The sequence below is a fragment of the Curtobacterium pomorum genome, assembly GCF_044497295.1.
Taxonomy (GTDB): Bacteria; Actinomycetota; Actinomycetes; order Actinomycetales; family Microbacteriaceae; genus Curtobacterium.
Genome location: NZ_CP172409.1, coordinates 1,303,801 through 1,360,595, shown reverse-complemented (window position 1 = coordinate 1,360,595; position 56,795 = coordinate 1,303,801). Strand labels below are relative to the sequence as shown.

The window sequence follows — 56,795 nt, the reverse complement described above, 5'->3', positions numbered from 1 at the left end:
CCGTGGGCACCCGACCATTTCTGCTCACCAAGCGATCCTCCGCGAACGCCCGCGAACGCCAGCGGCGCGGCGCGGCGCATCGCACGGCTCACACGCGGTTGAGCGCGTGCACCGCCTCGTCGTAGGACTCCTCGGCCAGCCGCACCCGGTCCCCCGCGAGCACGCCGTACCCGAACGTCCCCTCGCCACCGCGCTCGGCGATCGCCGCGTTGGTCCGCAGTGCGTCGAGGGCGTGCAGCGACCGGACCCGCTCGGTCAGGACGTCGGCCGCGCTGCCGATCCGCTTCCAGAGGGCGTGCGGGAACGCGTCGTCGCCGAGGACGTCCATCGCCATCCGCGCCCGCATCGTGGCCTGCCACGCGGCTTCGGTGGTCGCGCGGTCGGCGGCCTCGCGCTCGGCGGCGGTGTCGGAGGTGTCGTCGGCGACCGCGGCCCGGACGAGCTCCCGGATGTGCGGCTTCACGACCGCCCCGACGTCCTGCGCGACCTTCTTCGGTGAACGGAGCGACCACTCGGTCGGGGCCGGCCGCTCGACCGCGTCGTCGAGCGCGTCGAGCAGCTCGAGGAACGGCTCGCCGTGCACGAACGCGACGACGTCCCGCACCGACTGGTCGCGACGCTCACGGGTCGAGGCCAGGATGCGTTCGCGGGTCATCGAGTCGACGAGGTCGTCCTGCGCCGGGGTCGACGCGCGCGGCAGCCGGTCGATCAGGTACTCGTTCAGGGCGGCGCGCGCCGTGACGGCGGCCAGCCCGTCCGCTGCCTCGGCGGCGCGGTCGACGGCGTCGCCGGCGGGGAACGCCGGCCGGTAGGCGCTCAGGATCGCAGCGACCTCGAGGGCGGTCTCGGCCGTCTGACGCAGGTCGGCCGCATCGCCGGAGCGGAGGCGCGATTCCTGGCCGAGCAGCGCAGCGCGCAGCTTCCGCAGCCGCTTCGCCAGGACGCGGGCGGTCGTGCCCTTGTCCGGCTTCTCCTCGGTCTGGAGGCGCGGTGCCGGTGCTCCTGCCAGCCCGCGTGCCAGCTTGGACGCGACGGCGGCGGGGCCGGCGCCGACGGCCGCGAAGCGCCCGTCGAGGGCGGTGAAGAGTTCGTGTGCGACCTGCGGGTCGACACCCGCGACGGCCTCGACCTCGACCTCGCGCCAGGTGCGTGGCGTCTCCGGTGCGTCGTCGTCGAGGCGCTGGGCGGTGACCTGGTCGTCGGCGAGCTCGGCGACCTGGTCGCCGTCCTCGTCGAGCAGGCGGGTGACGGTGCGGGTGGTGGTGATGCGCACCACGGGTCGCAGGCCGCGGCCGCGGCGCTCGGTGAAGAGCGCGGCGAGGACCTCGGTCGGCACCGCGTCGGCGTCGTCGGTCAGCGGGAAGTGCTGCTCGTGGCGGACGGTGTCCGACTCGGAGCGCTTGATGTGCCACCCGGCGTCGGGGCCACCGGTGCGGCGGCGGACCGTGACCCGCGCCGCCACCAGGTCGTACCGTTCGGTGTCCCAGTACGTCGCATCGAGCTCGAACGGCTCCTGGTGCTCGGTGCGGAGGATGCCCCCGGCGCCGACGAGGTCGGGCAGGGCACCGCCCTCTGGCAGGTCGTAGGTGCGCTCGATCTCGAGGTGGGTGTCGCTCACGGGGTCTTGTCTACCAGGGCTTCGCCGTGCGCCTCGACCACCGCGGGCGCATCTGTGGAGAACCGTGACGCCACCACGGCTCCGACGACGGCGACCAGGAACGGGACGAGCTGCCCGGCCCACGACACCAGCGCCATGACGGAGTACGGGATGCCCGTGCCGTTCGCTGCTTCCGTGAGCGGGAACACCAGCACGGCAGCGAGGACGGGCAGGACGAGGAGCGAGTACGTCCATCCCGGCCGGTGGAGCACCACGAGCCAGACCGCGAGCAGCCCGGCCGCGATGACGCCGACCTGGACCGGGGCGTACACGGGGACGTTGAGCGAACCGTTCGTGATCGCCCACCACACGGCGGCGACGGCGAACACGGCGACAGCGCCGAGGACCCGGCGGCGGCGTGCGACGTCCGACACCAGCAGGACGCTCGTCGCGACGGCGACGCCCGGCACCACCGCGAGCCCGATCCCCACCAGGTCGAAGACAGGACGCGCCTCCGGCAGGCCGTTGTACCGCTGCAGGAGCGCGAGGACGCCCACCGAGACGACGAAGGACAGCACCGCGAACGCGACGAGCACCGGGATCGTGCGGATGGTGTGCGGTGCAGAACGGACGGGCGTCGGCAGTGCGGTCATGGTGTCCCCCCAGGTGGAACGGTGGCCGGCGCGTCGGTGGAACAGCGCCGTGGTGAACGCGCCGAACGCGAGTGCGGTCGGCGAGAGGTCGAGTTCGTGGGCATCGCGGACGTCGGCGAGCCACTGCTCGCGGCGGGCGGCGCGGTGTGCCGCGGGTGAGACCGCGACGGCGACCCCCACGAGCGCCCGGTCGAGCGCGCTCACGAGGTCACCGGCCGGGCCGAGCGAGCCGGACGCGCGGGCGTCGCGGCGGACGGCGCGGGCGTCGCGGCGGACGGACGCGCGGCGACGAGGTCGCGTGCGGCGTCGACCCCGTCGGGCGTGAACTCGTAGAGCCGACGACGCGGACCCGGTCGATCGGTCTCGTCGTCCCACGACGACGTGATCCACCCCTGCCGCTCGAGTCGTTCGAGGATCGGGTAGACGGTGCCGGCCTGGCGCCCGGTGGCCTTGATGACGAGCAGCCCCCATGCCGGGCCGTCGACGGTCAGCAGTGCGTCGAGCACGTCGAGCGTCGGGGCGGTGATGCGTTGGATCGGATCCATGCGGCTTAACCTAGCTATATCGGATAAGCGCGTCAAGGGCGTCCAGAAAGCGGGGTTAGCCTGGCGCCATGAGCGACACGATCACGCGCGAGCAGTTCACCCCCGGAGCCGGCGGCGTCACGATGTTCACGACCACGTGGTGCGGCTACTGTGCCCGCCTGAAGAACCAGATGACGAAGGCCGGTGTGCCCTTCACCGAGGTCGACATCGAGCAGACCCCGGGTACGGCGGAGCTCGTCGCCGAGGTCAACGGCGGCAACCAGACCGTCCCGACGCTGGTGTTCCCCGACGGCAGCACGGCGACGAACCCGTCCCTGGCCGAGGTGCAGTCCCGCATCTGAGCAGCGGTGCCCCGGCGCCCCGGGTGCTCCGGTGCCCCCCGGCGCGAAGCCCCGCACGACCAAAGTCCGTCCGAACCGCGTGATCGCGTGGTTCGGACGGACTTCGGTTGTGCGAGACGAACTCGCGCCGCGACTCGCGCCGCGGGCCCCGGTCGCTAGCCTCCGAGCGCCTCGGTCAGCAGTGCGGCCATCGCGTCGAGCTGGATGTCACCGGAGTCGACGAGTTCCTCGTCCGACCCGTCGAGCGCGCGGGCGGCCAGGGACGCCTTCGAGTCGATGAGCTCGGCGATCTTCGTGTCGATCGTCTGTGCGGCGATGATGCGCCACGCGGTGACGGGCTCCTCCTGCCCGATGCGGTGCACGCGGTCGATCGCCTGGGTCTGCTCGGCGCTCGTCCACGACAGCTCGGCGAGCACGACGTTGGACGCGACCTGCAGGTTCAGGCCCACGCCGGCCGCGGTGAGCGAGCAGACGATCACGGCGACGTCGGGGTCGTTCACGAACGAGTCGATCTGCGCCGTGCGCTGCGTGGCCGTCTGGTCGCCGCGGATCGTTGCGGTGCGCAGGCCCCGACGCGCGAAGACCTCTTCCGCCTGGTCCATGACGTCGAGGTGCTTGGCGAAGAACACGACCTTGCCGACGTTCGACGCGAGCTGCGCGGCGTAGTCCGCTGCGAGCTGGGCCTTGGCACGACCGATGCGGCGGACCATCGAGAACACGTTCTCGCCGGTCGACGAGGCATCCTGGTCCTCGAGCTCCCAGCGGGCGACCTGCCGCACGAGCTTGTGGTCGATGCCGACGACCGGGTCCTGCCCGGTGCGGGCGTCGAGCGCCTGGTGGTACCGGCGCACCAGCTTCGCGGTGAGCTCGCGCTCGGCGTCGCGGATGGAGCGGCCCTCGTCGCCGTCGAGCTCGACGGGGATGTCGGCGATCCGGCGGGCCGGGATGTCCGCGGCGACGTCGACCTTGCGGCGTCGGACGATGCCCTGGTCGATCACGGCACGACGGGCCTCGACGAAGAAGCCCTGGTCGGCCGGGGTCAGCCCGATCTCCTCGAGCTCGTTCATGAGCTTCGCGCGGGGCTTCTTGTCGTCGATCCAGCCGAGGTACTCCCAGATGGTGCGGAAGTCCTCGACCGAGTTGATCAGCGGGGTACCCGTCAGCGCCATGAGCAGCGGCGCTGCGGTGCGCTGCCGGATGCGGTCGGCGATCTGCAGCACGAACCGGGCGCGCTGCGAGTCCTTGTTCTTGATGAAGTGCGCCTCGTCGACGACCATGCCCTTGAAGCCGAAGCCGCCGAGCCAGCCGGCGTGCCGGTCGAGGATCTCGTAGTTCACGATGACGATGTCGGCGAACCCGTCGAGGTCGTTGCCGTCGCCGTGGATGACGGTGGCGCGGTGGTTCGGCACCCAGCGCTCGGCTTCGCGCGCCCAGTTCGTCTTGACGACGTTCGGCACGACCACGAGCAGCGGGAACGCGTTCGCGGCGTCGGCGGCGAGGAGCGACTGCGCCGTCTTGCCCAGACCCGGCTCGTCGGCGAGCAGGAACGTGCGGTGCCCCTGCGACGCGGCGGCGACCAGTTCGGCCTGGTGCTTCATGAGGGTGGTGCCCGAGCGCGAGTGCAGCGACGTGGGCTCGGGCAACGGCATCGTCGCCGCTCCCCCGCCTGCGCCGTACTCGAACGACTTGAACAGCGGGCCGAAGAGCTCCCAGTTCGCCAGGCGACGCGGATGCGCGACGGGCTGGTCGGCGAGCGCGAAGTCCGGCGGCAGGAACGGGTTCGCGAGCTGGCGCTGCACGACCGCCTGCGGGGTGACCGCGCGCACCGGGGTCTCGGCGACCGGGGCGGGTTCCGTCGCGATGACGAGGTCCTCCGGCTGCAGCTCCATGCCGCCGGCGATCATCATGTCGCGCTTGACGGCTCGGGTCGCCTCGGAGACCTGGACCTCTTCGGCGAGCAGCTGGATCACGCTGGTGTCGCGCGCCGCCGTCTTCGCAAGGATCGTCGCGACGCCGTCGAGCCGTTTGAGCTGCTCGGCGCGCTGCGAGTCGGTGAGTTCGGTGTCGCCCTTCACCCGTGCGCGCTCTTCGCGCATGAGCAGTGCGACGGCCTGGAACTTCGTCCGGTTCGTCGCCTTGAGCGGTCCACGCTGCGCCGCCGCCTCGACCTCGCGCACTGCGCGGGCGAGGACGGGGATCACGCCGTCGTTGTCCAGCGGCCTCGTCCGACGTGACGCGGTCCGCGTCCCGCCGGCAGCTCGCCGGGTGCCTGATCGAGCCAACGCTCCTCCTGTTCCGCCCACGCATCGGGGCGAGCCGCCCGTGGGGCGGAAGTCCTGCACCGGGTCCTGACACGGCTCCGGTTCGGCTGCGGGCCACCGTGGCCCACCGCATCGCCGGTCCCCGCTTCGGGACGTCCGGTGGAGTCCCGCGGTCCGTTCCACCACGAGCGCCTGATCGGCGCCGGGTGCGACGGTCCGCGCCGGGATCCGGCGTCGTCACACGCACGTGACGCCCCCGCGGGGCGGTCACGGCCCGGTTCCCGCGTCGATCAAGTGATCGACGGCTGCGTCCGGAATCGACGCGGCACGCGGGAACGCGGTGCGTGCGGGGTCAGTTTACTCCCCGACCCCCGACAGCGGCGACTCCGCGTCGCCCGCGCGCGTCGCGTGCCGTGGATCCTGCTGCAGGACGGCCGGGAGGCACGGTGCGGGCCCGCCACGCGCCTCCCGTCCGACGCCGGGCGCGACCACCCCGCGGAAGCGACAGATCCCGGATCCCCACGCCGACCACCCCGCGAAAGCGACAGATCTCGGCTCCCCACGCCGACCACCCCGCGAAAGCGACAGATCCACGCCGACCTTCCGCGCAGATGTGTCGCTTTCGCGACCGGGGACACGAGCCGTCAGACGCGGGGTGCGGACCGCGGGCGGACCAGGCCGGCCGCCGGCGGGACCGGTGCGGCGTCCGCCAGCGCGGCCCGCGTCGCCGCGAGGAGCTGCTCGGCGGTCTGGATCCCGTTCGCGGAGCCGGTGGTCGCCTGGCCACCGGCGTGCGCCAGCAGCTGGGCGCCGATGGCGGGTCCGATGCGGTCGGCCTCGCCGGGGTTGCGGGCGACCCAGTCGCGGGCGATCCCGTCGGCGAGGCGCTCGGCCGCCGCACCACGCTCGGCGTCGCCGCGCGATCGGTGCCAGAGACCGGTCACGACCAGGTGCGCGACGACCGCGCCGATGTCGCGGACCGGGAAGCCCCAGCCGGCGGTGTCGATGTCCAGGAGCCCGGAGATCCGCCACGGCTCGTCCTCGTCGACGAAGACCTGCTCGAGGTGCAGGTCGCCGTGCACGACCTGCTTCGTCGCGCTCGTCCACCCGATCGACCGCCGGCCGATGGCGTCGTACAGGCGGTCGATCTCCTCGGCGTCCTGGGGCAGCGCGGCGACGAGTGTGCGCCGGTGCCAGTCGGCGTGGTCCATCGCGTCGGCGCGGGCCTGCTGGGTCATCGGCACGGTGGCGACCCGACCGCTCAGGGCGGCCAGCGACGCGACGAACCGGGGGTCGTCGGCGATGTCGAGGATGCGGCTGCCGGCCGGCACCCCGCGGATCCGCTCGAGCACGAGGAGTCCGTCGCCGCGGCTGGACAGCACGCGGGGCACGGGGAGGCCCGCCGCCACGAACTGCTCGTGCGACGTCACGATCGGCGCGACCCGGTGCGGGCGGACGATCTTCAGGAACAGGGTGCGCTCCGGGGCGTCGACGCGCACGACCGCGCGCTTGCCGGGTCGGTAGGCGGCGACCGTGAGCACCGGGTCGGTGACGGGCATGCCGAGCGTCGTCAGGAGCTCGGCGACCGCATCGCGGTAGGTCACCTGCGGCAGCACCGGCAGGCCGGGGTCGTTCGGGTAGGCCCACACCGAGACCGGCTCGCCGGTCGCGGGATCGGTGACGATCGCACTGTTCTGGTCGTGCGTGCCGCCGGTGTCGACGTAGGTCAGGACGGTGGCACGCTGGCCGTTCCGGTCGACCGTGTCGACCTCGTAGCCGTACAGGTAGCCGTTGCCCGAGGGCTCGACGGAGTGCGCCCGTGCGGCCACGACGGAGGTCCCGGAGCCGGCGAAGGCCTGCGGGATGACGCGCTCATGGTTGGGCCACACGACATCAGTCAACCGTGTCCGGGCGTTTTCGTCGCGTTCGTGCACGGCTCGGCGTGCGGGCGATGGCTAGCGTGGTCCGGGTGAACCCGGTCGCGCGTCTCCGCAGCTCGAGTCGCACGCCGTTCCTGCAGGTCGTGAAGACCGCGGTCGCGGTCGTGGCGGCGGTGCTGCTGTGCCGGCTGCTGATCCAGGGGCCGTTCCCGACCTTCGCCGCGATCGCCGCACTGCTCGTCGTGCAGCCGAGCATCAACCAGTCGTTCGTGAAGGGCCTCGAACGGAGCGCCGGCGTCGTGCTCGGGGTGCTGCTGGCCACCGGGTTCCACCTGTTGCTCGGCGACTCCGTGTGGGTCGTGCTGCTCGTGGTCGTGCTCGCGATCCTGATCGCCTGGGCGCTTCGTCTGACCCCGACCTCGGCCACCCAGGTCAGCATCAGCGGGATGCTCGTGCTCACCGCCGGGGTCGTCACGCCGAACTACTCGGCGGACCGGATCCTCGAGACGGTGATCGGTGCGGTCGTCGCCCTCGTCGTGAACGCGCTGATCATCCCGCCGGTGCTGCTCGAGCCGGCGCACCTGGCCGTCGCGCGACTCGCCCGCGACACGGCCGTGGCGTTCGAACGGGTCGCGATCGGCCTGACCGAGGGCTGGGACCACGACCGCTGGCAGGACGCCCTGGTCCGCGCCCGCGCACTCCGGGCGCAGCACGCGAAGACCGAGGCGTCCCTCAACGCGGCCCGCGAGTCCCTGACGATGAACCCGCGCGGCGGACGGCACCGCACGATCCTCGACCGTGACGACGCCATCACCGAGCACCTGCGCGTCCTGGTCACGCGCGTGACCGGCATGACCCGGGCGATCCGCGACAACACCGCGCCCGACCTGCGCGCCGACCCCGTGGTCGGCGGCATCGCGACGGAGGTGGCCCGGATCGGCGCGGACGTCCGCGCCCTGAGCGCCCGGGTCGAGTCGACGCGGCTGGACCCGTCGTCCACCGCGGGTGCCGGCGGCGACGATGCCGAGGTGTCGACCGCCGAACCCGCACTGACCGCGCCGATGGAGATCGTCCGACCGAACTCACGGCACTGGGTGCTCATCGGCGCCCTGCTCGAGGACGTCCGGCGTGTGCGCGAGGAGCTGCTCGGCGAGGACGACTGACGCGGGTCCTCGGGTCAGCGCGTGGCGCGGGCCGCTTCTGCGGCGGTCTGCACGACGTCCTCCCAGATCACCGCGGCCGGCACGGCGGGGTCCGTCCTGGGCACACCGGCGTCGGCGAACCGGTCGATCTCGGCCACGACGGCATCGGTGCCGACCTCGCGCGCCGCACGGCTCGCCACGTCGGGCACGGCCGTCCGCAGCTCGGCGACCACGCGGTCGCGGCTGACGCCCTCCATCTGGCCGAGGGCACCGATGCCCTTCCACGCGGCATCGAGCTCCGCGCGGAGACGGACGATGGCCGGATGGTCGACAGACGGGTGGTCGGACGGGTCGTTCATGGTGCCCCCTGGTGCAACGGACCGCGCTTCGGGTAAGCGCTGTCCGCTCCGGGAGCCTAGCAACGACGCAAGAAGTCCTCATGTCCCTAGAACGCGGGACAGACCGTTCTGCCCCGCGGACTCGCAGCAGCGGTACCTGCTCCTGTGACGAGATTCAGTGAGTTCGGCCCCGGCATCGGCCCACGGCGCCGGTTCGATGCCACGATGGGTCCGAGGAGGTCCACTATGCGGCTGTTGGTGGTCGAGGACGACGACGAGATGCGTGCCCTGATGGAGCGCGGTCTCGCTGCCGAGGGGTACCGCGTGACGGCGGTGGAGAACGGGGTCGAGGCGCTCATCGCCCTCGGCGAGCAGGCGTTCGACCTGGCCGTCGTGGACGTCATGATGCCCGGCATGTCCGGGTTCGAGCTCGCACGCCGGATCCGCGAACGCGAGGACCCCGTGCGGATCCTGCTCGTCACCGCGCGCGACGCCGTGGACGACCGCGTGTTCGGCCTCGATGCCGGCGCCGATGACTACCTCACCAAGCCGTTCGCCTTCGCCGAGCTCACCGCCCGGCTCCGCGCCCTCGGTCGCCGCGAGTCCGCCGGGGCGCCGCGCACGATCGAGGTCGGCGACGTCTCGATCGACTCCGAGGCCCGCCGCATCTCGATCAAGGGCCAGCGCGTCGCCGTCAGCCCGACCGAGTTCGCGCTGCTCCGACTGCTGGCACGCTCCGCCGGCAGCGTGGTGGACCGTCCGAAGATCCTCGAGGAGGTCTGGGACGGCTCGCAGCACGTCGACCCGAACGTCGTCGAGCAGTACATCTCGTACCTCCGCAAGAAGCTCACCTCGCACGAGGCCACCGTGGCGATCGCCACCGTCCGCGGCCGCGGGTACCGCCTGGATCTGCTCGGGGCGTGAGCAGGGCGTCCGCTCGCCCCGATCCGGACCGCCCACGACGCGGTCTGGTCCGGCCCCTGCGCCTGCTGTCCCTGCGAGCACGGATCACGATCGGTTCGACGGCGATCGCGGCGGTCGTGATCGTGCTGCTGGTGCTGGTGATGCGGTTCCAGGTGGTCAGCGTCGTCGCCAGTGCGACCCGGACCCTGCTCGACGCCGACGCCGACCCGTACGTCGCCACGCTCGAGGTCGACAGCGACCCCGACCTGTCCCCACCGGGCAACGCCCAGCTCGTCGCCGTGGTCTCCCCGTCCGGCGACATCGTGCTGTCGACGATGCCCACCCGGGTGGAGAGCGCCCTCGGCAGCCTGACCTCGACCGCTGCCGGCGCCTCGATCATCCGGGTGTCCGGGTCCGAGTACCGCGTGGTCGTCGAACACCCCGTGAACCAGGCCGGACGGTGGACGGTGGTCGCCGCCCGGAACTCGCAGGCCGAGGCGATCGTGGTCGACGACCTCACCTCGACGCTGTCGCTCACGGGCGTCGCGATCCTGCTGGCGTTCGGGATCGCGTCCTGGATCCTGGCGACCGCGGCGCTCCGCCCCGTCAACCGGATGCGCCGCGAAGCCGAGCGGCTGTCCGTCGCGCCCGAACGCGCCGAGCTGCCCGTCGGCCCCGCCCAGGACGAACTCGCGTCCCTCGCCACGACCCTCAACGCGTTCCTCGCCCGCACGCGGCAGGCCACCGAGCGAGAGCGGCAGATGGTGTCGGACGCCAGTCACGAGCTCCGCACCCCGCTCGCCATCCTCACCACGCAGCTCGACCTGGCATCGCTCGACGGTGACGACGCCGCTGCGCTGGCCGCCCACATCGAGCGCGCCAAGCACAGCGTCGCCCGCCTCTCGCGGCTGGCGAACGACCTGCTGGCGCTGTCGCGGATCGAGGAGTCCGAGCGACGGGAGCAGGACGGCGACCAGCGGCCGGAGACCGGCTGGTCCGACCTGGGCGACGAGGTCATGGCCGCCGTCGACCGGGTGCGACTCATCGCGTCGGCCAAGGACGTCACGGTCGACTTCGACCTCGAGGCCCCCGTGGCCGTCGGCGGCTCCGGGCCGGGCATCGGCGGCGGGACCCACGAGCCCCGCTACCGGTTGGACACCGGCGGCATGGCGCAGCTCGTGACGAACATCGCGGGCAACGCGGTGTCGGCGCTCCCCCGCGGTGGCGGCATCTTCGTGTCCTGGCGCAGCACCGGGGGCGAGGGCGTCCTGCAGATCACCGACGACGGCCCCGGTGTCCCCGAGTCGTTCATCCCGGTCGCGTTCGACCGGTTCACCCGACCGGACGAAGCCCGCAAGTCACGCCCGAGCCCCGATCCGGCCACCGGCGCGATCGCACTGCCCGGCGGGTCCGGACTCGGGCTCGCGATCGTGCGCGCGGTGGCCGAGCGCGCCGGTGGCACGGCGTCGCTGCGGAACGTGCGCTCCGGTGGGCTCGAGGTCACGGTGCGACTGCCCGAGGTCGAGTAGCCGCGCCCGTTCCGCGCCCTTCACCTGCGACCACTCACTGGAAGTCCCGCGACCGCGTGCGCACGGACAGCGACAGGTGCTCGATCCGGTCCGCCACCAGGTTGACCACGCCGTCGGGCGACCGCTCGAGGATGCCCCGGACGATCACCGCCGGGGACTCGCGGGCGACCCGCCGGTAGCGTCCCCAGACCCCGACGCTGCAGATCACGTTGACCAGCCCGGTCTCGTCCTCGACGTTCAGGAACGTGATCCCCGACGCCGTCGCCGGACGCTGCCGGTGCGTGACGATCCCGCCGATCTCGACCCGCCGCCCCGTCTCGGCGGTCGCGGTGTCCTGCACGCTGAGCACCCGGCGGGCGGCGAGCCGGTCGCGCACGTGCCGCACGGGGTGGTCGTCGGTCGTCATCCCCGTCGACCACATGTCGGCGATCAGGACGTCACCGCTCGTCATCTGCCCGAACAGCGGCGGCTGGACGACGACCTGCGTGTCCGGCAACTGGTCGGCGCGCTCCGCCGCAGCCTGGGCCGCCGACCACATCGCGCCGCGACGGTCGATGTCGAACGGGGCGAAGGCGTCGGCCGCGGCGAGCGCCTCGAGCTGCGCCGTCGTCAGGCCCACCCGGCGGGCGAGGTCGGACATGTCGGTGAACGGGCCGTTCGCGTCGCGCTCGGCGACGATCTTCTCGGCGCTCTTCCGACTGAGCGAGGCGACCTCGGCCAGCCCGAGCCGGACCGCGAAGGCGCCGTCGCGGCGGTGCCTGGCGGTGTCGTCGGGCAGTGCCTTGTCGAAGGGCAGCACCGGCGGCTGCTCCGTGACCAGGCAGGCGTCGTCGCCGCACGGTGGCAGCACCTGGTCGTCGCCGAGCGGCTCGAGCGTCGCGTCGACGCCCGACCGCAGGATGTCCGGCCGGAGCACCTGGACGCCGTGCCGCCGGGCGTCGGCGACCAGGGTCTGCGGCGAGTAGAACCCCATCGGCTGCGCCCGGAGCAGCGCGGCCAGGAACGCCCCCGGGTAGTGCAGCCGCATCCAGGCACTCGCGTAGACGATCAGGGCGAAGCTGATCGAGTGGCTCTCCGCGAAGCCGAAGTTCGCGAACGCCTGGATCTTCGCGTAGATCGCGTCGGCGTCCTCGCCGTGGATGCCGTTGTCGGACATGCCGGCGTAGAGCTTGTCGCGCAGCCGGTCGATCTTCTCGTGGCCGCGCTTCGAGCCCATCGCCCGCCGCAGCAGGTCGGCGTCGTCGCCCGAGCAGTTGCCGACCGCGATCGCCATCTGCATGAGCTGCTCCTGGAACAGCGGCACCCCGAGGGTCCGTTCGAGCACCGGCTCGAGCGACGGGTGGATGTACGTGATCGGTTCCTCGCCGGTGCGCCGTCGGATGTACGGGTGCACGGCGCCGCCCTGGATCGGACCGGGGCGGACGAGGGCGACCTCGATCACCAGGTCGTAGAAGCGCCGCGGGAGCAGTCGGGGCAGCGTGCCCATCTGCGCGCGGGACTCCACCTGGAACACCCCGATCGTGTCCGCACGGCAGAGCTGGTCGTAGACGCCCTGTTCCTCCTTCGGCATGGAGTGCATCTCCCAGCGCTCCCCGCAGTGCTCCGCCGCCAGGTCGAACGAGTACTGCAGCGCCGCGAGCATGCCGAGGCCGAGCATGTCGAACTTCACGAGCCCCATGAAGGCGCAGTCGTCCTTGTCCCACTGCAGCACCGTGCGGCCGTCCATCCGCGCGTGCTCGATCGGCACGACCTCGCCCACCGGCCGGTCGGTGAGCACCATGCCACCCGAGTGGATCCCGAGGTGGCGCGGGAACCCCAGGACGTCGCTCGCCAACCCGACGACCGCCGGCGGGATGTCGTGGTCCTGGCTCTCGGTCACCGAGCCCCACCGTTCGACCTGCTTCGACCAGGCGTCCTGCTGCCCCGGGCTGTGGCCGAGGGCCTTCGCCATGTCGCGGACGGCGCCCTTCGGCCGGTACGTGATGACGTTCGCGACCTGGGCGGCGTTGTACCGGCCGTACTTCTCGTAGACGTACTGGATCACCTCTTCGCGGCGGTCCGAGTCGAAGTCGACGTCGATGTCGGGTTCCTCGTCGCGCATCGCCGACAGGAACCGCTCGAACGGCAGACCGTAGCGGATCGAGTCCACCGCGGTGATCTCGAGCAGGTAGCAGACCGCGGAGTTCGCGGCGGAGCCCCGCCCCTGGCAGAGGATCCCCCGACCACGGGCGTACTGCACCATGTCGCGCACGATCAGGAAGTAACCGGGGAAGTTCTTGTCCTCGATCACCGCCAGCTCGCGTTCGATGCGCTCGCGCTTCTGCGGGTCCACCCCGTCGGCGCTGCCCGGGTAGAGCCGGCGGGCTCCGGTCCAGGTGAGTTCCCGCAACCAGGACATCGCGGTGTGCCCGTCCGGCACGTCGAGGTCCGGCAGCCCGGGCTTGACCGTACGCAGCCGGAACCCGAGTTCGTCGGCCAGCGTGACGGTGTTCTCGATCGCCCCGGGGTAGCGCCCGAACCGCCGTGTCATCTCGACACCGGAACGCAGGTGCGCGGTGTCGGCGGCCGGCAGCCACCCGTCGATCTCGTCGAGACTGCGCCGGGCTCGGACCGCGGCCAGTGCCGTCGCCACCGGGAACCGGTCCGGGGTGGCGTAGTGGACGTTGCCGGTCGCGACCAGGGGCAGCGCGTACCGCTCGGCGAGGGTCGCGAGCACGTCGTTCCGTGCGCTGTCGAGCGGATCGCCGTGGTCGAGGAGCTCCACCACGACGTTGCCGCGGCCGAAGCGGTCGAGCAGCACGCGCAGGGCGGTCTCCGCCGCGGACTCCCCACCCTGCTCGAGCGCCTGTCGGACGGTGCCCTTCCGGCACCCGGTGAGCACCCGCCAGTGTCCGTCGGCCCGCGCCGCGAGCTCGTCGAGGTCGTAGCGCGGGCTGCCCTTCTCGGACCCGGCTGCGAGGTGCGCGCTCGTCACCGCGCCCGCGAGCCGGTGGTAGCCGTCCTGCCCGTCGGCGAGCAGGAGCAGGTGGGAGCCCTCGGGGTCGGGAACGCCGTTCTGCGGTTCGGTGAGCCCCAGCGATAGCTCGGTGCCGTAGACGGTCCCGACCTGCGGGTACGCCTCGGCCACCTCGGCCATCCGGGCAGCACCGTAGAAGCCGTCGTGGTCGGTGAGGGCGAGGGCGTGCAGGCGCAGCCGTGCGGCTTCCTCGAACAGCTGCTCGGGCTGGCTCGCACCGTCGAGGAAGCTGAAGGCCGAGTGCGCGTGCAGCTCGGCGTACGGCACCACCGGAGGGCCGTCGTCCGTGGACGCTGGCGAATCCGTGGGGACGTACGGCTCGCGCTTCCGCGACCACGCCGGGCTGTCCCCGCCGTCGCCCGCGTTGCCCGACCCGGGGCTCCGCTTGTCCGACAGGGCGCGCTCGAACTGCGACCACGGGATGGGTGGGTTGCTGTAGCCCATCAGCTCCTGCTCCTGGATCGGTTCACGTGGCGATCGCCTCCGCCCACCACCGGTGGTCGGCCAGCACCAGGTACCAGGCACGGCCCTCGGCGTCGACGAGCTGCAGCCGGTGCAGCCGTCGACCGCCGGACTCCCACCACCGCACGACGAGCGGCCACGGACCGGCCCAGGCGGTGACGGGCGCGAACCCGCCGCCCCGGTCCCCCTCGGCGCGGAAGCCTTCGGGTGCGCCGGACAGCACGCCGCGGTCGTCGACGTCGACGCTCGCGCCGTCGCCGGAGACCACGTCGACCGGACGGGGACGCTCGAGGACGGTGGCGGGCGGCGGCCCGGGCAGCTTGCCGGGCCACGGTCGGTCGCGCACGGTGGCCAGGGCACGCTCGCCGCCGGGCGGGGCGTCACCCCAGGGCACGAGCACCACCCGCTCGGACAGGGTCCGACCACCACCGACGCGCGGGCTCACCACACCGTCGTGTCCGACCATGCCCTGGATCCGCGCCAGCCCGTGGTGCACGCGCTCGTCCGGCCCGGAGCCCCAGAGCCCGCGCTCGTGGTTCGCCATGTCGTCGACGGCGACCGGTTCGAGCACGACCGACGTGACCGGGGCTTCGAGTCCGGTCGGGTCGACCCCGCCGGCGAGCTGCCACCGAACCCGGTCGACGACGTCGGCGGCGTCGAACCAGCGGGGGTGCGCCCACGTGCGTTCGAGCAGGATGTCCCGCTCGTCGACGATCCCCACCCGGATGGTCGTCGCGACCAGCCCGGCAGCGCGGAGGCGTGCGGCGAAGTCGTCGGCGGAGCGCCGGAACGCGAACGCGATCTGGTCGGCGCGGTCGAGCGGGGGCTCGAAGGCGGCCTCGATCCGGAGTTCGGGCGGGATCGCGCGCGCCGAGATCTCCCGCGGGTCGCGGCCGCCCGCCAGCCGGTGCAGGAACGCCCCGGCGACCCCGAACCGGTCGCGGACCTGCTCGTCGCTGAGCGATGCGAACGCGCCCAGCGTGGTGATGCCGAGCCGGTCGAGGACGGTCGCGAGCTCGGGGTCGCCGAGCACACCGAGGGGCAGGTCCGCCAGGAAGTCCGACGAGCCGGAGACCGGCACGATCCGCACCCGTTCGCCGGGACGCACCGGCCGGGCCCGTGCTGCCTGCTCCGCCGCGAACGGGGTGTCCGCCACACCGGCCCGCACCGCCGGGGCACCGTGGTCGGCCGCGATCCCCGCCAGGGTCGCCGCGGCCGCCCGCTCGCCGCCGTAGTACCGCGCCGGCCCCCGGGCACGCAGGGCGAGGGTGCCGGGCCGGAGCACCTCGACCCCGGGGACTGCCGCCTCGACCGCGCGGATGACGGGTTCGAACGCACGGTGGTCGAGCGCGTCGTCGTAGGGCTGCACGACGAGCTCCGGACAGCGCGCCTGCGCCTCGCGCACCCGGAGGCCCCGGACGACGCCGTGCTGCCGAGCGGACGCGGAGCTCGCGAACACCAGGCCCTTCGCGACCACGGCGAAGGGCTGCTCCGGCGGCGCACCGGCTGCGCGGGCTGCCGCGATCACCGGCCAGTCCGGGCACCAGAGCACGATGGTGCGGGTCGGTGGCGGCTCGGGCAGCGCACCGCCGCGGGCGATCGCGTCGGCCCGGACACGCCCCGGCGCGATCACGACGCCACCGCCGCGCACCACGACACCACGGCGATCACGACGCCACCGCCACGGGCCGCAGCACCCGGGTGTCGCCGGAGCCCACCTTCGGCACCGGGGCGGCTGCCCGGACCGAGCCGTCGGCCGCCGGCAGCAGCAGCTCGGTGCTCGTGGGGCGCACCGCACCCGCACGACCGGTCGCCGTGACGGTGGCGCGACGCTCGGTCAGGTGCCCGTGGCCCTGTCCGATGCCGCTCCACACCGACGACGTGATCCGCAGCGTGACGTCCGCGCCCGGCCAGGAGCCGAGCGCGACGAGGGCGCCACCGCGTTGCCGGAGCCGTGCCGACAGCCGGGCGACGTCACCCGGCACGACCCGGCCGAGCGGCCGGGTGAGGACGATCTGGGCGACGTCGGCCATCGCCGCGGTCACCGCGAGCCACTGGTCGCCCGGGTCGGGGACGAGCACGAGCCGCTCGAGGTCGATGCCCGCGGCGGCGGCCGCCTCGATCCCGAAGGACGGCACCCCGATGACCGCGCACCACGCACCGGACGCCGAGGCAGCCTGCAGCATGGTGATCGCGAGCAGCACCGACTCGGGGACGGCGTAGGTGCCGCCGACCCGGATCGCCCCACCGGGCAACAGGGGCTCGAGGGCGGAGGCGGTCGGGAGCCCCGCGGTGTCGACGCGGGTGGACTCCATGTCGGTGACCCGGGACCGCAGGGACGTGATGCGGTCGAGCGCCGCCCGGGCGTCGCCGAGGTGGTCGGCGGCTCCGGGTCCACGCGCAGCACCCCCACGCGCAGCACCGCTCCGCCCGACCCGGTCCGGGCCGGGCGACCGGAGTGCCGCCGCCGTCTGCATGCCCTCATATTCGAACATGTGTTCGATGATGTCAATCGCGTCCGACATCGGTGGACAATCGGGTCGAAGACGTGTTCGGTCAGCTCACCACCGGGCCGCCGCACCCACCGCCCCGAGCACCGACCGCGTCTTCGTCACGACCTCGTCCGCCTCGTCCGCCGCCACCGACGACCACGTCACCGCTCCCCCGGCCCCGAGCGTCCGCGACCGGACCCGACCCGAGGCGTCCACCACCGTCACCAGTGTCCGGATCACCACCGACAGGTCGACCGCTCCACTCGCCGAGAAGTACCCGATCACGCCCGAGTACACCCCGCGCGGCGCTCCCTCGAGCCGGTCGGCGATCGCCATCGCGCTGGTCTTCGGCGCCCCGGTCATCGACCCCGGTGGGAACGCCGCCCGCACCACGTCCGCTCGTGACGTCCCCGACGGCAGCACGGCACCGATCGTGGACACCATCTGGTGCACGCTCGCGTAGGTCTCGACCGCGCACAGCCGGTCGACGTGCACCGACCCGGGGACCGCTGTCCGCAGCAGGTCGTTCCGCAGCAGGTCGACGATCATCACGTTCTCGGCACGGTCCTTGGCGCTCAGCGCGAGTTCGGCCCGCACGGCCGCGTCGGCGGCAGCGTCGGCGAGGCGGCGCCGCGTGCCCTTGATCGGCTCCGCGAGCACGCTCCCGTCCGCGTCGATCCGCAGGAACCGCTCCGGCGACCGGCTCGCCACGCGCAGCGTGCCGAGCCGCAGGTACGCACCGAACGGGACCGGGTCCGACGCCCGCATCCGCATGTACTCGTACAGGTGCGGGTCGTCCAGGTGCGGATCCGCGTCGGGGCCGCTCCGGGCCTCCCGGTCCCCGTCCGGCACGGAGAAGGAGGTGGTGAGGCAGACCTGGAACGCGTTCCCCTCGCGGATCTCGGCGCGGCACGCGTCGACCGCGCGTTCGTGGTCGGCACGCGACACGCGTCCGACCGCTGACGACACCCCGGCCGGGAGGCCCGTGGCCGCGTCCGCCACGGCGGCCTGCGACGGAACCCCGGTCACCGTCTCGAGCCACACCCGGTTCCGCGCGCTGGCCGCCGGTTCGGTGTCGGCGACGAGCGTCAGCGCCCAGGCACCGCCGGTGTGGTCGAGGACCACGGCGCGGTCCACGAACCGCAGGTCGGCGTCGGCGTGGCCGTCGGCGGTGCGGTCCGGGCCGTCGGACTCGCGACCGAGCTCGTACCCGAGGAACCCGACCCAGCCGAGCGCGAAGCCGCAGCCGACGATCGGCTCGGGCAGGTGCGGCGTCCGGTCCAGCAGCTCCGCCAGCACGGCGAAGGCCGGGCGGTCGTCGGTGGACGACGGACCGAACCACCCGGCGGCGGGCGCGGCGACGTCGACGGACGCCTGCCGGTCCTGGTGCCGGAACCGGGCTCGGAACGGCCCGTCCGTCCATGCCAGGACCGACCACCGCGCGCGCGCTCGAGCGGTGTCCGGCGCGCCGTCCGGCAACGCGGAGTCGAGCCACACCAGGTCGCCGCCGGCCTGTGTGGCCAGCACGCCGAGGTCGGGGGCCGGGTCGAGCCGACGGACCTCGATGCGCACGCCGGCCGACGGACCGGTCAGATCGCGGAGATCGTCCATGCGGCGGCGTGGGACGCACCCGGGGCGAGCACCACGAGACCACGGTCGACCCCGTCGTTGAACGCGTCGGGCGCGCACGTCATCGGTTCGACCGCCAGCCCGGCGCGGTGGTACTCGGGGACCACGTGGTCGGCCGTGTGCACCTGCACCCACGGGCACTCCGGCCCGAAGGCCACGCGGACACCACGGCCGTCCGCGGCGGTCAGTGTGATGGTCGCGGTGCCGTCGGTGTCGCGATCGAAGCCCGTGAAGGCGTGGTCGATGAACCGGTCGCCGATGAGGGTGGGCGTGCGCAGGTCGAATTCGTCGTGCACGGGGACCAGGTCGGTCGGGACGAGCCGGTCCGGGGTGACCTCGAGCACTGCGGCCGCGGGCAGGGTGAGGGTCCAGTCGTCGACCGTGCCGGTGCCCGCGACCAGGTACGGGTGCGGGCCGGTCCCCCACGGGGCGTCGTCGGCACCGGAGTTCGTGCCGGTGATCGTCGTGTGCAGCCCGGTGGTGTCGAGCCGGTACTCGACCAGCACCTCGACGCGGTACGGGTAGCCCGCCTGGGCCTGCACGGTGGTGGTGAGTGCGACGCGGTCGGGCTCCTGGGCCTCGACCCGGAAGTCGGTCCAGGCGACCAGTCCGTGCAGGGCGTGGTGCCGTGCCGGCTCGGTGAGCGCGAGCTCGTGGTCGACGCCCCCGAAGGTGTACTCGCCGTCGACGACGCGGTTCGGCCACGGGGCGAGGACCGCACCGCGGAAGGCCGGGCGGACCTCGTCGGCGTCGAACGGCACGACCAGGTCGCGGCCCTCGTGGCGGAGCGTCCGCAGCGTCGCTCCGACCGTGGCGATGTCGGCCGTGTACCCGGCGGCGGAGATCGTCAGCGGGGTCCCGGACAGCGGCGCATCGTTGCTCATGCGCTCAGCGTATCGGGCGCGTGCGGCCACACGCACCATGAGGAAACCCCCGCCGTTCCGGGGAACGACGGGGGTTGAGGGTGGAGGTAGCGCGACAGTGCTCGAACCTTGCCCCAGCCCTCCAGTCGGCAGTCTCCTCGCATCGGGCGATCCGTCGTCGTCGCAGGCCGGCAGTGGCGCCGTCGGACACCGCATGGGCGTTGCCATGCCCGGCGCCTCGGTTGACGACAGCGATGCTGGACGAGGCAGAGCGCCGGTACAGGGGCGGCGAGATCCTGCGTCTGATCGCGACCGATCTGGGCGTGAGCCGTCAACGGCTCGCTGAGCGCCTACGGGATCGCGGGGTGCGACTGCGTGGTGAGAAGCCATCATCGGAACAGGTGCTCGAAATGTGCCGCCGCTACGAGCAGGGCGAGTCTCTGGCGACTGTAGGCGCACGGGTTGGCTTCAACGCGAGCACGGTTCGGGTGAACCTGATACGAGCGGGAGTCGCGCTGCGCGATCCGCACGGCCGGCAGAGGTGAGCGGACCCGTTGGACTAGACCCATTGTAGAACCAGCGGATCTAACCCAGGACGGCCCCGATGGCGCTACGCAGTCCATCGGGCGACACGACCCGCGGTGATCTCCAGGTCCGGAACAACCAAGTTCTCGGAGTAGATCACGGCTTCGGTTCCCACGTGTTGGCGATGAGCAGTGTGGGCAATGTCGAAAGTGGCGCATCTGCCTCCGCTGTAGAGCAGATTCGTAATCCGCGGGTCGTCGTCGTAAGTGAGAATCCAAGGGAACTGGGCGCTCGCCAGAACCCTCGCGAGTTCGAGGTGTGCTTCCGCATCGAATGCGTGCAGGTAAAGGCCTTCGCCTTGAACGAGGTACGGAGGATCTGCGTAAACAAAAACGTCGGTCGAGACGTCTTGAATCGAGCCTAGAAAATCTAGTGCATCGTACTCAGTGACGTAGATACGATGGCGCATATCTGCAATGGCCTGGATTCTTGACGAGAGCGAATCGCGGTTGAATCGCGCATCAATTTTCCACTTTCCAAGCTGTTCAAAGCCGCCGATCGGCCCCGCATCCAGAATGCCCGAACGATTCGTTCGGTTCAGGTAGAACGTAGCGAAACCAAGCTCGAAATCATCCCTACCCGCGGGGGATGCATATATTTCGGCCTGTCGACGCCACTCATCAATGGTTAAGGGTACTGCCTGAATCTCCCGACAAAACTGGTTCGGGAAATCTAGCGAGGACCGCCAAAATGCTGCGATTCCGGGATTCAGGTCATTCAAGTGGATTCGATCCACGGCGCCGTCGTACAAGAGATGCAGGGCTGCTCCCGCTCCTCCAGCAAACGGTTCTGCGTACTGACGTGGCTCAGGGTCTTGGGCAGAGATAAGCCTCGCGAGGTAAGGCGCGAGTCGAGCTTTCCCCCCTGGGTATCGTAGTGGCGATAGATACCTCATTGGATCGGCGTGTTCCCCATATGGGCGTTCATTTCAACGAGGACCGGCGTGTAGCGATCTGCCAAAGTCAGGACTTCCGCGGGGGTCCTGCCGCTATGGATGTCATGCACCGCGTATTGAGCAAGCCGAATGCTGTCGGCGGTCGTGTTGTGAAATGCCTTACGAAGCGGCGGGGTGGCCTCGGCCGTGCCAAGCGCATCAGATGCTTGTGGATCAATTATCTTGATAGCACTCTTGATTCTCTTGTCAAGATCCTTGGGCACGTTTTGCTGGCCATGTGACATCAGGAACTGATACGAAGTGAGGTCAAGGATGACTCGCAGCATCACCGAGACTGTCTCGTTTTGGCGTTGCACGCTAAGCAACGATGTCTGACGCACCATCTCCTGGATGCGTGGCGTGAACTTGTCTAGGACGAGTCCTCGAAGGATGTGTTCCCGGCCCGGCGTCGGACGTGGAGGCCGTGGATCATTGGCCTCAGCCTGACTGTTCCCACGGCTCTGACCGCCGCCGCCTCCTGAGTACCCACCACCGTTCGCTGATGCGCCTTGATCTCCGCCCGAACGAGCACCAGGCGCCCCGGCTGGCCCCTGTGTCTCCTCGCCCACATCGTGAGCCGCTTTTGTGCCTGCGTCTCCCTTGCCTGGGAGGAGGTGAGAATACTTGTTGAGGTAGTCGCGGAAGTCGTCGACTGTATCCAGCTCCCGCGCCCAAGTCTTACCGGACTCAGCCTTCGGCTGCGCGAAGTCGGTGAGCACCTGTCGGACAATTGGCAAGGAGAGCTCGGCGCCGTGACGGAAGGTCATTTTCCCTTCCGAAAAGTCGAGGCCGATCATGTCGCGAACGACACTGCGATCGACAAACCTCTGGATGAATGTGTAGCGGGCGCTACGGACCGTCTCAAGGGCTACGAGTACGTCCGGCTCCTCTGCATACTCGCCCGACACGAGTTCAACGAATGCCATAGCGCGAGAAGCCTTAGCGGGATCGTTTCGCGCTCGTCGACGATCTTTCATCGCGGCGCCCCATTCAACGGTGCCTGCGCCGCCTGCGCCACCCGTGTGCTTCCTTTCGATCCAGACGTCTGCGTCGGCCTCATCCGGTGCTACAGCTACGCGCAACACTGCTGGCGGAGCGTAAGCACTGTCTTCGACCAGCCGTTCGATACGAGAAAGGTATTGCTTTTCCAGCGATTCATCCTGGCGTAGCAAAGTGGGGTCAGCCCATAACCGGAGGCACGTTAAACGGCGATTGCCCTCCATCATGACGTAGCGTCCATCGCGAGCTACAACGATCGGGGTGTCAGAACTGTTCATACGCCCGGACCGGGTCAAATCCCTGAGCATGTCAAGGCAGTCATCGCCGGCGGTGTTCAGCATCAACTCGAATGCATCGGTCTGTGATTGAGCGTCACGCGGGAAGCGAGAGTTCCGTAGATCAAGGTCAATCAGATCGAGGGATATGTCTTCAACTGGGAAAGGCGGTCGCATGGGCTTCTTGGTTGACGAATCAGCCATGCGTTTCGCCCCTTTCCGACTAGTCTTGACCCGCTTCCGGAACGCCAGTTCCCCTCCTGGAGGTCTTCAGCACATCATCCCACAGCCAGCGGCCACGGTGCGAGTTCCCAACACACCACGGACGTGCCCAACCACGGCGAGTCGCCCAGCGTCGGGAGTCGTAGACAGTGGAAGGCCCCGCTCCCGGAGTCGGGAAGCGGGGCGAACCTGGTGGTGAGGCCGACTCAGTCGCCGGAGTCGTCGTCGCCGAGCGGGTAGCCGACGGTCTGGTCGTCGGCTTCGGCGTAGCTCTGCATGACGCCGAATAGGAGTTCTTCGCGGGAGGTCGCTGGGCCTTCCTTGGCGACGTGGATGTCGATTCCGGCGTCGTGGAGCTGCTGCACGACGGCAATGTGGTCGGTGAGCCGGGTGCCGAGGCGGGCGAGATCGGTGACGATGAGCGCGGTCACGCCGTCTTGTTCGGCGGACTCGATCACCTGGCGCAGGCCGTCGCGGCTTCGGCCGATGTCGGTGACGACGTTGGTGATCGTCAGACCGTGCTCCTCGGCGTACCGGCGGCAGTCGGCTTCCTGGTCGTCCAGCCAGGTAGGGTTCTCCGTCGCGCTGCGACGGTAGGTCACGGCCTTCATGACGCACCTCCCGCCATCACCAGCCCCGTCTCGGCCAGCTCGTCCTCCGCGGGATGGGCGCGAGCGGCCTTGCGGCGCTGCGCGTGTTCCCGGAGTCGGACACGGGCGAGGGCGATGAGGCTCATCGGGCCGAGCCAGAGCATCTTGAGCGCGTTCCAGCCGCACAGCAGGACGACCAGGTGCAGCCAGCCCCATTCGGGGTCGGCCTGCTCGATGTAGTCGGTCAAGAACTTGGTCGCCGCGATGTAGGGAGCGGCGAGCAGCATCGCCGGTACGCCCCACTTGAGTCCTCGGCGGGTGTAGACGGCGTCGCGGATTCGGTTCGTCGGGAAGAGCCGGCGGGCGGGGTGCATGGTCACGGCGGTCTGCCGACTGCGGTACCAGCGGCGTCGGACTCGGTCGCCGACGCTCGGAGTGGAGAGGAACATTGCGGGCCTCCTTCAACACGCATCGAATGTTCGCGAAGCGGCGTGTTGGTGATGGCCCCTGGGAAGGGGCGATCCCGAAGGACCCTACAGATTGGAAGCCTCCGCTTCATGGTCCAGTTTACGCCGGTCCTGCGACAAGCGGAAGGCATCGGCGTAGCGGTGGTGCACCTTGCCGGTAGCGCCCGCGAATGGAAGGACACCGATCATGGTTTCTCTGGCCGACTACGCCCCCGATGAGCGAACAGCACGCGTGATGCTCTCGATGATCGCCGAACCTGCGGACGTGAACGTGGGGCGCCTGCTGCGACATGAGGGCGGCATCGAGACGCTGCGGCTGCTTGATGCCGACGGACCTGTGCCGGGCGTGCGGCCCGAGGAAGCCGCGATCCTTCAGCACCGCACCCACCTGGTCTCCTTGGGCGTCGACTTCGATGCGGTACTCCGGCGGACGCTCGACGGCGCGCATGAGCCGCTGATCCCCGGCGACGCCCATTGGCCGGTCTCGGTCGATGCGCTGGGCGACCGCGCCCCCTATATGCTGTGGGCGAAGGGGGCGACCTCGTTCCTCGCGACCGGGCAGGATGCTCGGGTGACGATCACGGGCTCGCGTGCATCGACCAGGTACGGCGATCACGTCGCCGGCGAACTCGCCACGGATGCGTCATTGGGCGAGCAGATCGTCGTCTCCGGCGGCGCCTACGGGATCGACGGCGCCGCGCACCAAGCGGCGCTCGGCAGCGGAGGGCAGACGATCGCGATCATGGCCGGTGGACCGGATCGTCTCTACCCCGCCGGGCATCGCGACATGCTCGAACGGGTCGCAGACCTGGGGCTGGTGATGAGCGAGATGCCGCCCGGATCGACCCCGACACGGCACCGGTTCATCGCCCGCGGCCGGCTCCTGGCGGCGCTGTCGTCGGCGACGGTGATCGTGGAAGCCGGGGCCCGCTCCGGCGCCCTGAACGTCGCCCGCGAAGCGAAGGCCCTTGGCCGTGGCGTCGGCGCGGTACCCGGCCCAATCACCAGCGTCGCGAGCACCGGCACCCATCTGCTGCTGAGCGAGGGCACCGCCACACTCGTCGCCGGCCCGCACGATGTCGCCAACCTCATGAGCGACCGGCGCTCGGCCCCGACGCGGAACCAGGACCGTCACATCGGACAGGGCCTCGACGCCCTCGATCTCGATCAGGATCGCCCCGGCCGCGCTCTCTGACCCCTGACCGGTCAGAGCGTGCGACCCTGCCGGACCTCCATCGTGAGGTCCGGCTGCTCTGTGTCCGGGGTCTGCTGGCTGAGCTGCTTCGCACGGTGGAGAGCTGCGTCGGCGCGGGCGGCGTCGATCTTCTGCGCGTCTGACCCGGAGACGGTCCCGAGTGGCTGGTCGTCGGTGATCTGGTAGCGGTCGCGGTAGGCGGCGACAACCTGCCCGTACCGGCGCCACCGCTGTGCGGTCCTCGCATCGGTCGGTTGCTTCCCCAGTGCGCCCGTCCACGGCTCGCCCTCGTCCAGGTCACGGTCGAGGACCGCGGCGGCGCGGCGTTCGATCAGTTCCTGTCGTTCGGTGAGGGCGTGGTGCATCTCGGGGTCGGAGACGCCGGAGGCATACGGGATCAGTCCGACGATCAGCCGCGGCGCCTGCCGGACGCGGCCCGACCCGGCCGGTCTCGCAGTGGCGCGGGCGACCCGGTGATGCAGGACCGAAGCGATGTCGTCGGCGTCATCGAATCCCCGCGCCCGCACCAAGCGCGGCATGAGCACGTCGAGGTCGTGGTGGTTCGCCTCCGCCCGCCGGAGCTCCGCGGAAAGCGCGCCGTAGGCGTCGGAGCCGAGGACCATATCGACCTGATCTTCGGTGAGCCCGGATGTTTCGAGGAGCGTGGCCCAGCGGTCGTGCTGGCCGGCTTGGGCGATGGTGTCGTACTCCGCGGCGAGCTGGGCGATCGAGCTCCACCGTTCCTGCTCAGCGGTGATCGTCTCGTGCGCGGACAGCTCCGCGCCGACGTGCTGGAGCACCCCGTACAGCACCGTCCTGGCGGTCGAGTCGGGGTTGTCCGAAGGGTGCGGGGCAATATGCGCGTCGTCGGCAGGGTCGGTGGCGACGTAGGCGAAGTTCCCATGCCTACCGCGTGTCATAGCGACATAGAAGTTCTCCCGCGTCGTCGTCGCCGTCACCACCGTATGCGCGGTATCGACCGTGACGCCTTGGGCGCGGTGCCCGGTGATCGAGTATCCGAGCTCGACATGCTCGGCCACATACGACGCCGGTAGCACCATCGCCCCGCCGAACCGGCGCCCCTCTGGACGGACGGTGATCGACCCGTCCTCGCCGACGGCCGTGACCGTCCACCGGTCGCCATTGCGCACCCACGCCTTGCCGTTCTTCGACCTCAGCCGCCGGTTGTTGTCGCGGGTGATGACCCGGTCTCCTCGCGACGCGCTCGTGCCATCGTGCAAGGTGACTTCTCGGCCGGGGGTGATCGTGCCGTCGAGTATCAGGTCGGCGCGGGCGCGCTCGTTCAACTGCGTCACTGTCTCTCGTGCCTCGGCGACGAGGATCGATGCCCGCCCGTTCTGGACATCGGCGCGCCAGGCGGTGTAGGCGGCGTCGACCATCGCGTCCTGCTCCCCGCCGCGCACCCTGCCGTGTTCGATGAGGATGTTGATCGCGTTCGTGCGGCCGTGACGCAGGTTCAGCGAGTTCGTCTTCTCCCACTGCTGTGCGAACCGGTGCACATCGACCAGCTCCGGAGCATCGTCTCGGTCGTGCACGAGCAACCCGAACGACCCGCCCGCGTCGACCGCTTGCAACTGCGACCAGTCGCCGACCAGCAGCACTTTCGCACCGGCATGATCGGCGAGGCCGGTGATGCGGTCCAGGGAGCCGGTGCCGGCGAGGGAGGCTTCGTCGAGGATCACGAGCTGATCCTTCGCGAAAGTCCGGCCTTGGAAGAGGTGCATCTGCCACCAGCGGGCTGTGTTGTCCGCCGTGATCCCCAGCTCCTCGCCGAGCACCTGGGCCGCGTTCTCCGACGGCGCAAGACCGATCACGGAACCTCTGCCGTGCTGCTTCTCCCAGGCCCGCTTGAGCGCGCTCATCGCCGTGGTCTTGCCCGCCCCGGCCGGCCCGACCAGCACATCGACCACGCGGCCCGAGACGCAGATCCGCTGCAAGGCCTCGGCCTGATCCGCCCCGAGGCGGCGGCCCTCCGGATCGGGGCTGCTGGTGATCTTCTCCACTGCGGCGAGATCGACCGTCGGGCCGGTTGTGGCGTGGGAGCGGTCGAGGAGACGGTCTTCGGCGGCCAGCAACTCCTCGGTCGAGTACAGCGCCGCGCTGGGATGCCGGAACCGGCTCGACCCGTCCGGGCGGCGAAACAGCAGCGGACTCGACGCCAGCTCTGGCGGCGTGAGCCGCAGCGATGCCTGTTCGGCGGCGTCGGTCACCATCCCGGTGATCGCCTCCCGATCCTCGGTCGAGGCGAACCGGACGCCCATCAACTGCCGGGAGGCCTCGGCGTGGAGATTCCAGCGCCGCCACGTCGACCGCTTCTCACCGACCACCGCCACGACTGAGCGGCCGAGGTCAGCGACCGTGTCCAGCGGCACGTCATCGGCCCGCAACAGGGCTGTCGTCTCGCCGGTGGTGGCGAGAGTGCGTGCCCATCCGGTCACGTCCTCGCCCAGTACCGTGTCGGCGCGGTGCCGCCAGTCGGCGGTGAGATCCGCGAGCGAATGCACCTGCTTCTCGGGCCGGGTTGCGAGCGTCGCCTGCGCCCGCAACCTCAACACGATCTTCGCCGACGGCTCCCGGCCGTGCTTCTCCCGGTAGGCGTCGATCAGGCGGGTCTTCTCGTGTTCGATCTGGCGGGTGCGCGAGGAGAACTCCTCGATCAGCTCCTCCGGCACCGGCGCCAACTCCCACGCCGGGTTGCGGTCCCGGCCTCGCGCCCTGGCCTCCCATTCGATCCCGAACGTGCCCGTGATGCGGTCGGCCAAGGTGGCGTTGTAGAGCTCTGACAGGGCGACGACCGAGGCGTGCACCGGCCGGCCGGCCAAAGTGCGCCACTTCTGATCCTGGACGGTGAGGACCTTGTTGCTCACCACGACGTGCGTGTGCAACTGGGGGTCGGAACTGCGCGAGTCGTAGTGATCGAATGCGGTCGCCAGCACCCCGGCGACATCGACGTGAGTGACCGCGCCCTCCGGGCCAGCCGCGCCGACGCGGGTGGTCGCAACCTCCCGTTCGAGGAACGCAACCACCTCTGCAACCGCCTGATGATGCGCGTCCGCAATCAGCGATTGCGTGCCCGCGTCCGCAACACCCCACAGCGCGGACAGCGACTTCGGCACCGAAAAGGTCAGGTCGTAGCCGGCGACCGCACGCCGGGTGCCGTGCTCGGCCTCCTCGGCTTCGATGGCCGCGACCTGCTGTGCGCGAGAGACCGGGCCGAGTTCCGGGTCGAGGGCGGCGACGCGCTTGTCGACGCGCTCCTTGACGCTCGCGTACTGCCGGTACGCCTCGCCCAAAGGCTCGCCCGTGATCGGGTCGCGGCCCATCCCGACCAAGAGCTGGAGCTGCGCCTCGGAGACCTGCCCACCTTCAGCGAGCTCACCGCCGCCGAGGAACGGCAGACCCGACCCCATCCAGAAACCAGGAGGAGTTCCTTCCTCCGTGTAGTACCTCGTCAACGGGGTCGAAAGGGAGCGGTCGCCGTCACCTGCGGCGACGGTGCGCAGCAGATACTCGTAGCCGTCGCCGGCCGACATCACGCGCATCGAGACCGTCATACCGACGAGGTGAGCCGTCAGCATCTCGTAGCGGCAGCGGAGTCGATCTCCGCCATGTCAACTTTGGTTGACGCGGTGTGCCTCGATTGAAAGACGTGTGGGGGCTCATGAGTCGGTGAGACGACGAGCGGGCGGCGAGCCGGACGAAGCCCGGCGGCGGACTTGAGGAGATTGATTCGGTCGCTGTCCTCAGAGCGGTTGGCTCGGCGCAGGGCGACCGGTGGTGCACCTGGCAGGTGTTCAGCCCGGCAAGTCGATATGCGTGTGCAGCGATCTTGGCAGCCGGGGTTCACTAAGCCCGCGGAGCCAACCCATGCACGACCACTTTTCGGAAGTCCGACCGATCAGGATCGGGTCGCTGTTCTCCGGGTACGGCGATCTGGACCTTGCTGTCGAGTACGCCACCGGCGGGGAGACGGTCTGGTTCTCCGAGATCAACGAACCCGTCGCCCGCGTGTTCGCCCACCATTGGCCCGGGCATCCCGAACCTCGGCGACATCTCCACCGTCGACTGGGCCACCGTTCCGCCGGTTGATGTGTTGATCGGCGGGTTTCCCTGCCAGGACGTCTCGGCTGTCGGCAAGGGCGCCGGCCTCGCACCCGGCACCCGCTCGGGCCTCTGGTCGCACATGGCGGCAGCGATCGACGCCCTGCGACCCGAGCTCGTCGTCATCGAAAACGTCCGCAACCCGCCCCCGCCTGGAAGGAGCAACCCCCGATGAGCGCAACCCCGATAATGCAACCTGCCAGCCCACAACCGCCGTTCGCCATGTGGAACCCGACCCGTGGCTGCTGGGAGACGAGCCAGGCCGACCTCTTCGGGCGCGCGGAGCCGTACTCGGCGATCTGGTCGACCTCCGGCGAACTGCCCGATGGATCGCCTACCTGCGTCGTTGGCCGGCGCACCGCATCACCGGTTCCGCGTCTTCATCACCGCCTACCGTGAAGACGCTGTTCCGGACGCCGCTCGCCTCCGACGCCTCCCGCGGCGGCGAGACCCTGGATCAAGTTCGGGCACGGGGAGGCATGATCGCGCTGAGTCATAAAGTATTCGACCTTGCTCTTCACGGGCCGGATGGCTCGCCGGCCAACTCGAACGAGCCGGAGACACTGTTCCCCCTGATCGAGACCATCTTCAACGATGGGGACGATACCCCGCGGCCGCCCCCCGGTGGGAACACGTCACCGGACGACCCGCCCCTGCTCCCGCGATCCTGAACGATGCCAGCGGCCCGCGGCCCGCACCGAGTTCGTGGAATAGCTGATGGGCCTGCCGCACTCTTGGGTCACAGACCCTGCCCACGGTCTATCCGCGAACCAGGCGAACACCGCCCTGGGCAACGGTGTGCTCCCGAGCACTTGTCGCTATCAAGTCACTTCGACGAACCGGCGATTCGTGCTGAGTCAGACGATTAACACGCAACGACTAACGAAACGGAGAATTGCGCGATAGCAGACCCTCAGATAATACCTTCGAGGCGTTGTTCGATCTGTGGCTTGGGCATCGCCCCGATGATCTCGCGCACAATCTCACCCTTGTCGAAGACCTTCATTGCTGGGATCGAGCTGATGTTGTAGCGCGAGGCGATGTCAGGGTTCTCGTCGACATTGAGTTTGGCGATATGGAGCTTTCCGCCCTGCTCGGTCGCGATCTGCTCCAGGACCGGCGCGATCGCACGGCACGGGCCGCACCAGGCCGCCCAGAAGTCCACGAGAACGGGGATCTCGCTCTTCAGAACAACCTCATCGAAAGTCTGGGTGTCGACGATGGTGACTTCGCTCATGGTGATCAACTTCCTTCCTGTTGCTCGTCGTGCGCGACTGACCGCACACACACCACAACACGTTACCCCCTAGGGGTATTCCCATGTAGCTGGATTCAGGTCAACTGCATTGTGGTCACGCAGGTCTGCGCATCGTCGCCGACGGTCGAGAGTTCGGAGGTGGCAACCTGATCGTCGTGGGTGATCAAGATCGACGTTTCGACACCCCGGGGCAGCCAGATCCCAACGAAGCCATTGTCGAAGGTTCTCATGTCCTTGTCGATGATCACCTCTCCGGTCGCCGTATCAGTCACGGTGACCCCGACGTCTGCGTTGCGCAGCTCCCCGAGACAGCCGGTCGGACTGTGGTAGAAGCAGTCATGGGTCTGCGCCCCATACGGGGCAACGGATACGTAGATTTCATCGCCGGGCAGCGGCACTTCTGCCGTGTGCCCGTGCTGATCGGTCAGCGTGACCGTCTCCGCGGTGACGGAGGTGATCAAGGTCTCGGTGCGCTCGTCCAGCGGCATCGCATCGAGCGTTTCGATCAGTTCGCGGACATCGAGGGCGTCGAGACCATGCTCGGCAAGGATCTCGACCCCGCTGGCTGCGCCAGCTGAGGATGAGTCGTCGGCGACCGTGCATCCGGTGAGCATAAAAGCGCCAACTGTGACGACGATTGCAGCGGTCTTCTTCCCGCCTTGTTTCGGGAATAACTTGAAGATCTTCATGGGATTCCTTGCCGTGTCTACCCGCGATGACTATTTACCAGGGTACCCCATAGGGGTAGTACCTACCTGGTTGACGCGGACACCCCCCGTCCAGCACGAGTCCAGTGGGGAAGCCTCGGTCAATCGTACTTGCTGACTTCCCGCTCGTGTTCGGCGATATGTTCGGTCTCGATCTCCGCAAGGTCGAGTGATGGATGGAGACCTCGAAGTGTCCTGCGACGCACTCTTTGATCTCTTACAGCGTCTTGGCGGCATGACCGTCGGTGAAGCACTCGTCGTCGACGACGACATGGGCGGACAGCAGCGGCAGGCCGGTCGCGACTGTCGACGCGTGCAAGTCGCGGACATCCTTGAGGTGGTCGAGTTGGAGGATGTGTGAGCGCACTTTGTCCAGGTCAAAGCTTTTGAGGGTGAACTCCACGAGGACGCCGGTGATCACGCATGAGTTAGGAGGTGCGAGGCACGATCAGGGCGGCGATGAGCAGGCCGGCGAGCACATCGGCCTGCATGAACCCGGTCGTGGCGATGACGATCGCCGCGATGATCACTCCGAGCGACCTGAGGGCATCGTTGAGAACTTCGAGGGCCGCGGCGCGCAAATTGAAGTCGGAACCGCGACTGGAGGCGAGAATGGTGATGGGCGATAATGTTCGCGACAAGACCGATAGCGCCGAAGATCATCAGTGGGCGCGGAGGTGCCTACGGGATTCGAACCCGTGTAAACGGTTTTGCAGACCGTCGCCTATCCTCTCGGCCAAGGCACCAAATCGGGAGCGAGGCTAATCGCCCGACGTGAGTCCGGCGACCAGGTTGAAGGCGCCGGTGAGAATGTTCAGCGACACGACCCCAACGACATCAGCGATCTCACGGTCGCTGTACCCGTATCTCCGAAGCTCGTCGATCTGTTCGTCGGTGATCGACGCAGGCTCACGGTAGATCTGGAGGCCGAGCGCGATCATGGCGGCAACTGGGCTGGTCATCGCGGTGCCCTGCTGGGCGAATGCGATCTCGTCATCACTAACCCCAAGCGAACGCGCTGCGCTGATGTGCGAAGCCAGGCACATCCCGCATCCCTGCTGTGACTGCACGGCGATCGAGACGAGTTCACTGACCTTGCGGTCGAGCTTGGCGCGGCGCATGGCCTTGCTCAGTTGCAGATAGCCGCCGAGCACTGCTGGGGAGTGCGCCATCGTCGAGACCATGTCTCCGACCTGGCCGTGCCGCTCGACGAGGTCGCCGAGTAGGTCTCGTGAAGCTCCAACGGCGGTCTCAGGGGTCAATCGGGAAAAGCGGGGCATAAATTGCGCCTCCTTCGTCAGTTCGGTTGCGAGTTCTGGCTGAGAGAGCCCCCACGAGCATTCTCTTGCTACTGATGCTCGGCGTGGAAGATCGCTCTCCCAGCCAATGCGCCGGCATGCACGCCGGTCAGCAGGTCGAAGTCGCCGGACTCGCGTTGATGCCGCCTCACGATCCCGGCCGACTCCAGGCGGTCGAGCTCGTGCGCGGTCTGGTCGACTAAAAAGACAGACGATGTCTGCCAGATGGTCGGCAGAGATCTCGATGTCGCGGATGGCGAGAATCATCTTCATCCTTACGGGACTCGCCAGCAACGCGAAGACGGCGACCGCCGCATCCAAGTGCGTGTGTCGTACATCGCGTGCGCGTGCTCATTCTCTCTCATTTCCACCGATGATACGTCTTACCCCTATAGGGTAAGAGTTCAGTTTGAAATATGGTAGGTAAAGTTCACGGTCCGTGGCCGGGTGGCATCGGATGGGCGCGAGTGCTGCGCGACAGAGCGGGCAGGCCCGCGCCGAAGTCGCTGCAATCACTCGTGGTCTTGGCACCGGCACTTTCGCATTGGCCAGCAGAAGCGACATCGTGACCAACGCCGATGTGGCGAGACCTGGACCGTCATCTTTCCTGCGAGATAGCCTCTTTCACCAACGTCTGACGCGATGTGGGGTGAAGTAGGTTCACTTCACTCCTCATTGCGTCCACGCAGATCACACGGTGCGGACGCAGGCGCACTGTCCTGCGGCGAGGGTGCACTCGGCTTGCTCGATCTCCGCGACCAACACACGACCCTGATCGCCCCCAGACGCATGTGGCACCCCAGTTTGAGGTGAAACAGCTTCAGGTTCAGTGGCACCGACCAAGACCTCGGCATTCTGTGCGCGTGGCCACACCACTACGGCCGCGGCCGCTCCCACCGCGGCCAGGATCCCGAGGATCGACCAAGCGAGAGTGAGCCCGAAAAGGGTGCCGATCCATCCAGCGATCGGGTAGGTGATGAGCCAGGCCAGGTGGGATAGCGAGAACTGGGCGGCGAATGCACCCGGCAGCCCCTCCTTCGGTGTGGCCCCTCGGATCACGCGACCGGTCGGGGTGACGATGAGCGCCATCCCCGCACCGATGAGCACCCAGATCGGGGCGGTTACTGTCGCCGACGCAATCTGGATCGCGGACATTCCGACGGCGCCGACGACTCCGACGAGCAGAACGAGGGCACCGGTCATCATCACGGCGCGGTCAGCGATCCGGTCGAGGACGCGAGGAAGGATGAGCGCGACGATCAGGGTGCCACCGCCGGAGGCGGCGAGCATCCACGCGACGGCGGCTTGGCTTCCGCCAAGCTGGTCGCGCACGTAGTTGACGGTGTTGACGACCACGATCGAGCCGGCCGCGGCTACCACGAGATTCAGTCCCATAATGCCCCGCAGTCTCGATGTACGGACGAACGTGATGAGTCCGGACGAGATTCGCTCCCACGCGCCGGTGCGACCGCTGGGTGTGGCGTTCGGGATCCTCGTGGAGAGCACGAGTACCGCCGAGACGACGAACCCGATCGAGGTACCCACGAACAGCCAGTTGAATGTCATGAACAGCAGTGCCAGTGCTGCGAGCACCGGACTGAGGAGACTTTCCATGGTGTATGCGACTTGGGACGCCGACAATGCGCGGGTGTACTGCGATTCCTCGGTGACGATGTCGGGGATGACCGCCTGGAAGGTCGGGGTGAACGCTGCAGACGCCGCCTGCAGCACACCAATGAGGACATAGATGTGCCAGACCTCGGTGACGAACGGCAGCGCGAGCACGACCGCAGCCCGGATCACGTCGAGGAGTGTCAGAAACGCCCGCCTCGGCAACCGGTCAGCATATGCCCCGGCGATCGGCGCGATCACGACGTACATCACCATTTTGATGGTCAGTGCGGTCGCGAGCACGGCCCCAGCTCTGGGCCCAGCGAGGTCATAGGCGAGGAGGCCAAGTGCGACCGTGGCCAAGCCGGTGCCGAACAGTGCGATGATCTGCGCACTGAACAAGTGCCGATAGTCGCGGATCGCGAAGAGTTTCATGATGGTTCTCCTTCAGCTTTCGATCAATCAGTCACACTCAAGAACCGAATACCCCCCAGGGGTATTCCCATTCGCTTTGATCATTCTGCAAGGGATGCGCGGGGGCGTGATGTCGTCTCACTCAAAGCCTTGGCGCACGTGCCATCTGCGTCAGCATTCACGAACGCGAACCGAGAAGCGAACTGTGACGCGCGCGAGCGGGGCACGACGCCTTCTTCATCAGGTCGGATGGGTCGAGCGTTGCGTACGACAACAGCCGGGATGCACCTCAGGAGCGCACGAGCCGGTTGATGGCGTCGGTGGCTTCCTGGATCTTCTCGACGGCCGCCTCGTCGCTGAGCTTCGCTGCATCGAGCACGCAATGCTTGAGGTGGTCGTCGAGCAGACCGGTAGCAACCCCCTGGAGGGCGCGGGTCAGCGCAGAGACCTGGGTGAGGATGTCGATGCAATATTTCTCCTCATCGATCATCTTCGCGATCCCACGGGCCTGGCCCTCGATGCGCTTCATGCGGCCGAGGTAGCGCTCCTTGTCGCTGATATATCCGTGCTGGTAGGAATCGGTGTCGACAGACATGGGCATGTCCTTACTTCTGGCGCTCCAAGACGAAACGCGCGCTGGCTTCGGGGGTTAGGTCGCCGCGGCAGCTGGGCGTTGAGCACGGCTGGTGTGAGTTCGGGCCCGTCATCGTTTCCCTCCGTCGTCATCTAGCCGTGCCGATGCGCCGCTCACCTGGTGTTCGGACGCGCGGCCGTCGACTCAGGACGCTGGTTGGATCTCGCTCTCGACGACCCACTTGTGGTTCGTCATCTTCATGCCATCTGACTCGTAGTCAACCATGTAGACCGTCTCATCGGTGGACGAGGCGATGGTGGCCGTGGCACCCTCCATGCCCTCCATGTGCTCAGCGAGCAGAGTCACCTCGGTGCCATCGGCCAAGCGCTCGTCGCCAGCGTCCTGGATCTCTTCCTGCACGACCCACCTGTGGTCCGTGACGGGGTCGCCACCGCTGACGGGCGTGTAGTTCACGGAGTACGTGTACGTGTCGAACGCGCCGGAGATCGTCGCTGTCGCCCCGTCCATGCCTTCCATGTGGTCGGCCGTGAGCTGCACCTCGGTGCCGACCGGGTAGGTAGGGTCACTGGCCTCGGCAATACCCTCGGGTGCCGGTCCGCCGTCCATTGGATGCTCCATCGTGTGGTCCATCTCCTCATCACCGCTTTCTGCGTTGTCGTTACCGTGGCCCTGATGCTCCTCAGTGGCCGAAGGGTCGGTCTGTTGGTCGTCGTCTGCTCCGTCGGCGCAACCGGCGAGCACAAGCGCCACTGCGACCGCTCCCGCTGCCAGTCCTGTTCGCAGTCTCCTGTACATGTCGGTTCCTTTCATCGGCACCTCTACCATATACCCCTAGGGGGTACCTGTCAAGACGTCGTCGATGATCTTTGGAGGGGCGTCTCGGCACACATCATGGGCGGCGCTGGACCCTGGGTGTGGACAGGAGTGTTGGCTCGGCATCGGGTACTGGTTCGTTGTCGGACTGAGTTTCGCGATGATCGGATACTGCCTCTTCGCATCCGGATGTTGGGTCGCTGGCTTGGCCGAGGTTTGGACGGGCGGACGGGATGCCGAGCCAGCCTGACGTAGTAATAATCGATGGGCGGGGTCCGCGCTCATACAGCATGGACCCTGCCATCGCTGAAAGCATTCAGAGTTCGTTATCCCTTGTGGCTTTCCGCCTAGGCAAAGGCGGCTTGGTCATTCCATCTCTTCGATGGCGCGCATTGCCTTCCATCCGTGGGTGACGCCGCCACCTGCGCGTAGGGCTGCGGCGACCATGACCGCCTCGGCCACGTCGGCTTTCGACGCACCGGCCTTGACGGCGCGTTTGGCATGGTCCTCGATGCAGAACGGACACTGGGTGGTCACCGCTACTCCGACCGCGATCAACTCGCGAGTAGCGAGGTCGAGATTGCCTGCATCCTTCTTGAACACGGCTTTGTCGAAGCCGAAGAACGCAGAGACCATCTCGGGTGCGGCTGCTTTGATGTCGGCCATGTATGCGGCTTCGTCGTTGTGGTTGTGCATGTGCCTTCTCCTTCTTCTGGGGTGGTTCGGGCTGATGAGCGCCCGACTGGACACGCTGGTGCAGGCGCGATGCAAGCAATCAGACGATTCCAGCCGCGTGGACGACGGGTTCCGTTGATGACCTTCTGCTGAGCATCAGCGCTGCGAGCGCGACTGCAGTGAGGTCATGGCCGCTCCTCTCGGATGGGTGCGGCTCGGCGGTGAGAGTCGGCGAGGAGGTCGGCGGTCTCCAGCGGACGTGTGACCGACTGCGGGATGCGCAGACGCAGGAAGGTGGCGGTGAGGCTGAGGGCGATGATGATCGCACCGAGGACCGTCATCGTTCCCGACAGGGTGAGCCCGGGCACGAGCAAACCGGCGACAATCGTGGGCACGCCGAACGCCAGATAGCTAACCGTGTAGATCATGGCCATCACGGCGGCGCGTTCCGATGAGTCCGTTTGAGGCATGAGTGTGCGCAGTACCCCGAGGAACGCCGTGCCGAACCCGGAGCCAACGATCGCGACCGAGGCGACGTAGGCCGGGTAGGAGCCGAGTATGAGAGCGCCGATACTCGCTGCAGTGCCGAAGGCCAGGGCGCTGGTCGCATACAGGCTGATGGTGCGGGCGGTGCAACGCTGCAAGATAGAGGAGGCGACGATTCCCGAGCTCGCCAGCGCGAAGAGAACGAACCCGGCGTGGGTGTGCGTGGCACCGCCGAGCTCACTGCTAACGATGCCGGCCCCGAGTGCGAGGAAGAGTCCGTTGGTTGCCCATCCGGCGATGATCGCAGGCAGGCCTGCGGTAAACATGCGGCGCAGGCGCAATGGCACGGTGAACCGCGGGCGGAGGTCGCCGCCTCGTATCCGGTTCTTGGGAACGAGTTCCGGTGTGCCCCACACTGTCGCTGCCACGATGAGGAACGCGAGCACGAGCAGGCCGAAGACGGCGGTGGTCGGTTCGGGGGTGAGATCGAGCAGGAGCGCAGCACCGAGAGCCCCGGTTCCGAGGCCGATCATCGGTCCGATGGTGTTCCACAAAGCTGCGATGTTCGGACGTGACGGTGGTTCGAAGTCGATCATCATCGCCGATAGTGCCGGGATGAGCAGGCCCGCCGCGAAGCCTTGGAGGGCGCGTGCGAACAGCAGGGCCGCAAGGCTGCCGGCGAACCAGAACATGGCGAGGCTCAGCGCGAGTGCGACGGAGCCGGCCGCCACGACCGGACGTCTGCCGATGAGGTCGGAGAGCGGTCCGAGGAAGAGCAGCGCAACCAGGAGGGTGAGCGTGTAGACGGCGAACACGAGTGTGGTAGCGACGGGGATGAGTCCGAGCCGGTCGGCAATCTGTGGGTAGAACAACGACGGCGCGCTGGCAGCAGCCATCGTGAGAATGGTCGCTGCCAGCGAGAGCACGAAGCCTCGCCGTGGGATCTGCCTGGTACGCTCTCCCGCCATGGCCTAGGCCCGCACGCCGTGGAGCTGCTGACCCCACTGGTAGACGGTGCCGACCGCGTCGATGCCGGTGACGCCGACGACGACGCCGTCGGTCTCGTGGCGGACGATGAACTCCTCGCCGGCTTCCAAGTGGGCGTCTGTGCCCGCCGTATACCCGACTCCGGAGATCATCTGACCGTAGACCATCGCCATGTAGGGGCTGCGCGGCACGTATGCGCCCGGATCGTCTCTGAGGCCGAGGTCGTGCAATGCGACCTGTGCGGCGTGCGTACCCTGTGCGGCGGCGTCTTCCCAATGGTCGATGCGCCAGGTGCCCAGCGCTTCGTCGTGATGCGTGGCCACACCTCCGGCGGCGTAGACGTGGTCTCCTTCGGCGCGGAGGTGATCGTCGACGTCGATGCCGTTCGTCCATGGTGCCGGGGCTGCGGGCATCGTGCCAAGCGCGACGAGGAGGAAGTCGGCCACGACGGAATTGCCGTCGTCGAGGGTGATGGCGACACCGGATTCGGTTTCGTCGACATGTTGGAGAGTACGACCAAATCGGGTCTGCACCTTGGCGGCATGGTCGGCGGCGAGGCGTTCAGCCACGGGCGTCCCGAACGCTCCGATGCCGGGAACGGAACTGCGGGAGACCAGTGTGACCATGTGGCCCTCGGCTTGCAACGACGAAGCGGTCTCGGCTGCGATGATTCCGCCGCCGTAGATCGCCACTCGTGCCGGTCGCCCCAGGCCGGTCAGCAGCTTTCGGATGCGCAGAGCGTCCTCCAGGGAGTGGAGAGCGGTGACCCGCCCTCGTACTGCAGCGTTGTCGCCTCCGAATACTTCAGCGGGCAGGGAGCGGGGCATGCTCCCTGTCGTGACGATGAGCGAGTCGTAGGAGATCTGTGCGCCGGAGGTCAGCCGGACCTGCTTTGCCGAGGTATCGACATCGAGCACGGTGTCGGCGATGACCTCGATTTGAGGCAGCGGGAGCTTGATGATCTCCGGCTGTGTCGGACCGAAGGCGATTCCCTTGATGAGCATCCGGGTATAGGGCGTCTCCCCGGTGCGGGTCACCAGCGTCACCTGGACATCGTCGCGTGAGGAGAGGGTGCGGGCGGCTGCGGTCCCGGCTGCTCCTGAGCCGAGTATGAGGACGTGCTGTGTGGTCATAGAGGAACTCCTGGACTGCTGGTCGTGGTTGAACTGGTGCGCCGGCGTTAGGAGCGCACGAGGCGGGCGATGGCCTCGGATGCCTCGCCGAGCCTCTGCTCGCTGGCTGGTCCGCCGGCGAGCGCGGCGTCGAGGACGCAATGCTTGAGGTGATCGTCGAGGAGGCCCAGGGCGACGTTTTCGAGCGCCCTGGTGGCCGCGGAGATCTGGGTGAGGATGTCGATGCAGTAGCGGTCCTCGTCGACCATGCGATCGATGCCGCGGATCTGACCTTCGAGGCGCCGCAGGCGATTGCGGTAGTTCGTCTTGTCGGTGATGTACCCGTGGACGGGTGCGTCGTCGTCGCCTCCCGAGGGGCAGGTGTCGCGGTGGGTTTCGGTCGTAGGGGTCGTGGTGGTCATGTCGGTTCGCTCCGATCAGGTGGCGGGGTGCCGCAGCGGTGCTGAGGCACCCCGCGCGCTGGTGGATTACGCCATGTTGGCGGCGTACTTCGCCGGGTCCGAATCGAACGCCGGGCCGCAGCCGGCGCAGCAGAAGTAGTAGCGCTCGCCCTCGAAGTCGCGGTAGAGGCCGGCAGCCTCGGCGGTCTTCTTGTTGACAGGGGAACCGACCATGACCGGGCAGGTGGTCATGTCATCGGCGCTTCCCCCAAGCAGGTTCTCGCGGTCACCGTTCTCGGCGGCGGGGTTGGTGTCGTTCGTGCTGCAGCAGTTGCTCATTCTCTAGGTTCCTTCGTTGTTGGAATCGTGCGGGAGGGTGGTGGGTTCTCGTTCGTCACCTCGTGGCGACGCTCTTGAACCCGCGCAGGCGGAGGCTGTTGCCGACGACGAAGACGCTGGAGAACGCCATCGCCGCGCCTGCGAGCATGGGGTTGAGCATGCCCAGCGCTGCGACCGGGATGGCCGCGACGTTGTAGGCGAACGCCCAGAACAGGTTGGTCTTGATCGTCGACAGCGTCTTCCGGGAGAGACGGATCGCGTCGACGGCGGCACGCAGGTCACCGCGCACGAGCGTGATGTCGGAGGCCTCGATCGCGACGTCGGTGCCGGTGCCCATCGCCAGGCCCAGGTCGGCCTGGGCCAGCGCGGGGGCGTCGTTGACGCCGTCGCCGACCATCGCGACGATCTTGCCCTCGTCCTGGAGGCGGGTGACGACGTCGACCTTGTCCTTGGGCAGGACCTCGGCGATGACCTCGTCGATGCCGACCTCCGCGGCGATCTGCTTCGCGACCGCCTCGTTGTCGCCGGTCAGAAGGATCGGTGTGAGTCCGATCTCCTTGAGCCCGCGAATCGCCTCGGCGCTGGTGGGCTTGACGGTGTCGGCGACGACGAGGATACCGCGTGCCTGGCCGTCCCAGCCGATTGCGACGACGGTCTTGCCCTCGCCTTCGGCCTGAGCCTTCGCCTGTGCGGTCTCCGGGGAGAGACGCTGCGACCAGTCGGCGAGTAGCGACTCGCGGCCGACGACGACCGGGGTGCCCTCGACGATGCCCTGCACGCCCTTGCCCTCGACGTTGGCGAAGTCCTCGGGCGTGGGTAGTTGGCCGACCTCCTGGGTCGCGCCCTTGGCGATCGCCTGCGCGATCGGGTGCTCCGAAGCATCCTCCAGCGCACCGGCGAAGCGCAGCAGCTCAGCCCGATCCACGCCGGGCTCAGTGATCACGTCGGTCAGGGTCATCTTGCCGCTGGTGACAGTGCCGGTCTTGTCCAGCACCACCGTGTCGACCTTGCGGGTCGATTCCAGCACCTCGGGGCCCTTGATGAGAACGCCCATCTGCGCGCCACGACCGGTGCCGACCAGTAGAGCGGTCGGGGTCGCAAGACCCAATGCGCACGGGCACGCGATCACGAGCACCGCGACCGCGGCGGTGAACGCGGCAGCGACGGGGAAGCCTGCGCCGAGCCAGGCGCCGAGGGCGACGAAAGCGATCACGATCACGATCGGCACGAACACGCCGGAGATGCGGTCGGCGAGGCGCTGGACTTCGGCCTTGCCGGTCTGGGCGTCCTCGACGAGCTTCGCCATCTGCGCAAGCTGCGTGTCTGAGCCGACGCGCGTGGCGCGCACCACCAGGCGTCCTCCGGCGTTCACGGTTGCGCCGGTGACAGCGTCACCTTCGCCGACCTCGACGGGCACGGATTCGCCGGTGAGCATGGAGGCGTCCACGGCGGATGTGCCGGAGACGACGGTGCCGTCGGTGGCGATCTTCTCGCCGGGGCGCACGATGAACTCGTCACCGACGGTCAGTTCGGATGTTGGGATCTTCACCTCGACGCCGTCGCGGAGCACGGCGACTTCTTTCGCGCCGAGCTCCAGGAGGGCACGGAGCGCGGCTCCGGCCTGGCGCTTGGAGCGCTTCTCGAAGTAGCGGCCCGCGAGGATGAACATGGTCACGCCCGCGCCGACTTCGAGGTAGATGTTCGCGGCTCCGTCCGAGGGGGCGATCGTGAACTCGAAGGGGTGCGTCATGCCGGGGGTGCCGGCGGTGCCGAAGAACAAGGCGTAGAGCGACCACAGCAGCGCGACCGAGGTGCCCATCGAGATGAGCGTGTCCATCGTGGCGGTGCCGTGCTTGAGGTTCGTCCATGCGGCCTTGTGGAACGGCCATGCTGCCCAGATGATCACCGGTGCAGCCAGGGCGAGGGAAGCCCACTGCCAGTATGTGAACTGCAGCGCGGGGATCATCGCCATCGCAATCACGGGAACCGTGAGCACGATGGCTCCGATCAGCCGATGACGCAGCGAGGTGAGCTCAGTGTCTTCCTCGTCGCCGGCCTCGGTCTCAGACGTGCTCGCCCGAGTGTCCTTGGGCTTGGGCAAGGCGGCCGTGTAACCGGTCTTCTCGACCTCGGCGACCAGCAATGCCGGGTCGTACCCGGCGGGCACGGTGACCTTGGCCTTCTCGGTGGCGTAGTTGACCGTGGCCTGGACGCCGTCGAGCTTGTTCAGCTTCTTCTCGATCCGGTTCGCGCAGGAGGCGCAGGTCATCCCGCCGATCTCCAACTCGATGTCCGGCCCACCCGTGGGGGGCGCTGATGTGCTCATCCTCTTCCTTCTTTCTCAGCTCTCGTGCGACGACAGGCCCAGCGGGTCAGTGGTCGTCGGAATGCGGATCGTCTGTCTGTGATCCGTCGCCATGCTCGGCGTCGATCACGAACTCGGCGGTGTGCACCTGCCCGTCGACCTGGAAGTCCAGGTACAGCAGGTAGCGGTCCGCGGTCGGGACCTCTGCGACGTATCCGATCTCGGGGCCGGCCGTGTCACCGGCCTGGGGCTCGTCGCCTTCGGCGTGGACGTGCAGGTAGGCGAGATCGCCTTCGCGCAGCGCCACGAGGTGGCCGAATGCACCCAGGTAGGGCTCCAGCGTGGTCACCGGCTCCCCATCGCGCTCAACGGAGATCGTGATCCCGCTCGACGATCCGGCGGTGAGATCTCCGTTGAGGGAGACGGTGTATCCGTCGACCTCGTCGGTGGTCTGCACCTCGGTCACGACGGGGGTAAAGTCGCCTGCCACCTCGACGGTGCGGGTCAGGGTGGTGCCTTCGGCGCCCTCACCCGCGGGTGTGAAGTCGGCGTAGACGCGGTAGGTGCCCGCCTCAGCCCAGGTCCACGGCACTGACCAGGTGCCCGTGCTCGTGTCGAGTTCGGGGTGCACGTGCCGGTATCCGGTTCCATCGGTACGGACGACGATGAGGTGCAGATCCTTCTCGTGCGCGGTCGTGAACTCGGTGATCGGTTCACCCGACTCATCGAGGACCTGGAAACTCAGTTCTCCATCCTCGCCTGCCGCTGCCGGTGCCTGGACCGGGGAGAGTACGAATCCGTCCGCGCTCGCGGAGACCCCGTTCAGAGCGGGCTCCACAGGTTCCTGTTTCGCACCGCCGTGCCCTTCACCGTGCGTGTTCATGTCATTTCCTTCTGCCCACGCTGCTACGAAACTGTCGGGAATGATGGCGCCGGCAAGGCCGAAAGCCCCGCCGAACGCCACCACCAACCCGGCTCCGTAGAGCGTGAGTCGTCCTCCGGCCTTCATCAGACGCGCACCGCCGAATAGCCGGCGTCCTCGACCGCCGCAATGACCTTGGCATCGTCGATCTCGCCCTCGGCGGTGACGTTGAGTTTGCCGGTCTGCGCGCTGACCTGGATGTCCTGGACGCCGGGGATCTCGCTGACCTCCTCGCGGATCGACATCTCGCAGTGCCCGCAGGTCATGCCCGTCACCTGGTAATCGTTCGAAGCCATCAGGTATCCTCCTCGTAGTTGTTGGTACCCCTACCGGGTATCTGTACAAGTCAACGGTATACCCCCGCTGGGTATTCCGCAAGGAGGGAGGCGATTGTGTGAGCCGTATCGCACGCGTGCTGCATGCATTGGTTGGAGCGTCCGAGATGCGCCTCGTGGCGCAACGATGCTGCGGGGCGACCCGCTGGGTGTTGTCGCTGCGCGTCGGGGCGTAGTGACCACGGGTCTCATGAGAACCCTGGACTGCCTTGCCGCCTCGGTGACGGCAGTGACGGCCGGCACGGGCCGGACGACCCCCAAACGCCGCTCAGCCACTGGTGCTCATGGTACGAAGCGGGCCGGGTCAACTGGTTTCGCAGGCGTTCGAGATTGGTGAGTGGATCAGACGAATCCCAGCAGGACTGCGCGGCCACGCCGGAGACGGTTAGCGGCTCTTGTGCTGCGCATTGGCATATCCCTCTGGTCGCGCGCACACGCACGATGCATCGGCCCGTCGGTCCGATGGTCTACGACTGCCTCAAGATCGTGTTCATCCGGTCGGGATCGGCGATCATGTTCAGCGAGTTCGGGCGTCAGCCGGTCAGCGTCGGTGACGCGATTCTCCTCGGCCCGAACGTGCTGTTCAGCAGCGAGCCCGAAGAACTCGTCACGTTCACCTCGATCTATGTCGATACTGACTTTGCTCTCGATCAGTTCTTCTGGCAGCATTCGGCGATCCTGCATGATCGGCTCGACGCGATGGGTTTCGCGGAGAAGGTCTATTCCGATCCTGCGCAGGTCTTGCGTCTCGGCGAGGACCGGTCGGGCATGGTCGCGCCGTGGCTGGATGAGATGGTCGCGCTCAGCATCGAGGGGAGCTTCCCGAATCGGTTCAATAGGTTGCAGGCGCTCTGGTTCGCGGTCATGGACGTCCTCGCCCCGCACATCCGTATCTCGCCGGTGCGTTTGACGCCTATGCAGCGGGCACGCTCACGTCCGGTGCTGCCACGCGGTCGTCGGTTTGCTCCGCTGCGTCGTGAAGCGCTGCTCGCCCGTGAAGCCCTCCACGAGAACATCGCACATCCATGGACGCTTGGTGAGCTGGCCCAGACCGTGCGATTGTCCCCGCAGCAGCTGACTCGCGTGTTCGCTGAGGCGTTCGGGAAGACCCCGATCGCCTATCTGACGATGTTGCGTGTTCAGGAGATGGCCCGGCTGCTTCGCGAAACCGACCTCCCGGTTGCCGTCGCCGGCCGGCGGGTCGGGTGGTCCAGTCGGTCGCGGGCGACGGAGGCGTTCATCGAGCACATCGGGCTCAGCCCGAGCCGCTATCGGGCCATGCGCCCCGTTGGTGGAGAACGCCCGCTGTAGGGGCAGTCGCGTCCGGGAAATCATCACTTCGTCCGGTGTCCGACCGGACATCGCCGATTCCCGCCCGACGCGGGCGGCAGCGCTGGTAGTCCAGTGGTTCCACGTCAGGTGTCTCCGCGTTCCTGATGGCCAACTTATCGACTCTGTTGTTCGCTGACCGTCTTGCTCGTCGGTAGTTCCTGGCGCACCTCGCAGGTACGGGACCGGCCACCGCCCGTGGTGGCCGATCCTGCTGAGAGGAGGCCGACGATGGCGACGAGGGAGGAAGCCCGCCAGGCGCGGGAGGCGAAGCTCGACGAGCTCCATGAGAAGCTCACCGGTGCGGTCGAGCGGCTGGTCACTGGTGAGGACTGGGCTGCGACGTTGCGGTTCGCCGCCCGGTTCCGGTCGCGTTCGTTCAACAACGTTCTGCTGATCTGGGAGCAGCATCAGGCCGCGTTCGAGCAGGGTCGGGTGCCGGAACCGTTCCCGACCTTTGTCGCCGGCTACAAGCAGTGGCAGCAGCTCGGCCGCCAGGTCGAGAAAGGCCAGGCCGGGTACCAGATCCTCGCCCCGGTCACCGGTCGGTTCGCGTCCGCGAACCCGTCCGATCCGGCCTCGTGGCGGCGCCTGAATCGCGGTGAGAAGCCGAAGCCCGGCGAGACGGTCCGCTCCCGGATGGTGGGCGTGCGCCCGGCGTATGTCTGGGATGTCTCGCAGACCGCCGGCGACCCGATCCCCGAGAAGCCGGAGCCGCAGCTCCTCACCGGCGAAGCACCCCACGGGCTTCGCGAGGGCCTGGCCGGGCGGATCGAGGCGGAGGGGTTCGAGCTGTTGTGGGTGCCGCACGAGGGCATGATCGGCGGCGCGAACGGGCTGACGAACTTCGAGACCCGACAGGTCGCGGTGCGCACGAACATGCCCGACGCGGCCCAGGTGAAGACCGAGGGCCACGAGCTCGCCCATGTCCTGATGCACGGCCCCGATCAAGTGGAGGCTCGCCAGCATCGCGGGATCGGCGAGGTCGAGGCCGAGTCGGTCGCGTTGATGATCGGCGCTGCTCACGGTATGGACACCTCCGATTACACGATCCCGTACGTGGCCGGGTGGGCGACGGCCGTGGACGGCAAGAATCCGGTTGAGGTGGTGCAGGCGGCCGGTGAGCGTATCCGCAAGACCGCGACCGACATCCTCGACCGGCTCGACACGATCCAGGTACCCGACGGCACCCCACCCGGCCTTGACCGTGATGCGGCACGCCAGCAGCCGCCACGCTCCGAGCCCCGCAACGTCGCGCCGTCGATGGAGCCGGATCGTGCGCCGGAGCGGATGGTCGGGCGGGGGCTGTGATGGTTGCCCGCACCGCGTTCACGACCGTGCTCGCCGGGCTCGGGCCGGAGGCGCCGTTGCCGGTCGCGGCCCGCGCTTTCGCTGTGGCGGGGGTGCCGGTGTTCCCGTGCGCGCCGGGCGGGAAGAACCCGATCACCGCGCATGGCTTCCACGACGCGACCACCGATCTGCGCCAGGTCGAGTCGTGGTGGGGGCGGTTCCCGGCGGCGAACATCGGCGTCCCGACCGGGCGGGCGTCCGGGGTGTCGGTGGTCGATGTCGATGTGCACGGCGTCGACGGGTTCGCCGCGTTGCGGAGGGCGCGCCGCGCCGGCCTGGTGCCGGGGTGGGAGGCGCTGGTGCGCTCACCGACCGGCGGCCTGCACGTCTACTACCCGGCCGGAGATGGCGAGCAGCCGTCCTGGCAGGCCGGTGACGCTGGGATCGACTTCCGCGGCGACCGCGGCTACATCATTGCCCCACCCTCTCGCCGGGTCATCGACGGTGAGATGAAGCTGTACCGGCTGGCCTCGGAGAGCCCGACCCCAGGCAGCGCGCTGGATGCGGCGGCGCTGCGCACGTTCCTGGCCCCGCCTCGTCCGCCACGCAGGTTCCCGGCGCCGGGTCGTTCGCCGGGGCGGACTGATCCGTTGAAGCTGGCGACATGGCTGGGCGGAGAGCGCACGGATCGCAATCGCAAGCTGTTCTGGGCCTCCTGCGTGCTCGCCGAGGAAGGCGTCTCGTACCGGGATGCGCTCGATGCGATGCTCACCATCGAGCAACCCGACTTCGGACAGCGCGAGATCACCCGCACCGTCGCCTCCGGATACAAACGCATCCGCGGCGACACGCCCCCGGCCGGCGATTCCGGCATGTCCCGGCCCGGCGCGACGCCAGCCGTCGATGCGACCCCAGAGAACCGGCTCGCGACGGTGAGGGGGCTGCGATGAACCGGCGGCGTGGGTGGGCGGTGGTCACGGCGGCGTCGGGCACCGTGCTCATCGCCACCGGCGCGTTCTGGTTGAGCTTCACCGCGCTGGCCGACCTCGCGGTGCGGTCGGGCATCACGGCCGGGCAGGCGTGGATATGGCCGCTGCTGGTGGATGGGCTGATCGTGGTCGCCACCGTCGCCGTGGTCGCCCTCGACGGGCACCGGGCCGCCTGGTATCCGTGGGCGCTGCTGATCGCCGGCGCTCTGATTTCGGTGACCGCGAACGCCGCACACGCCCTGGTCACCGCCGAGATAAACGTGCCGGGCCTGCTCGCCGCGACCGTCGCCGCCGTCCCGCCGCTCGTGCTGCTGGCCTCCACGCATCTGACCGTCGTCCTCATCCGCTCCACCCACACCACCGGCACTCCACCGCCTGCCGCGCCGCCGGTCAAAGCGCCCGTGCCCGCTCTGCCGGTGTCCGGAATTGTGCCCAAGACGCCGACCGCGACTCCGCTTCTCGCGTCTGCGACCGACGTTCCGCACGCATGGAACGAGGACGCCGAGCCGTCTGCGTCGGTGACTCCCGAGAACGATGAACCGGGCGGCGAGGCGGCCGGTTCAGATCGGCGGGAGCGTGCCGCCCGACTGCGTGAGGAGGGCTGGTCGAACAAGCAGATCGCCCGCGAGTTCCATGTGCATCCCTCGACCGTGGGCCGGTGGCTTCCCCGCCCGCCTGAATCCGAGGCGCCTGAGTCTTCTGAGTCGTCCGGCCCGCAGGAGGCCGGCACCCCACCTGAACAGGGCAAGGAGGAATCACCATGAACACCGAACAGCATCCGCACGAACCCGAGCAGCAGCGGCCGCCCGACCCCGCCCCGGTATCCGAGCGGCCGGACTCGTCGGCGGGGATGGCGCCCGAAGCGATCCAGGCCGCGGGCGTCGACCGCGGCCAGCACGCCGTCGAGGGACTGGATACGGAGCGGCCGGCCCGCGGGGTCGACTGGGTGCGGCCCACTGATCTGATGGCGCGAGCCGGGGGCGCGGTGTCGCGGCGCGGGATCGACTTCCAAGACGACCTGTTCCGCCTCGCACGTTCCGGCATCGCCACCGGTGCCAAGCAGGTCGCCGCCTACGCGAAGCGGCTGCCGCCGGCGTCGGCGTTCGGCCGCGACGAGCCCGCGCCCGAGGCGCAGGGTCTGGGCAGGAAGTGAACCGGGGTGAGGGGCCATGCACACGATCCGACTTTCTTTCCCTGACCGACCGGCTCCTCGTGGGAGTCGGCGTGCACCTGCCTGTCAGGAGGTGCCGCGATGATCCCGCACACGACGACCGCCACCGCCCCAGGAGGCGGCGAGGACTACACGACCGGCGACGGGCTGCGCGCCCTGCTGACCCGGCTGCACGAGGAAGGGCCGGGCGCCTGGCGCACCGACCCGACCGCCGCGAGGCTCATGCGGTACGCGGCCGACAAGTACGCCGCCCTGGCCAGGAAGCATCATCTTGACCCGTGGGAGGCCGTCAGCGCCGCATTCGAGGTGATGCGCACCCGCTCCGCCCGCGAAGCCGACGACCCCTGGGGCGTGGTGACGCACGCAGTGCGGATCACCTGCATCGCCGAGGAACGCGGCCAAGGCCTGCTGTGCTCCACACATCAGGCCCGCCGCCCGCACTACTCGATCTTCCACGACGCCGAACGCCTTTCCGACCGGGAGAACCCGCTGGACGACTACCATCCCGCGTTCCACATCACCGACCCCGACCCCGACGACGAGAACGGGGGCGAGCGGGAGGTGGTGGAACCGGCCGGGGCGGTCACATCGGCATCGAGTGCGGTGGAGGACGCGATCGCGTTCGTCACCGTCCTCGGATGGCCCCCGGCCACCGCCCGCGCCGCAGTCGAGCACGTCTGCCAGGCCCTTGCCCGTGCCGGGTCGCGGCAGTCCGCGTTCGAGGTGCTGCGCCGCGACAAGCACTCCCGCGCCCTGCTCGACCTGCCCGGCTCCTCGTGGGCGGCACTGCTGCGGGCACTGCTCGGCAACCCCGCACCGGGGGTCGCCGCCACGAGCGCGGGCCGAGGCGTCCTGCTGCGGCTACTGATCGGCGAGACGCTGCCAGTGCTGCTGCACGACGACGACCTGGTGCTCACTGTCTCGCTGGCGGCCCCGAGAAGAGGGGGCCGGCGATGAGCGGCGGACACATCGAACTCGAACGCGCCGTGTCCTCAATCCGGATCGGGAACCGGCATCGCACCGACCTGGGCGACATCGACGCCCTCGCCGCCTCCATCGACCGCGACGGACTGCTCCAGCCCCCGACGATCACCCCCGACGGGGTGCTCGTCTGCGGGCGCCGGCGGCTCGCGGCGATCCAGCAACTCGGCTGGCGAGTAGTGAACGTATGGGTGCGCCAAGGGATCTCGGACCGGCTCGGGCACCTGCTTGCCGAGCAGGACGATAACCTGCTGCACAAAGACCTCACCCAGCTGGAAGCAGCTTCCCTCTACCGCGAGCTCAAGACCCTCCTCGCCGAGGACGCGGCACGCCGGCAGGAAGCATCCCGGTTCAGCAGCGACCACCAGCCCACAACGGACGCGGTGGACGGTGGCGGAAAATTTCCGGCACCGTCACCGACGCCGGCGGGCGAGGCCCGTCAGCAGGCGGCGGCTATGATCCCCGGCGCCGCGTCCTACCGAACGCTGGACAAGATCGAGGCGATCCAGCAGGCCGCGCTGCGCGACGACCTCACCGACGACACCCGAGCCGCCGTAACGGATGCGCTGGCACGGATCGAGGCCGGGGCGCCGGTGCATCCGATCTTCGAGGAGATCCGCGCCCTCATCGAAGACCCCGCCCGGACCCGTGACGCGGAGCTCGACCGGCTCGCCAAGGAGGCGGTCGCCCGCGCCAAGAACCGGCCGCACCGCACGAAGGAGCCGGCCACACCGGCGGCGGGGCTGACGGTGTGGACGACTCGTTCGTTCGTGGTGATCTGGGGCGAACTCACCGACTGGTGGACGCACTACGACCCGGCCGTGCTCGCCCGCGAGCTCACCGAGGAGCAGATCGACATGTTCCTGACGATCGCCGACGGCACCGCCCGGTTCGCCGCCACTCTCACGACCGCCCGCGATCAGAACACTGACCACGACGAGGGTGTCGACGCAGCGACGGGCGAGGGTGAGGTGCGGCACCTGCGCGCCCTCTGACCCTCGGGCTTTTCGCCGCCCCGGACCCCGCATGGGGGTGCCGGGGCGGATGTGCGTCGGGGCGCACCTGCTGGGCATGAACTCGACAGATACCCCTCGTTCCCGCCGCCGGCTGGTTGCGCTGATCTCGGCCGCTGTCGTCGTCCTGCTGCTGGTCGGCGTCGGCATCTACGGCCTGGTCTCCGGACCCCGCACCACCAGCGACCCACCGCCTTCACGTCCGTCACCGACCGCACCGGCCGACACGGGCCGGGCACCGCGTGAGCTGGCTCCGATTCCCGAGACCGATGACCCCGAAGAGTTCGCCCGCGCCGTCGCCGAAGCACTGTTCGGGTGGGATACGACCACCGGGCTGATTCCGCTGGACTACACCAGCGTGCTCCTGGCCGTTGCCGACCCCTCCGGGATCGAGCAGGCGGGTCTCGCCTCCGACATCGCCGGCTACCTCCCGAACCGCGACACCTGGGTCGAGCTGCGTAAATACTCCACCACCCAGCGGCTGGAGATCACCGAGGTGTTCGTGCCCGGCGCGTGGGCGGAGGCCGAATCGCAGGCGCAGCCGGGGCAACTGCAGCCCGGCACCACCGCCTACACGGTCGAGGGCATCCGCCACCGGCAGGGCATCTGGAACGACGAGGAGACCCGGAGCGCGCATGAGGTGGCGTTCACGATCTTCCTGACCTGCCCGCCCGGCGGCGACCCCTGCTACCTGCTTCGGCTGTCCATCCTCGACCAGCCCCTGCGCTGAGACAGGGGGACGCTCTGATGCTGCGCAAGATCATCGCGGGGCTCGCCGCCCTCGCCCTGCTCGGTCCGATGGGCGTCCTCGTCTCGGTCGGGCTGCTCGTCAACCCCTCCGCCGCATCCTGCTCGGCCACCGGCGGCAGCGTGCAGGTCGGCGATATCCCCGACGAGCTGACCGTCACCACCGCGCAGGGTGAGACGTTCACGTTGAACAAGCAGCAGCTCACCCATGCGGCGACGATCATCGAGGTCGGTTCGGGGATCGACGGTGTGGGCCGCGACGGCATCCGGATCGCGTTGATGGCCGCGCTGACCGAGTCCACGCTGCGGATGCTCGCCAACACCTCGACCTACCCGGAGTCCGGCGACTACCCGAACGACGGCAACGGCTCCGATCACGACTCGCTGGGGCTGTTTCAGATGCGCCCGCAATCGGGGTGGGGCACTGTCGCCGAGCTCATGGACGCGCAGTACCAGGCCGAGGCGTTCTTCGGCGGCCCCACCGGCCCCAACGGCGGATCACCCAGGGGCCTGTTGGACATTCCCGACTGGGAGCAGATGGGCAAGGGCGAAGCCGCCCAGGCCGTCGAGGTGTCGGCGTACCCGGACCGGTACGACAACTACGAGCCCGTCGCCGACGACATCCTCGCCACCCTCACCAGCAGCGGCAGCGGCAGCGGGGCCGCCAGCCCGGCAGGCACGCCCGTGCTGGACGCTGCGGAGCCGGCGGCAGAGTGGTCGAGGGTGGTGTTCCCGCTCCCAGAGGGCACCTGGGTGCCCACCAGCCCGTTCGGACCGCGGGTACATCCGATAACCGGAGAGCAGTCCTTCCACACCGGGAGTGATTTCTCCGCCCCGGACGGCACGCCGATCCTCGCCGCCGCCGACGGTACCGTCAGGGTCGCGGAGTTCTCCGGCGGGTACGGCGGACTCGTCGTCATCGAGCACCGTATTGACGGCAAGACCATCGCGACCGCATACGCGCACACCTGGGAGAACGGCATCCATGTCAGCGCCGGCGACACGGTGCGAGCCGGGCAGCACATCGCCGACGTCGGCTCGTCCGGTATGTCCACGGGGCCGCATCTGCATTTCGAGGTCCGCGACGGCGGCACCGACGGCGAGTACATCGACCCCGCGAAATGGCTCAACGACCACGACGCCGCCGACCTGGACGAGGCCGACGTGCCCCCGTCCGGGCAGGAGGACTGCGACACCGAGGGTGCGCCGGGTGATCCGGCCCCGGTCGAGGGCGACCCGGACGAACTGGTGGACGACCCCACCACGGACGGGCAGATCACCGTCCGGATGCTCAGCGTCTACGAGCAGACGCTCGCGGCATTCCCGGAATCGACGTGGGCGTGCTACTCGCCCCGCCCAGGCCAGAAGTCGGAGCATCCGCTGGGGCGGGCCTGTGACGTGGCGTTCGGGAACGCGATCGGCCAGTACCCGACCCCGGCCCAGCTCGAGTACGGGTGGCAGGTCACCGACTGGCTGATGGAGCACGCCGAGACACTCGGCGTCGAATACCTGATCTGGCAGGGGAAGATCTGGTCCCTCGCCCGCGCCGACGAGGGGTGGCGCGACTACTCCGGCGGCGGCATGCATGACCCCGGCAATGTCACCGGCGGGCACTTCGACCACCTCCACATCACCGTCCGAGAGTAAGGTCCGAAGTTACATCTAATGTGTGATCCCGGGGCCGATTAATAGGCGCTGCTGTAGCCCGTATACGAGTGCCTGATCGCCGATCCGCTCGCGGATCGGTCGGCGTCTCTTGGAACCGCCAGGCTGCCTCGCCCCGGTGACGTCGGCTAGATGAGGCCCCGCTCTGGCGCGGGATTGCGGGTCAACGGAGGGGCTGGATCTCGCTTTCGACGACCCACTTGTGGTTCGTCATTCTCATGCCGTCCATGTCGAGGTCGACCGTGTAGGCGGTCTCGTTCGTGGACCTCACGATCGTGGCTTCCGCGCCCTCCATCCCCGCCATGTGATCCGCCCGCAGGGTCACATGCGACCCGTGAGCGAGCGGGGCGGGGCCGGGGTTGACGAGTTCTTCGTGCACGACCCACTTGTGGTCGATTACCGGCTCGCCACCGGTGGTCGGCGCGTAGCTGACCGAGTAAGTCGTCGTGTCGAACGCGCCCGAGACGTTCGCTTCAGCGCCATCCATGCCGGGCATGTGATCAGCGCGCAGGAGCACGGTCGACCCCACCGGATAGGTCGGGTTCGACGCCACCTGGATTCCCTCTGGGGGTGCTCCACCGTCGGGGTTGTGGGCATGCATGTCGTGGTGATGCTCGGTCATCTTCATTCCTTTCAGTTCGCGCAGGCCGATCCGGGATCGGCCTGCGTTCAGTTTGCCTCGGTGTTGGCTTTCGCGTTGAGAGTGAGAAGCGCGAGGAGTGCGGCGGCGATGAGAATGCCGCTGCCCGCGACGAGCGCGGTGCTGTATCCGGCGACCAGCGCCTCCCCGGACGGCAGGGCGGCATTGTCGGGGCGTGCGGTGATCGTGGCGGCGATGCTGGCGAGGATCGCCAAGCCGAGAGCGACACCGATCTGCTGGGCGGAGTTCAGCAGCGCCGAGGCGATCCCGGCCTTGTCCGGCTCGACCCGATAGACCGCGGCCTGGGTGAGAGCGATGACACCGATCCCGAATCCGACGGCGATGACCAGCATCGCCGGGACCATGCCCGTCCAGTAGCCGGTGTCGACGGTGATGCGGGAGAACCAGAACGCACCCGCCGCGCCCAGGAGCGCTCCAGCGGCGGCGATGTAGCGGGGGCCGGTCTTGAGCAGGAGCTTCGGCGCGATCCCGGCGCCGAGGATGATGCCGATCGCGAACGGCAGCCAGGAGACGCCGGTGATCAGCGGGCTGTACTCGCGGACCTGCTGCAGGTAGAGGGTGATGACGTAGAACGTGCCCATCGGCCCGATCGCGAGCCCCAGCATCGTCATATACGCGCCCGAGCGATTGCGATCGGTGAACAGAGCCAGCGGCACCAGCGGGTTCCGGCTGCCGCGCTGGGTGAGCACGAACACCACCAGCAGCACCACGGCCGCGCCGACCAGGATGTAGGCGATCGGGTCGGTGAAGCCGTCCTCGCCGAAGCGGGTGATCGCGTAGACCAGGGCGACCATGCCGCCGGTGCCGAGCACCGCCCCGAGTGTGCCGAGTCGCCCGGTGTGCGGCTCCGCCGCAACCAGGGTGCGCGAGCCAAGGAGGACGAGCAGGCCGATGGGGATGTTGATGAAGAACACCCACCGCCAATCCAGCAGATCGGTCAGGATGCCGCCGAGGAGCAGACCGATCACGATCCCGATGCCCGACATCGCCCCGTAGAGCGAGAGGGCGGTGTCGCGCATCTTGCGGGTCTCGAACGTCGTCGCGATCAGCGCGAGCGCATTCGGGGCAGCCATTGCCGCCCCGACACCCTGGACTGCGCGGGCGATGACCAGCATGGCCGTGTTCTGCCCGAGCCCACCGACGAGAGACGCGACGATGAAGATCACTATCCCGACTTGCAGCGTGCGCTTGCGACCCCAGAGGTCACCGATCCTGCCACCGAGGAGCAAGAGGGCACCGAACGCGAGGATGTAGGCATTGACAACCCAGGGCAGATGCACCGCCGCGACGCCGAGCTCGTCTTGGATGCTCGGCAACGCGATGTTCACGATCGAGTCATCCAGCACCAGCATCAACTGGGCTGTCGCGATCACCAGCAGCGGGATCAACCCGCCCCCGGTCTGCCCCTTCGAGGTCATCTCCACTCCTTCACTCGCACAGCGCCCAGTTGCACGCAACACTCACGGTCGTGCCCGCCTCACATCGCAGCGACGGGGCGGGCACCTGACACAACACAATACCCCACCTGGGTATTCCGTTCTGGGTGTGGTGTAACGCGGAACACGAGCAAGAGAGCAACGCGGCATCCCACCGGCCAGCAGTCGCAAGAGGACCGTCGGCGCACCTGTCGGCATGACGATGAGACGCAGGCTATTCGCGCAGTTCGATCATCCGACCCTGCCGGTGGGGGCGTGATGGAGGTCTTCCCGGATTTCGAGGGCTTGTCAGGCATCGACGACTTGCGAGAGGTCGCCGGTGCGCTGTTGATGTTCGTGCTCATCGTGGCGGTGCTGATGCTGATCGTCTCCGCGATCTGCTGGGCGATCGGCTCGGGCAACGGCAACTACCAGCTCGCGGCCCGCGGCCGGGCAGGGGCGTTCGTCTCCTTCGCCGGCGCGATCCTCGCAGGCGCCGGCGTCGCGTGGCTGAACTGGCTCATCACCATCGGCGACCAGCTCTAACCAAGCCGCTCGTCGGTCTCTCTGGCTCGTCCTCGGGGTGCTTCGGCACCGCCGGGGGCGCGCCGTTCTTCGTGTCTCCGGGAACAAGGGGTGCACCTGGCGGTCGGAACTGTCTCTCGTCTCGTGAAAGGGCACATCGTGATCGACATCGACCCCAACTCCAATGGTCTGCCGGGCATCGAGCAGCTGCGCACCATCGTCGGCGCCGTGATGACCGTCGGCCTGATCCTCGCCGTCCTCGCGCTGATCGTCTCCGCGATCGTGTGGGCCTACGGCTCTAACTCGTCCAACCCGCACCTCGCCGGTCGCGGGAAGACCGGGCTGCTGATCTCCTGCGGCGCGGCCGTGATCTGCGGCGCAGCCGTCGCGCTTGTGAACTTCGGCTGGACCGTCGGCCAGCAGGTCTGACCCCTTCCTCTGTGCGTGAAAGGAGGGGTGCGCCGTGAGCGTGTGCGACATCCCCGTCATCTCCAATGTGTGCGACGCAGTCGGTGAGGGCACCGCGAGCCTGATCGCCGCCCCGTTCGACTGGCTCGCGTCCTCGATGGCCGGGGCCGCGGCCTGGCTGATGGAGACGATGTGGACCGTCTTCGACACCACCACCCTGGTCGACCTGAACCAGGACGGGTTCGTGTCGGTCTACAACATCGTCTTCGGGATCGCCCTGTTCATCGTCGCGATCTTCTTCTTCCTCCAGCTCATCACCGGGATGATCCAGCGCGACCCGACCGCCCTGTCTCGTGCCGCGCTCGGGGCTGGGAAGTCGATCCTCGGGTCGTTCGTGGTCATCACCCTCACCACGGTCTTGTTGGAGGTCGTCGACCAGCTCTGCATCGGTCTCATCCAGGCCGCCGGGGAGACCACCGAGTCGATGGGCAACCAGCTCCTCCTGCTCAGTCAGGCTCTATCCGGGCTGAACATCGCCGCGCCCGGCGTCGGCGCCATCGTCAGCATCTTCCTCGCCGGGCTGATGATCGCCGCTATCGGGATCGTGTGGTTCTCGCTGTTGATCCGCAAGGCGCTGATCCTCGTCACCGTCGTCCTCGCCCCGCTCGCCCTTTCAGGGGCGTCGTGGGATGTGACCAAGGGGTGGATCGGGAAATGGGTGACCTTCCTGATCGCCCTGATTGTGTCCAAGCTCGTCCTCGTTGTCGTGTTCCTGGTCGCGATCACCCAGGTCGCGACCCCCATCGACTCCGGCCTGACCGCGGTGACCGAGCCCATCGCCGGGATCGTGCTACTCGGAATCGCCGCCTTCGCCCCCTACATGGTCTACCGGCTCATCAGCTTCGTCGGCTTCGACCTCTACAACTCGATGGGCGCCGAGCAGGACGCGAAGAACGCCATGAACCGGCCACTGCCCATCCCCTCCAAGACCAGTGGCGACGGCCCGAAGAAAATCCTCGACGGCTCCGGCGACAGCGGAGGCGACAGCGACGGCGGCGGGAGCCCGCCCGCGGCGAAACCGCCCGCCAGCACCGAGACGGCTGGCACCGAGACCGCGACCGCCGAAGCGGGAACGGAAACCGCCGCGAGCAGCGGGCCTGCCGCTCCGGTCGTAGCCGGCGTCATGGTCGCCAAAGAAGCCGCCGAGGCCGGCCCGAAGGCCGGCAACGAAGTCGGGAACCAGGCCGACACTGCCGCCGCGGGCGCACAGAACAACACCGGCACCACCGCCGAACCCGGCGGT

53 protein-coding genes and 1 tRNA gene (1 of these 54 running past the window's edge) are annotated in these 56,795 nt (G+C 68.7%); 19 read left to right on the top strand and 35 right to left on the bottom strand.

Going from position 1 to position 56,795, the window contains the following annotated elements; all coding sequences use genetic code 11:
- Nucleotides 1-88 precede the first annotated feature (88 nt).
- The 3 genes from ACGH48_RS06535 to ACGH48_RS06525 are packed head-to-tail and all read right to left on the bottom strand — an operon-like array spanning nt 89 to nt 2,795.
- Nucleotides 89-1,618 carry a CYTH domain-containing protein gene (locus ACGH48_RS06535; protein ID WP_340196185.1) on the bottom strand — a complete coding sequence of 510 codons (1,530 nt, stop codon included), beginning with the start codon at nt 1,616-1,618 and terminating at the stop codon, nt 89-91.
- Nucleotides 1,615-2,454 carry a hypothetical protein gene (locus ACGH48_RS06530; protein WP_396290690.1) on the bottom strand — a complete coding sequence of 280 codons (840 nt, stop codon included), beginning with the start codon at nt 2,452-2,454 and terminating at the stop codon, nt 1,615-1,617. Before ACGH48_RS06530 ends, ACGH48_RS06535 begins: the two co-directional genes overlap by 4 nt.
- Nucleotides 2,451-2,795: a PadR family transcriptional regulator gene (locus ACGH48_RS06525; protein ID WP_396290689.1), complete on the bottom strand. Its 345-nt coding sequence runs from the start codon at nt 2,793-2,795 to the stop codon at nt 2,451-2,453. The genes ACGH48_RS06530 and ACGH48_RS06525 overlap by 4 nt, the downstream gene beginning before the upstream one ends.
- Nucleotides 2,796-2,863: 68 nt before the next feature.
- Here ACGH48_RS06525 and ACGH48_RS06520 point away from each other — a divergent pair, with 68 nt between their 5' ends.
- Nucleotides 2,864-3,136, top strand: coding sequence for a mycoredoxin (locus tag ACGH48_RS06520; RefSeq protein ID WP_123313492.1), 273 nt, complete (start codon nt 2,864-2,866; stop codon nt 3,134-3,136).
- 155 nt (nt 3,137-3,291) lie between these two features.
- Here ACGH48_RS06520 and ACGH48_RS06515 read toward each other — a convergent pair whose 3' ends face one another.
- Together ACGH48_RS06515 and ACGH48_RS06510 are read right to left on the bottom strand one after the other, a co-directional pair.
- Entirely contained in the window at nt 3,292-5,418 is a 2,127-nt protein-coding gene (locus tag ACGH48_RS06515; RefSeq protein ID WP_185021421.1) for a DEAD/DEAH box helicase, read from the bottom strand.
- A 623-nt stretch (nt 5,419-6,041) separates the two neighbouring features.
- A complete protein-coding gene (locus ACGH48_RS06510; protein ID WP_123313491.1) occupies nt 6,042-7,286 on the bottom strand; it encodes a phosphotransferase enzyme family protein in 1,245 nt (414 codons plus the stop codon).
- 80 nt (nt 7,287-7,366) lie between these two features.
- Here ACGH48_RS06510 and ACGH48_RS06505 point away from each other — a divergent pair, with 80 nt between their 5' ends.
- Entirely contained in the window at nt 7,367-8,440 is a 1,074-nt protein-coding gene (locus ACGH48_RS06505) for an aromatic acid exporter family protein (protein ID WP_260233114.1), read from the top strand.
- Between the two features lie 14 nt (nt 8,441-8,454).
- On the opposite strand, the gene ACGH48_RS06500 is transcribed toward ACGH48_RS06505, so the two are convergent.
- Nucleotides 8,455-8,778, bottom strand: a complete 324-nt coding sequence (locus tag ACGH48_RS06500) for a hypothetical protein (protein ID WP_396290688.1) — start codon at nt 8,776-8,778, stop codon at nt 8,455-8,457.
- 225 nt (nt 8,779-9,003) lie between these two features.
- Between ACGH48_RS06500 and ACGH48_RS06495 the strand changes: the two genes are divergently transcribed.
- A complete protein-coding gene (locus tag ACGH48_RS06495; protein ID WP_123313488.1) occupies nt 9,004-9,681 on the top strand; it encodes a response regulator transcription factor in 678 nt (225 codons plus the stop codon).
- Nucleotides 9,678-11,189 (top strand): sensor histidine kinase, encoded by a 1,512-nt coding sequence (locus ACGH48_RS06490; RefSeq protein ID WP_396290687.1) that lies wholly within the window; start codon nt 9,678-9,680, stop codon nt 11,187-11,189. Before ACGH48_RS06495 ends, ACGH48_RS06490 begins: the two co-directional genes overlap by 4 nt.
- Nucleotides 11,190-11,223: 34 nt before the next feature.
- Here ACGH48_RS06490 and ACGH48_RS06485 read toward each other — a convergent pair whose 3' ends face one another.
- The 5 genes from ACGH48_RS06485 to ACGH48_RS06465 form a co-directional block, all read right to left on the bottom strand.
- Nucleotides 11,224-14,649 (bottom strand): error-prone DNA polymerase, encoded by a 3,426-nt coding sequence (locus tag ACGH48_RS06485; RefSeq protein WP_396290686.1) that lies wholly within the window; start codon nt 14,647-14,649, stop codon nt 11,224-11,226.
- A gap of 22 nt (nt 14,650-14,671) precedes the next feature.
- Nucleotides 14,672-16,321, bottom strand: a complete 1,650-nt coding sequence (locus tag ACGH48_RS06480; protein ID WP_340196179.1) for a DNA polymerase Y family protein — start codon at nt 16,319-16,321, stop codon at nt 14,672-14,674.
- Between the two features lie 13 nt (nt 16,322-16,334).
- Nucleotides 16,335-17,162, bottom strand: a complete 828-nt coding sequence (locus ACGH48_RS06475) for a hypothetical protein (protein ID WP_148061782.1) — start codon at nt 17,160-17,162, stop codon at nt 16,335-16,337.
- Between the two features lie 66 nt (nt 17,163-17,228).
- On the bottom strand, nt 17,229-18,770 hold the full coding sequence (locus tag ACGH48_RS06470; protein ID WP_396290685.1) for an anthranilate synthase component I family protein: 1,542 nt from the start codon (nt 18,768-18,770) through the stop codon (nt 17,229-17,231).
- Nucleotides 18,749-19,672 carry an aldose 1-epimerase family protein gene (locus tag ACGH48_RS06465; protein WP_396290683.1) on the bottom strand — a complete coding sequence of 308 codons (924 nt, stop codon included), beginning with the start codon at nt 19,670-19,672 and terminating at the stop codon, nt 18,749-18,751. The genes ACGH48_RS06470 and ACGH48_RS06465 overlap by 22 nt, the downstream gene beginning before the upstream one ends.
- Before the next feature lie 233 nt (nt 19,673-19,905).
- Here ACGH48_RS06465 and ACGH48_RS06460 point away from each other — a divergent pair, with 233 nt between their 5' ends.
- Nucleotides 19,906-20,196 (top strand): hypothetical protein, encoded by a 291-nt coding sequence (locus tag ACGH48_RS06460; protein ID WP_396290682.1) that lies wholly within the window; start codon nt 19,906-19,908, stop codon nt 20,194-20,196.
- A 65-nt stretch (nt 20,197-20,261) separates the two neighbouring features.
- Here ACGH48_RS06460 and ACGH48_RS06455 read toward each other — a convergent pair whose 3' ends face one another.
- The 4 genes from ACGH48_RS06455 to ACGH48_RS06440 all read right to left on the bottom strand — a co-directional run bounded on the left by ACGH48_RS06455 (nt 20,262) and on the right by ACGH48_RS06440 (nt 23,705).
- On the bottom strand, nt 20,262-21,131 hold the full coding sequence (locus ACGH48_RS06455; protein ID WP_396290681.1) for a DNA adenine methylase: 870 nt from the start codon (nt 21,129-21,131) through the stop codon (nt 20,262-20,264).
- Complete coding sequence (locus ACGH48_RS06450) at nt 21,128-22,648, bottom strand: hypothetical protein (RefSeq protein ID WP_396290680.1); 1,521 nt, start codon at nt 22,646-22,648, stop codon at nt 21,128-21,130. Before ACGH48_RS06450 ends, ACGH48_RS06455 begins: the two co-directional genes overlap by 4 nt.
- Nucleotides 22,649-22,872: 224 nt before the next feature.
- Nucleotides 22,873-23,277 (bottom strand): recombinase family protein, encoded by a 405-nt coding sequence (locus tag ACGH48_RS06445; RefSeq protein ID WP_396290679.1) that lies wholly within the window; start codon nt 23,275-23,277, stop codon nt 22,873-22,875.
- A complete protein-coding gene (locus tag ACGH48_RS06440) occupies nt 23,274-23,705 on the bottom strand; it encodes a hypothetical protein (RefSeq protein WP_396290678.1) in 432 nt (143 codons plus the stop codon). Before ACGH48_RS06440 ends, ACGH48_RS06445 begins: the two co-directional genes overlap by 4 nt.
- 205 nt (nt 23,706-23,910) lie before the next feature.
- On the opposite strand from ACGH48_RS06440, the gene ACGH48_RS06435 reads away from it, so the two are divergent.
- Nucleotides 23,911-24,918, top strand: coding sequence for a DNA-processing protein DprA (locus ACGH48_RS06435; protein WP_396290677.1), 1,008 nt, complete (start codon nt 23,911-23,913; stop codon nt 24,916-24,918).
- Between the two features lie 11 nt (nt 24,919-24,929).
- On the opposite strand, the gene mobF is transcribed toward ACGH48_RS06435, so the two are convergent.
- A complete protein-coding gene (gene mobF / locus ACGH48_RS06430; protein ID WP_396290676.1) occupies nt 24,930-28,493 on the bottom strand; it encodes a MobF family relaxase in 3,564 nt (1,187 codons plus the stop codon).
- 536 nt (nt 28,494-29,029) lie between these two features.
- Here mobF and ACGH48_RS06425 point away from each other — a divergent pair.
- Entirely contained in the window at nt 29,030-29,215 is a 186-nt protein-coding gene (locus tag ACGH48_RS06425) for a DNA cytosine methyltransferase (RefSeq protein WP_396291107.1), read from the top strand.
- Nucleotides 29,216-29,953: 738 nt separating this feature from the next.
- On the opposite strand, the gene trxA is transcribed toward ACGH48_RS06425, so the two are convergent.
- The 17 genes from trxA to ACGH48_RS06340 all read right to left on the bottom strand — a co-directional run bounded on the left by trxA (nt 29,954) and on the right by ACGH48_RS06340 (nt 43,259).
- Entirely contained in the window at nt 29,954-30,277 is a 324-nt protein-coding gene (trxA, locus tag ACGH48_RS06420; RefSeq protein ID WP_396290674.1) for a thioredoxin, read from the bottom strand.
- A gap of 95 nt (nt 30,278-30,372) precedes the next feature.
- Entirely contained in the window at nt 30,373-30,987 is a 615-nt protein-coding gene (locus ACGH48_RS06415; protein WP_396290673.1) for a CueP family metal-binding protein, read from the bottom strand.
- A gap of 235 nt (nt 30,988-31,222) precedes the next feature.
- Nucleotides 31,223-31,426 (bottom strand): hypothetical protein, encoded by a 204-nt coding sequence (locus ACGH48_RS06410; RefSeq protein ID WP_396290672.1) that lies wholly within the window; start codon nt 31,424-31,426, stop codon nt 31,223-31,225.
- A 7-nt stretch (nt 31,427-31,433) separates the two neighbouring features.
- Nucleotides 31,434-31,586 carry a cation transporter gene (locus ACGH48_RS06405; protein ID WP_396290671.1) on the bottom strand — a complete coding sequence of 51 codons (153 nt, stop codon included), beginning with the start codon at nt 31,584-31,586 and terminating at the stop codon, nt 31,434-31,436.
- Between the two features lie 94 nt (nt 31,587-31,680).
- Nucleotides 31,681-31,751 (bottom strand) — tRNA-Cys (locus ACGH48_RS06400).
- A 15-nt stretch (nt 31,752-31,766) separates the two neighbouring features.
- Entirely contained in the window at nt 31,767-32,570 is an 804-nt protein-coding gene (locus ACGH48_RS06395) for a carboxymuconolactone decarboxylase family protein (RefSeq protein ID WP_396290670.1), read from the bottom strand.
- Nucleotides 32,571-32,993: 423 nt separating this feature from the next.
- Entirely contained in the window at nt 32,994-34,349 is a 1,356-nt protein-coding gene (locus ACGH48_RS06390; RefSeq protein ID WP_396290669.1) for an MFS transporter, read from the bottom strand.
- Between the two features lie 268 nt (nt 34,350-34,617).
- A complete protein-coding gene (locus ACGH48_RS06385) occupies nt 34,618-34,923 on the bottom strand; it encodes a metal-sensitive transcriptional regulator (protein WP_396290667.1) in 306 nt (101 codons plus the stop codon).
- Nucleotides 34,924-35,106: 183 nt separating this feature from the next.
- The gene (locus ACGH48_RS06380) at nt 35,107-35,718 is read right to left on the bottom strand and encodes a YdhK family protein (protein ID WP_396291106.1); all 612 of its coding nucleotides are present in this window, start codon (nt 35,716-35,718) and stop codon (nt 35,107-35,109) included.
- Between the two features lie 384 nt (nt 35,719-36,102).
- Nucleotides 36,103-36,432 carry a carboxymuconolactone decarboxylase family protein gene (locus tag ACGH48_RS06375; protein WP_396290666.1) on the bottom strand — a complete coding sequence of 110 codons (330 nt, stop codon included), beginning with the start codon at nt 36,430-36,432 and terminating at the stop codon, nt 36,103-36,105.
- 164 nt (nt 36,433-36,596) lie between these two features.
- Nucleotides 36,597-37,865: an MFS transporter gene (locus tag ACGH48_RS06370; protein ID WP_396290664.1), complete on the bottom strand. Its 1,269-nt coding sequence runs from the start codon at nt 37,863-37,865 to the stop codon at nt 36,597-36,599.
- A 3-nt stretch (nt 37,866-37,868) separates the two neighbouring features.
- Nucleotides 37,869-39,017 (bottom strand): FAD-dependent oxidoreductase, encoded by a 1,149-nt coding sequence (locus ACGH48_RS06365; protein ID WP_396290662.1) that lies wholly within the window; start codon nt 39,015-39,017, stop codon nt 37,869-37,871.
- 47 nt (nt 39,018-39,064) lie between these two features.
- Nucleotides 39,065-39,418, bottom strand: coding sequence for a metal-sensitive transcriptional regulator (locus ACGH48_RS06360; RefSeq protein ID WP_396290661.1), 354 nt, complete (start codon nt 39,416-39,418; stop codon nt 39,065-39,067).
- Between the two features lie 66 nt (nt 39,419-39,484).
- Nucleotides 39,485-39,736, bottom strand: coding sequence for a YHS domain-containing protein (locus tag ACGH48_RS06355; RefSeq protein ID WP_396290660.1), 252 nt, complete (start codon nt 39,734-39,736; stop codon nt 39,485-39,487).
- Between the two features lie 55 nt (nt 39,737-39,791).
- Complete coding sequence (locus tag ACGH48_RS06350; RefSeq protein WP_396290659.1) at nt 39,792-42,062, bottom strand: heavy metal translocating P-type ATPase; 2,271 nt, start codon at nt 42,060-42,062, stop codon at nt 39,792-39,794.
- Nucleotides 42,063-42,108: 46 nt separating this feature from the next.
- The gene (locus ACGH48_RS06345; RefSeq protein WP_396290658.1) at nt 42,109-43,050 is read right to left on the bottom strand and encodes a hypothetical protein; all 942 of its coding nucleotides are present in this window, start codon (nt 43,048-43,050) and stop codon (nt 42,109-42,111) included.
- Nucleotides 43,050-43,259, bottom strand: a complete 210-nt coding sequence (locus tag ACGH48_RS06340) for a heavy-metal-associated domain-containing protein (protein ID WP_396290657.1) — start codon at nt 43,257-43,259, stop codon at nt 43,050-43,052. Before ACGH48_RS06340 ends, ACGH48_RS06345 begins: the two co-directional genes overlap by 1 nt.
- Nucleotides 43,260-43,760: 501 nt before the next feature.
- Between ACGH48_RS06340 and ACGH48_RS06335 the strand changes: the two genes are divergently transcribed.
- The 9 genes from ACGH48_RS06335 to ACGH48_RS06295 all read left to right on the top strand — a co-directional run bounded on the left by ACGH48_RS06335 (nt 43,761) and on the right by ACGH48_RS06295 (nt 52,465).
- Nucleotides 43,761-44,609 carry a helix-turn-helix domain-containing protein gene (locus ACGH48_RS06335; RefSeq protein WP_396290656.1) on the top strand — a complete coding sequence of 283 codons (849 nt, stop codon included), beginning with the start codon at nt 43,761-43,763 and terminating at the stop codon, nt 44,607-44,609.
- A 249-nt stretch (nt 44,610-44,858) separates the two neighbouring features.
- The gene (locus ACGH48_RS06330; protein ID WP_396290655.1) at nt 44,859-45,938 is read left to right on the top strand and encodes an ArdC family protein; all 1,080 of its coding nucleotides are present in this window, start codon (nt 44,859-44,861) and stop codon (nt 45,936-45,938) included.
- Nucleotides 45,938-46,867 (top strand): bifunctional DNA primase/polymerase, encoded by a 930-nt coding sequence (locus ACGH48_RS06325; protein ID WP_396290654.1) that lies wholly within the window; start codon nt 45,938-45,940, stop codon nt 46,865-46,867. Before ACGH48_RS06330 ends, ACGH48_RS06325 begins: the two co-directional genes overlap by 1 nt.
- Nucleotides 46,864-47,670: a DUF2637 domain-containing protein gene (locus ACGH48_RS06320; RefSeq protein WP_396290653.1), complete on the top strand. Its 807-nt coding sequence runs from the start codon at nt 46,864-46,866 to the stop codon at nt 47,668-47,670. The genes ACGH48_RS06325 and ACGH48_RS06320 overlap by 4 nt, the downstream gene beginning before the upstream one ends.
- Complete coding sequence (locus tag ACGH48_RS06315; RefSeq protein WP_396290652.1) at nt 47,667-48,059, top strand: hypothetical protein; 393 nt, start codon at nt 47,667-47,669, stop codon at nt 48,057-48,059. The genes ACGH48_RS06320 and ACGH48_RS06315 overlap by 4 nt, the downstream gene beginning before the upstream one ends.
- 99 nt (nt 48,060-48,158) lie before the next feature.
- The gene (locus ACGH48_RS06310; RefSeq protein ID WP_396290651.1) at nt 48,159-49,034 is read left to right on the top strand and encodes a hypothetical protein; all 876 of its coding nucleotides are present in this window, start codon (nt 48,159-48,161) and stop codon (nt 49,032-49,034) included.
- Nucleotides 49,031-50,053: a ParB N-terminal domain-containing protein gene (locus ACGH48_RS06305; protein ID WP_396290649.1), complete on the top strand. Its 1,023-nt coding sequence runs from the start codon at nt 49,031-49,033 to the stop codon at nt 50,051-50,053. Before ACGH48_RS06310 ends, ACGH48_RS06305 begins: the two co-directional genes overlap by 4 nt.
- A 31-nt stretch (nt 50,054-50,084) precedes the next feature.
- Entirely contained in the window at nt 50,085-50,801 is a 717-nt protein-coding gene (locus tag ACGH48_RS06300; RefSeq protein WP_396290648.1) for a hypothetical protein, read from the top strand.
- Nucleotides 50,802-50,818: 17 nt separating this feature from the next.
- On the top strand, nt 50,819-52,465 hold the full coding sequence (locus tag ACGH48_RS06295; RefSeq protein WP_396290647.1) for a M23 family metallopeptidase: 1,647 nt from the start codon (nt 50,819-50,821) through the stop codon (nt 52,463-52,465).
- Between the two features lie 181 nt (nt 52,466-52,646).
- Here the strand turns inward: ACGH48_RS06295 and ACGH48_RS06290 are convergent, their stop codons facing one another.
- Both ACGH48_RS06290 and ACGH48_RS06285 read right to left on the bottom strand, forming a co-directional pair.
- Nucleotides 52,647-53,105, bottom strand: a complete 459-nt coding sequence (locus tag ACGH48_RS06290) for a YdhK family protein (protein ID WP_396290646.1) — start codon at nt 53,103-53,105, stop codon at nt 52,647-52,649.
- Between the two features lie 47 nt (nt 53,106-53,152).
- Nucleotides 53,153-54,562 (bottom strand): MFS transporter, encoded by a 1,410-nt coding sequence (locus ACGH48_RS06285; RefSeq protein WP_396290644.1) that lies wholly within the window; start codon nt 54,560-54,562, stop codon nt 53,153-53,155.
- Between the two features lie 276 nt (nt 54,563-54,838).
- On the opposite strand from ACGH48_RS06285, the gene ACGH48_RS06280 reads away from it, so the two are divergent.
- From ACGH48_RS06280 to ACGH48_RS06270, 3 genes are all read left to right on the top strand, one after another.
- Nucleotides 54,839-55,105 (top strand): DUF6112 family protein, encoded by a 267-nt coding sequence (locus tag ACGH48_RS06280; RefSeq protein WP_396291105.1) that lies wholly within the window; start codon nt 54,839-54,841, stop codon nt 55,103-55,105.
- 138 nt (nt 55,106-55,243) lie between these two features.
- The gene (locus ACGH48_RS06275; RefSeq protein ID WP_396290643.1) at nt 55,244-55,513 is read left to right on the top strand and encodes a DUF6112 family protein; all 270 of its coding nucleotides are present in this window, start codon (nt 55,244-55,246) and stop codon (nt 55,511-55,513) included.
- A gap of 34 nt (nt 55,514-55,547) precedes the next feature.
- Nucleotides 55,548-56,795 carry the 5' portion of a conjugal transfer protein TrbL gene (locus ACGH48_RS06270; protein WP_396290641.1) on the top strand. Its footprint extends 102 nt past the window's final position, so the window shows 1,248 of its 1,350 coding nt (coding positions 1-1,248); its start codon is at nt 55,548-55,550; its stop codon lies off the right edge, out of view.

Bases quoted from the DNA above. Each gene is read 5' to 3' on its own strand.
- ACGH48_RS06525 (WP_396290689.1), bottom strand. From the start codon at position 2,795: ATGGATCCGATCCAACGCATCACCGCCCCGACGCTCGACGTGCTCGAC.
- ACGH48_RS06520 (WP_123313492.1), top strand. From the start codon at position 2,864: ATGAGCGACACGATCACGCGCGAGCAGTTCACCCCCGGAGCCGGCGGC.
- ACGH48_RS06500 (WP_396290688.1), bottom strand. From the start codon at position 8,778: ATGAACGACCCGTCCGACCACCCGTCTGTCGACCATCCGGCCATCGTC.
- ACGH48_RS06495 (WP_123313488.1), top strand. From the start codon at position 9,004: ATGCGGCTGTTGGTGGTCGAGGACGACGACGAGATGCGTGCCCTGATG.
- ACGH48_RS06485 (WP_396290686.1), bottom strand. From the start codon at position 14,649: ATGGGCTACAGCAACCCACCCATCCCGTGGTCGCAGTTCGAGCGCGCC.
- ACGH48_RS06475 (WP_148061782.1), bottom strand. From the start codon at position 17,162: ATGTTCGAATATGAGGGCATGCAGACGGCGGCGGCACTCCGGTCGCCC.
- ACGH48_RS06470 (WP_396290685.1), bottom strand. From the start codon at position 18,770: ATGGACGATCTCCGCGATCTGACCGGTCCGTCGGCCGGCGTGCGCATC.
- ACGH48_RS06465 (WP_396290683.1), bottom strand. From the start codon at position 19,672: ATGAGCAACGATGCGCCGCTGTCCGGGACCCCGCTGACGATCTCCGCC.
- ACGH48_RS06460 (WP_396290682.1), top strand. From the start codon at position 19,906: ATGCTGGACGAGGCAGAGCGCCGGTACAGGGGCGGCGAGATCCTGCGT.
- ACGH48_RS06455 (WP_396290681.1), bottom strand. From the start codon at position 21,131: ATGAGGTATCTATCGCCACTACGATACCCAGGGGGGAAAGCTCGACTC.
- ACGH48_RS06450 (WP_396290680.1), bottom strand. From the start codon at position 22,648: ATGGCTGATTCGTCAACCAAGAAGCCCATGCGACCGCCTTTCCCAGTT.
- ACGH48_RS06445 (WP_396290679.1), bottom strand. From the start codon at position 23,277: ATGAAGGCCGTGACCTACCGTCGCAGCGCGACGGAGAACCCTACCTGG.
- ACGH48_RS06440 (WP_396290678.1), bottom strand. From the start codon at position 23,705: ATGTTCCTCTCCACTCCGAGCGTCGGCGACCGAGTCCGACGCCGCTGG.
- ACGH48_RS06435 (WP_396290677.1), top strand. From the start codon at position 23,911: ATGGTTTCTCTGGCCGACTACGCCCCCGATGAGCGAACAGCACGCGTG.
- mobF (WP_396290676.1), bottom strand. From the start codon at position 28,493: ATGACGGTCTCGATGCGCGTGATGTCGGCCGGCGACGGCTACGAGTAT.
- trxA (WP_396290674.1), bottom strand. From the start codon at position 30,277: ATGAGCGAAGTCACCATCGTCGACACCCAGACTTTCGATGAGGTTGTT.
- ACGH48_RS06415 (WP_396290673.1), bottom strand. From the start codon at position 30,987: ATGAAGATCTTCAAGTTATTCCCGAAACAAGGCGGGAAGAAGACCGCT.
- ACGH48_RS06395 (WP_396290670.1), bottom strand. From the start codon at position 32,570: ATGATTCTCGCCATCCGCGACATCGAGATCTCTGCCGACCATCTGGCA.
- ACGH48_RS06390 (WP_396290669.1), bottom strand. From the start codon at position 34,349: ATGAAACTCTTCGCGATCCGCGACTATCGGCACTTGTTCAGTGCGCAG.
- ACGH48_RS06385 (WP_396290667.1), bottom strand. From the start codon at position 34,923: ATGTCTGTCGACACCGATTCCTACCAGCACGGATATATCAGCGACAAG.
- ACGH48_RS06380 (WP_396291106.1), bottom strand. From the start codon at position 35,718: ATGTACAGGAGACTGCGAACAGGACTGGCAGCGGGAGCGGTCGCAGTG.
- ACGH48_RS06375 (WP_396290666.1), bottom strand. From the start codon at position 36,432: ATGCACAACCACAACGACGAAGCCGCATACATGGCCGACATCAAAGCA.
- ACGH48_RS06370 (WP_396290664.1), bottom strand. From the start codon at position 37,865: ATGGCGGGAGAGCGTACCAGGCAGATCCCACGGCGAGGCTTCGTGCTC.
- ACGH48_RS06365 (WP_396290662.1), bottom strand. From the start codon at position 39,017: ATGACCACACAGCACGTCCTCATACTCGGCTCAGGAGCAGCCGGGACC.
- ACGH48_RS06360 (WP_396290661.1), bottom strand. From the start codon at position 39,418: ATGACCACCACGACCCCTACGACCGAAACCCACCGCGACACCTGCCCC.
- ACGH48_RS06355 (WP_396290660.1), bottom strand. From the start codon at position 39,736: ATGAGCAACTGCTGCAGCACGAACGACACCAACCCCGCCGCCGAGAAC.
- ACGH48_RS06350 (WP_396290659.1), bottom strand. From the start codon at position 42,062: ATGAGCACATCAGCGCCCCCCACGGGTGGGCCGGACATCGAGTTGGAG.
- ACGH48_RS06345 (WP_396290658.1), bottom strand. From the start codon at position 43,050: ATGAAGGCCGGAGGACGACTCACGCTCTACGGAGCCGGGTTGGTGGTG.
- ACGH48_RS06340 (WP_396290657.1), bottom strand. From the start codon at position 43,259: ATGGCTTCGAACGATTACCAGGTGACGGGCATGACCTGCGGGCACTGC.
- ACGH48_RS06335 (WP_396290656.1), top strand. From the start codon at position 43,761: ATGGTCTACGACTGCCTCAAGATCGTGTTCATCCGGTCGGGATCGGCG.
- ACGH48_RS06330 (WP_396290655.1), top strand. From the start codon at position 44,859: ATGGCGACGAGGGAGGAAGCCCGCCAGGCGCGGGAGGCGAAGCTCGAC.
- ACGH48_RS06325 (WP_396290654.1), top strand. From the start codon at position 45,938: ATGGTTGCCCGCACCGCGTTCACGACCGTGCTCGCCGGGCTCGGGCCG.
- ACGH48_RS06320 (WP_396290653.1), top strand. From the start codon at position 46,864: ATGAACCGGCGGCGTGGGTGGGCGGTGGTCACGGCGGCGTCGGGCACC.
- ACGH48_RS06315 (WP_396290652.1), top strand. From the start codon at position 47,667: ATGAACACCGAACAGCATCCGCACGAACCCGAGCAGCAGCGGCCGCCC.
- ACGH48_RS06310 (WP_396290651.1), top strand. From the start codon at position 48,159: ATGATCCCGCACACGACGACCGCCACCGCCCCAGGAGGCGGCGAGGAC.
- ACGH48_RS06305 (WP_396290649.1), top strand. From the start codon at position 49,031: ATGAGCGGCGGACACATCGAACTCGAACGCGCCGTGTCCTCAATCCGG.
- ACGH48_RS06300 (WP_396290648.1), top strand. From the start codon at position 50,085: ATGGGGGTGCCGGGGCGGATGTGCGTCGGGGCGCACCTGCTGGGCATG.
- ACGH48_RS06295 (WP_396290647.1), top strand. From the start codon at position 50,819: ATGCTGCGCAAGATCATCGCGGGGCTCGCCGCCCTCGCCCTGCTCGGT.
- ACGH48_RS06290 (WP_396290646.1), bottom strand. From the start codon at position 53,105: ATGACCGAGCATCACCACGACATGCATGCCCACAACCCCGACGGTGGA.
- ACGH48_RS06285 (WP_396290644.1), bottom strand. From the start codon at position 54,562: ATGACCTCGAAGGGGCAGACCGGGGGCGGGTTGATCCCGCTGCTGGTG.
- ACGH48_RS06280 (WP_396291105.1), top strand. From the start codon at position 54,839: ATGGAGGTCTTCCCGGATTTCGAGGGCTTGTCAGGCATCGACGACTTG.